Origin of the sequence: Spirosoma aerolatum, from assembly GCF_002056795.1 — a bacterium.
In the GTDB taxonomy this organism is placed as follows: Bacteria; Bacteroidota; Bacteroidia; order Cytophagales; family Spirosomataceae; genus Spirosoma; species Spirosoma aerolatum.
Genome location: NZ_CP020104.1, coordinates 7,396,375 through 7,454,045, shown reverse-complemented (window position 1 = coordinate 7,454,045; position 57,671 = coordinate 7,396,375). Strand labels below are relative to the sequence as shown.

Below are 57,671 nucleotides of genomic sequence, written 5' to 3'. Positions count from 1 at the left end.
GCTGGCCGTCCAGGTGAACTGTACAGGCTCCACAGAGTCCCATCCCGCAACCAAACTTGGTGCCTTTCAGGCCCACCACATCCCGAATGACCCACAGTAGCGGCATCGTCGGATCGGCTGTTACCGAATAGGCTTTGCCGTTAATCATTAGCGTGTAGGGTTTCATAATGTCAGGGTGTTAACGAATGGCTTAATTCATAGCGGCCCGGAAGGCCAGGGGTGTCTGCTGGGTTTTAGCCTTAAACAGCTTATGAAAGCCTTGCGGATTCTCGTAGCCAAGTCGAAAGGCAATTTCACCCACCGTCAGGGAGGTGGTCGCCAGTAGTTCTTTGCCCCGCTCAATAACATGATCGGTTAGGTGCTGCTGGGCACTCTGTCCCGTCAAAACTCGGAGCATGTCGCTTAGGTAAGCCGTCGACAGCTGCAGTTGGTCGGCTACCTGCTGCACCGTCGGAACGCCCAAGCGGGCGGCTTTATCAGTGGCAAAATAATCCTGAAGCCAGGCTTCCAATCGGGACAGTACGTCGTGATTGGCTTTTTTGCGGGTGAGAAACTGCCGATGATAAAACCGGTTACAGTAGTTGAGCAGCAGTTCCAGCTGGCTGATGAGAATATCCTGGCTGAAGTTATCAATGCCAGCCTGGTATTCGTAGCGTATGGTGCCCATGAGCGTTTCGATGAGCTGGATTTCCTGCTCGGAAGGATGCAGGGCTTCACTGAGCGCGTAGGAGAAAAAGCCGTATGCTTTCAACCGATTGAACAGCGGATAGGGATGGATGAAATCGGGATGAATCAGAAGACTCCATCCCCTGAGTTGCAGCTCATCCGTCAGTTCGGAGGTGATGACCTGCCGGGGACCGTGAAAGACCATTGCCCCTTCATCGAAGTCGTAATAAGTTTGCCCATATTTCATGGTACCTACATACCCTTTTTTCATGCTAATGGTGTAGAATCCGTAGGTTTTGGTCCGCAACCGGTCGTCCGAAAACTGGGTGACGTCCTGGTGATCAATCACACTGAAAAGGGGATGCCTGGGCTTGGGTAGTCCTAAGAGCTGGTGGTATTCCGCAATGGTCCGGATAGGGTAAGGCGATGACTCTTTCATAGAAAAGCAAACAAATTAATCCAGGGGCGTTCGGCTGATGGGTAACGATTAGTCGAGGTTGGTCGACATCGTTGTTTCCTTATAGGCCTCAAACTCCGCCAGATCCCTGTCCCGTTTTTCCATGATCATGCGGTAACTGTCCGGACCCAAAATCAGGTGGACAGGGGGCGTTTGGTAATCGGCAAGTCTCACGAGTTGGGCGACCAGCTTATCCGGATCGCCGGGCTGGGTACCCGCCCGTTTGCTCATCCCGTCCAGGGTTTTCTCACTGCCGTACTCGGCAATGGGCGTCTTGACGTAGGTTAAGGAGCCATCTTCCAGAAACTGAGTTCGAAACGAGCCGGGCAAGACCACAGTCGCGTAAACACCCAGCGGCTTTATTTCAGCGGCCAGCGATTCGGTTAGACCGACCATGGCAAATTTGGAAGCCGCATAACTACCTAGATTGGCCACGGCTACGTAGCCACCGGCCGAGGCAATGTTGATAATGTGCCCACTCCGTTGCTGACGTAAATAGGGCATGGCTGCCCGAATGACGTTAACGGTACCAAACAGGTTCACATCCAGGGCATAGCGAAACTCTTGATCGGTCATCTCTTCCAGACTACCCACGTAGGCAAAGCCCGCATTATTGACCACTACATCCAGTCGGCCAAATGTTTCCACAGTCTGCTGGATGGCGTTTTGGACGCTTTCCTCCGCTGTCAGATCCATCTCCAGAGGCAAAAAGGTCTCCGTATAACCATGAATCTGGCGACTCATGGCCTGCTTGTTTCGGGAGGTGGCAGCTACAGCGTGTCCCTTGGCCAGCAGTAATTTGACCAAGGCTAAACCCATCCCCTTCGACGCGCCAGTGATAAACCAGGTTTTTGTTTTTTTCTCGCTTTCCATCCTGTTGTTGGCTTATGTATGACAAAGGCAAAGATGGTAGGCGTTGATCGTAAAAAAGTATCCGAGTTCGGAGAAATCGTATCCGACTTGCTGATGGGGTTATGTGGTAGTGTATGAACTAGTTAGTAAAGGCAGCTCAGCCCAATAAATGGTTGCACCAACTCGTCAGGTCTGAGCCGTCATATAAAACGCCCCATTTAAGCAGTAGATTTATGAATGCTCCTTCGTCTCATTGGGGAGCGTGGCTGTTGCACAACTCTGCTTAGGAATATAAGTGGCCTTTTTTGTATCTTAAGGGATGCAAGGCCGAAAAGACTACGCCGAAAAGCGCATTACTTGTTTTCAGCTGTCCAGCCGCGTCCCTAAGCATAACTTCTATCGTCGGCTGAAGGAGACGCTTGATCTGACGTTCCTCTATGAACATACTAAAGAATGTTATGGCTCAACGAGCAATCCCTCGATTGACCCCGTGGTCTTTTTCAAATTCATGCTTATCGGTTGTCTGGAGAATATATCTTCCGACAGAAAGTTGGTCGAGCATTGCTCCATGCGCCTGGATATGCTGTATTTCCTGGGGTACAACCTTGATGAGCCATTACCTTGGCACTCCACGCTGAGCCGTACCCGCCAGCTTTACCCGGAAGCACTTTTTGAGTTACTATTTGACAAAGTATTCAGCCTGTGTGTGGCCAACAATATGACGGTCCGCCGCTGCGGTAGCTGGTCGGCGGGTTGCCATTGATTCTGCTCCGGTCAAAGCGAATGCGTTGATGGAAACGATGCTCGAAAAACAACCCAATTTACCTGGCCCCAAGCTGGTCCAATCGGTCGAGGATCAGAATGAGAAAGTGAGCCCGAAGCCCAGCAACCGTCAAACTGGGTCGGTTATTACCGCGGCCGAGCACCCGTTAAGAAGGCTGAAAAAGCATCAGCAAAACTTGAAGAATGCACCGACAACCCTAGGCGCTAGCAACGTAAAAGCCCAGTTGCTGAGCAACAAGACCCACTACAGCCCTACCGACCCTGATGCGCTCATCTCGATTAAGCCCACAACGGCGGCCCGGCGGTAAAGCCCGCAAACTCAACTACCCTTGTAGCCTGGCAGTGGATACCGCCGAAGGCGTTATTAGTCATGTGCAGGCCGATTTTGCCGATGGCCGGGACAGCCAATACCTGCCTGATATCACCCTCAAGCTTCAGCAGCGGTTGGCATCCAATGAACTACGTTTAGAAGAGATATTGGCTGATACAGCCGGGCGGCCGGTGCGGTTACTCAAACAGCAGCAACTACGCCTTGCTGGAAGGGTGGAACATTACGGACGGTCCGCCGGTGCGGCTGGATACCTGTCTTTGGCCACTACAAGCCACACATCGAAGGCTTTCCCTATGATTCGGAGGGGGATTACTTTACTTGTTCCGCTGGCAAGCGATTGCTTTTCAAGACCTTTGCCACCCATGCTGAAACTGGTTTGTTGAAAGTCTACCGGGCGGATTACCAGGACTGCAAACAATGTCCGCTTAAACCCACCTGTGTACCCAAAAGCCAATGCCGACAATTTATCCGGACGGCCTATGATCCGTTCTATCGTCGAGCCTTGGAGCGCCAGCAAGGTCGGCGGGGCAAGCGCATGAAAAAGCTTCGTCAACGGACGGTGGAGCCGGTCTTAGGTAGTCTGGTGGAGTACAATGGGTTATGCAAGATTAATGTGCGGGGTAAAGCTGGGGCTCACAAGGTGATGCTGATGGCGGCAATTGCCTTCAATTTGAAGAAGTACATGAAGTTCACCACCAAGTCCACTCTCAGCCAGGCCATAGCCCTAAGAGTGGAATGGTCATCGGCTTCTCAAGGCCTTTTTCTAGACTTGGCCACGCTTTTTCTCAACTGAGATGAGAAGACAATAGCAAGAAATCCCATTAGCTTATCAGGCAATGAAAAATCAACGTAGAAAACGGAGTTGTGCAACAGCCACGCCCGTTTTCCCGAGATAGAATACAACACTATTGGCTTACCCCTACTCAGGTCTACTCAGCCGTCTCAAAATGTCATCTCGAAAAACAACGTATCATTTTGATAGTTCAAATGAGTTTAGGCAACACTTGTAACTCAGAAATAGGGGCCAGTTCTTCCCATAAACAGGCTTTACCTAGGAGGACTTATCAGGCAATGCTGATTGAATATGGAGTTTGTCGGGGTTCCGCACATACAAAAGCCGGGTGATTTGAGTGGCATCCGAGGCAATGTAGGTCATCGAATCCAGTTCGCCCGTTTCCCTGTGAAAAATAAGGGAGGCAGGTTGCCCATTGACATAAGCAGGTCGGTGAATAAATTCATTGCCCTGATTCTCTGGTAACTGCATGACACCGAGCAAAAACCGTAACACCTTCTGAAGGCCAGACAGGGGCTTCAGGCCAGCGGCCCGTTTGCCTCCTCCATCACTGAATAAGTCAATGTCTGATCGAAGCAACTGATTGAGCGCATGGCGATCCTGCTGCTGTAAAGCGGTTAGGAACGCCTGCGTAAGGGCGCGCTGGGTTGCTGGTTCGACTGGCTGGGGTTTGACTCTGGTGAGTTTAGCTCGCGCCCGGTGGAGTAACTGACGGCAGTTGTCGGCTGATTGGCCGGTGAGTTCAGCGATATTGCGATAGTCTTCTGAAAAACTTTCCTTAAGAATAAATACGGCCCGTTCAACGGGGGTTAGCCGTTCCATCAGAAACAGCAGGCCGTATTCAATCGTTGGAGGCTGCTCCTCATCCAGGGTAATGTAAGGTTCAGGCAGCCAGGGACCCGTGTAGCTTTCCCGCTGTTTTTTCAGCTCCTGGAGCCGGTTGATGCTCTTATTGACCGTCATTCGGCCCAGGTAGGCCTTTGGGTCGTTGACCCTATCCACCGACAGCCATTTTTCGTAGACGTCCTGAACGATGTCTTCGGCTTCTTCGATCATACCCAGCATGTCATAGGCAATGCGAAACAGGTAGGGACGAAGTAGAAGCACTTGAGCACTAATCACCATAAGCAGTTAAAAGCTGGTCAATGTTCTTAACCTACATTTTGCTGGTTTACACCGTAGGAACTAAGTCGGTAACGGGTTGAGCTGCTTTTTTTGCGCTAGATCACAGATCATGTCGGAATGAATATTTAGGCCAATATTACCGATGTTATAATAAAATTCAGAGGCTACTATCCAGACAATCTCGCAGATTGCGCGCTCGTCATAGTGTTGGGCCAGTTTATGGAACAGCTCGGAATCCATCTGGCGGTCCCGGGTTAGCCGACTGACAAAATCAAGCAACACCTTTTCCTTTTCCGAAAAGAGTGGACTGTGCATGTAGTCTGATAAGGCATCGAACTTGGCCTGGTTCATGGAGGCCATAATGGTGTAAGCCCGGCCTATATCGATGCAGAACAGGCACACATTGAGTTGGGCTACCCGTTCCCGCACCAGCATAACCGTTTCGGCAGGTAATTGGAGCTTTTTATCAAGCTGAGCAATTTTACCTGAAAAGGAACCGAAAGCGATGGGCAAACGGACGGCCATTACTTTCAGGGGCGTAATGACTTTGCCGAACCGTTTCCGGGTAAAAAAGTAGAGCAACTTCCAAAGTAAGCTTTTGGGCTTTTCAATGGGGGGTAAAAACGGAGTATCCATTGGCGTTAGCGTTTTAAGCTAAGACCAGCTAAGGGTGGTTTTGTGACAATACGGCTTTATTTTTTATTATCGTCTTAGTTCTCGACAGGGTAAAACTATAGTTTCCTGGTACGCTTCTAGTCGCTACGTTCCTAATCGACTTAACTATACAATACGACAGAAGTGCCCTGGACTTTTGATATCTTGACACGATGATTAGCTAACTAGCGGCTACGGGCTCTGCTGAATTCCTTTTCTGCGGTATCGATATGAATACCTATTGGCTGCCAGTTTTTCGCGCCGGACTTTTTTAGAGACGAAGAAGTCGTAAATCGCGATTGACGCGCCCGTCGCCAGTCCGGCCATCCCGTAAATGGCCGGATTCAAAACTGAGCCTATTGTCGCCCCAGCGGTAATGGGTGCGGTCAATGCTGTAGTTACTACCGCTGGGGCTTAAAAATAGTCGTCAACGTACCCATCAAAATCTGAAATTTCGCTTCTTTCAGCTCTGGCACGTTTGATAACCGATTGCACCCCGTTTGTTTCTACATCTCATCGACACTCACCAGGTAATTACCCCACGACTGTTCACCCGCAGTATTTGTATTCCCCATCCAAAACCGCAGGTTGGAGGTTCGAAGCCTTCCCGGTGTGTCAGATTTGTAAAATGACAAGGGTAAAAATAGCCTACGTACCCAGTTAAGTCAGTTTTAGTGTGATCCCGTGGATTATTAACTGGCTGGGCGTGTAACAAGAATATAGTCCTGATAAAAAGATGTACCCGATTTGCCTTGTATCCGAATCCGGTTGCTACCTGCATTCAATGAAATACCCATAGTATACGTACGCTTTCCGCCATCAGTGCCCTCTAGCGGGAAGTCGATTGTAGTAGTCGAATTGACAATGACTGTAGCAGTACCCGGCGTCTGGGAATTGGTTTGGTAGCGGATGGCTAACGTGTAGTTGGAGGCTGTACTAGGAGCATCGGTTATGGCATAAAGCAGGTAATCGCTGCTGGACGTATAAGGGCCTTTTAGGGTATTGTCGCCCGATTGGCCGGTGTAAGTGCCTGTACCCGTTGCATCTTCGGCCTGTATCTTTTGAGAGAAAGCCGCACCAGGTCCTGTACCTGGTTTGACAAGCGGTGGGCGCGTACCCGCCGGTATTATTGCTCCATTATCTACTGTAAGGGTAAAACTTCCCGCACTTGCCGCTGCCTCAAACGCTGCCTGTCCCGCACTGGTAAGTGGGTAGACGTCGGTATCACGCGTCGTGGTTGCCTGGTAAATTTCCTGCCCATCGCTGGTGCGACGGATACGTACTAGTTGTGTGCCGATTGCCATACTAGTTCTGCTGATTTAGGTTCTGGTTATATTCATTGTTTATGGGGTACTATTCATGTGTTATAAATTTGGTGGGTCAAAAAAGGAATTGGACGGTGTTGAACAGGGCCAGCTTGCTTCCCTGTACGTTCACCTCGATCATGACATTGGGTACCGGATTGAGAACCAACGTCTCGTAACTGTTCTTGCCCCGACTCGGATCGAACACCCACACATCCACCGCATTCTCCTTGATACGGTACATCGCATCGGGGCGACCCCGACGGGCGTTAGGGGTGTTGACATAAGGCCCATCGAAGGCCGACGCATGTTCCAGAATGGTGGTGCCATCGGTTTTGGGCTCGACCCAGACCCCGGTATCCTTGAACTGATAGCGGCAGTACTGCCAGGGTGTGCCCTCGGTGCGGGCACATTGAGCGTAGTAGTAAGCGGCTTCGAAGCCCGCATCGTGCCATCGGCAGGGCTCGGTTGGGTAACCGGCCGAGGTAATGGGCGCTGGGGTGTTGGCTACTTTGGGTTGCCAGGTCCAGTTGCCGGGTCCTGCATTCGGATCGTTCGCTTTGACCTCATTGGGGTTTGTTCCATACTGGTCATACTGGCTTCTGACATCGAACACCATGTAGCCAATGGTGCGGCAGAAACCAATGCAGAAGATGTTGCCTACCTGCCAGTCGTAGTCTACCTGAGGATGTCGGTCGGTATTAATGGCACCCAGATTACCTACCTGCCGGATATAATGGTAGCCATTGTGTAAGGCTACATTATCTGAACCAAGCCCTTCTACCTTTCCCCAATCCAGGTAGATGAGCTTAGAAGGGGCAATGCCGGGCCGTGTCTCATCCATGCCTTTGGCCATCACCTCGGCGGCAAACGCCTTGTTGTAATACCGGCTGGCATAGTCAGGCGTGTCGGCATAGTGCTTGATGATAGCCCCTACGCCCTTGTCTTTCAGAATCGCAAAATAGTTGCAGGTTTGCCGGGCCCCATCCACCGACAGGATTTTACTTTTGAAGAGGGCATTATTGGGCATGGTATTCCCCCCCCCTGGTACCTGATAGTTCCAGGGATCGCCGTTGTAGTTGGCTGTGCCGCCATAGGTACCAAAGTCTCGGTAGGGAATGCCCAGCGAGTTGAGCGTAGGGTCGGCATATTTTCGTCGCCTGGCTTCGTACCAGGCTGAGTATTGGGGGGCCGTATCTGGCATACCATAAGCCCCTTCCTGAATCTCATTGGCTTCGAAGAGGGCGCATGGGATGGTATTGCTGGCACGGTTGATGTCGTCGGTGCTGAGGCTCTTGCCGGGGTAGGCCCCGGCTTCGGTACCGGTATAGGGCCCAGGGGCGCCCGGAACAGCCAGGTTAATGCTGTGCGTCCAATTCACTCGTTGACCATTGCTTAGAGAGCTATCCATTATGGCTAGTACTCCTCCCTTCCTGGCCGAGACAATGCTATCAGACGTAATATCTGTACGCTTTTGCACAATGGTAAATACCCGATTGTCGGGCAGAGTCATCGTAGGAGCTTCTTTCATACCCCGTGGTACCCAGATGTCAGTCGGAGCCAACCAGGGTGGACGTGTTACTTTATAGGGTAGCAGTGATGGGTCTGTGGGTAGAGGATCTGTGCCTAAAAAGATTTGGGTAAAGGCTTTGCGTATCCAGTTATAAGGGGCATTGGGTAAATTGGCTATCCCCATAATGATAGAGATACTATCGCCTGGCCGGAAATCGTATGTGGTTGGCAGGCTTGTAACGGCCGGCATCCCGCCTATATAGTAGAATGTATACTCACCACCGCCAAGATCGGGTTGCTTTGTATTTATAATACGGGCTTTGCCATTATTCCATTGAACAGCTGGTGTGAACAGATCAGGATTGGCGACAATCATCTGAACGTTTATAGTTGTACTAGGCGTAAAATCGGTGTTAGCGGCCGTAGTATAAGTATCGTAGGTAATTGTATCAGGTATAAAATCAGTGTTGGCGGCTGTTATATAGGTCTCGGCAAGCATAGCGAAGAGAGCTTATTAGTGTATTGTTTACTGTTTCATATATTTATAAACTAATAATCCCCTGGAAATAAAAAATGTAAAATATAGATTAATGTCTATTAAAAGGGATACTGAACTAGTATACAGCTAAAACCGGGCCAAAAACGTCAATATGTTTAATTTATTAAAGTATCTTATTTATTCGCTGTTAGTAACTTGGAATGGTTGAAATAATAAAATTGGCTTCTAATACTTACTAAATCGCTAGCAGGGGGTTGCTACATCGTTAATTTACGGAAATACAAATTCTGAATACAGGTTTGGCTAGATGTTTGCTTGTAAGTTCACTGATAGGGAATAGTTGACCTATTGAGTAGTTTTCATGCCCTATGTATACTAATAAACTGTTCCAGTATGCGTATAATTATACCGGCTTTTCTTCTCTTACTCTCAACGAAAACGTTAGTGGCGCAGAATAGCTATGTAGCTAATTCGGCCAACGCATCTTTACCTGGTTCCTACAATACCCTGGCTGGTCCTTCGGCGGGTAATGGCTCAATGCAGGGGAGCAACAACTCTTTTTTAGGATTTCAGGCAGGCCAAACGAATACACAAGGAAACGAAAATACGTTTATTGGTAGTGCGGCCGGTAAATTTAATACCCTCGGTGTTGATAACTCTTTTATCGGCAACCGGGCTGGTACATCGAATACGACGGGCAGCTATAACACCTTCTTCGGCTCTTTTTCCGGCCAGGCCCTGACCAGTGGCAATCGAAATACCTTTGTAGGTTATGAAGCGGGTTTCTCTACGCTTACCGCCAGTTTTAACGTGTTTGTCGGGAACGGCGCTGGTCGAACCAATACAATTGGTTTTAACAACGCATTTGTAGGCAACAATGCCGGCTATTCAAACGACAGTGGCTTCTCAAATACCTTTATGGGGGCTAATTCCGGGTATGCCAATACAAGTGGGTCCGGTAATTCGTATTTTGGGTATCAGGCTGGTAATAGCAATACGACTGGCTCTAACAATACATTTCTGGGAAGTTCGGCAGGGCAGGCTAACACAACAGGGGCTAATAATACCTTTTTGGGCGGAGGGGCTGGCAGCCTCAACACAACGGGTTATCAGAATGCCTTCGTTGGGTTTGGGGCCGGAAGCAATGTGACAACGGGCTATCAGAATTCATTTCTTGGCTACAATGCGGGGTTGAATACAACGACCGGTACCGGTAATACATTTATCGGTAACGCTGCGGGTCAGGCCAATACTACTGGTGGAGGAAGTACCTTTTTAGGCAGCAACGCAGGGTTATCCAATACGGTTGGGTTAAACAATACAATGATTGGTATTAACGCTGGCTATAGTACGGTTTCGGGTAACTTCAACGCCTTTATCGGTGCATATGCAGGTCTGAATAATACGACGGGTTCTCAAAACGTATTCATCGGTAATAATTCGGGCTATACAAACACAACCGGTTTTGGAAACCTGTTTATTGGTAATTCTGCTGGGTATAACAACACGACTGGTGACAGTAACGCTTTTATGGGTAGCAATACTGGCTCATTCAATACAACAGGAGTAGGCAATACGTTTTTAGGAATTGCCAATGGGCTGAGTAACACATCTGGCTCCAATAACGTGTCGGTTGGGCTGAGGGCTGCCAACAAAAACCAAATCGGCAACAAAAATGTAATGATCGGCGACAGCGCTGGTTTTAATAATACAGTAGACGGGAATGTCATGATGGGCTCTAAAGCCGGTTTCACGAATCAAACCGGAAAAAGAAGTACCTTTATTGGCTACCAGGCCGGCTATAATGCCGTAGCCGATTCAAACACCTTTGTGGGGTATCAGGCTGGTTTTCAGACTACATCAGGTAAAGGGAATACGTTTTTCGGCGTAAATGCGGGGCGTAGTATAACTACTGGATCAAATAATACCATTATTGGTAATAAAGCGGGACCAGCTTCGATCAATTCTGACGATAACGTTTACATCGGCTACAACACCGGGAAACATGACAAAGGCTCCCGAAATACGTTTTTAGGTTCTGAGGCTGGCGTCTTGGCCGATAATGGGGAGTCGCTGTTCAATGCTACTGCTATTGGAGCCGATGCCCTGGTGGCGGTAAGTAATGCCGTCGTTTTGGGAAATAAGGCCAATGTAGGTATTGGTACCTCGGCACCCACGGCCCGGCTTGAAGTAGTTAGTGAAACGCCTGATGCCAGTGGCCTTCGACTAACGAATCTGACAGACAAGAGCCCATCGGCTCGCACAGCGGATCAGTTTTTAACAGTTAACGAACAGGGCGACGTAGTGAAGGCGAACTACCTGTTGCGGGTTAATCGTCCCGACGACTGGGCCGATATTGTTTTTACCCATACCTACTCACTTCGTTCTTTGGCCTCAGTAGAGAAATTTATTCATCAAAATCACCATCTGCCCGAAATCCCTTCGGCTGAGCAAATGGCAGAACAGGGGATTGATCTGGCTAAAATGAATGCGCTGTTGCTCAAGAAAATAGAAGAGTTAACTTTATACAGTATCCAGCTGGAAAAGAACAACCGTCATCTGGAAGAAAGCGATAAAAAGCAACAAGTCGTCAATCAGCAACTTAAATCTGAAGTGAACGAGCTTCGGAAGCTGGTCATGAAGCAATTGGCTAAACGGAGATAACGGATTATATACCCCTGTAGTAAAAAATAAAAAGGCCCTGATTTTCAGGGCCTTTTTATTTTTGCTGGCTGTGATAAGACGCGTATGTTCAGAAGCTGATGGGCCTATGAACGCAGAGGGCTCTGGTCGTATCTAAAATTTATTCTTGGCTCAATTACTCATTAGCTTTTTTGGGCGAAGATCTGTGTAGGGTTTATAGGTAAGATTTTACCGGATAATAACTTTCGGCCTATGCTTTATCGCGTTTGCTTTTTTTGCCAGACACTCTATTGTCCGTTTTGTTTTGATTTGTATATTTGAAATCGTTGACAACTATGTAGCAAGCGCAAATCGTTCATACTGAATACTTTTTGATCTTTTTTGCTAGTTGGTTAACGATTGATCCACCCGAGTTTTCAATCAACGTGTTCACCTTTTGCTGTCATTCCGGCCGGTCCGAAAGGATTGGGTCAGAATGGTATAGTCTGCATGAAAGTTTCACCTTTACAACCGTTTCAAATCGTGTATTCATTACTGGATCACGAATTTTTAGGCTACCTGATTGAGGCCTTTGTGGTCCAGCGAAATAGCCGGGGTGAACTTACGCTTCAAAATCAAACCTTATCAACGCAAAACGTTAGTGAGTTTGCCAAAGGGTTGGACGAGCAGGATTTTGAGCTGGTCAAACTCATCGACAGTATTCAGCAGGATACCATCGTCAAAAAATTCAATACGCGAAAATTACCTGCCGTCGATTTCCTACTGAAAATATACGATCCACAGAAAGGGGATAAACTCCTTCAGGAAACAATAGGAAGCTATCTTGAAACGATAAAAGCGCAGATTATGGCGTTGATGCCGGGCAGGCCATTCTATATTATGGGTAACGACGGAAACCCAGCCTGGCAACCGATCATCTGGATGCCCGAACCTGCCCGTGTTCACTTTCATTTTGTTCGGAATGCCGATTCAACGCATTATTTTCCGATTATTCGCTACCCGCGTCAGAATACCGCCGGAGAGGTAGAAACGGAGCGTGTCGATTTCCAGTTTAAGGATGCACTCATGATCTGCGACGAGCCTGCCTATATGATGGTGGGTAATCGGCTCTATCACTTTAGCAAGAATGTGGATGGGAAAAAACTGCGGCCCTTTTTTACAAAAAATCACATTGTTATTCCCCGTAATATTGAGCAGCAGTATTACGAACGATTTGTAACGCAGCTAATTGCTTCGTACGACGTATATGCCAAAGGGTTCGAAATTCGGGCTGAAGTGTTGGAGCCAACTCCCGTATTGACAGTATCGGAAATGGTACAGTCGAGTCGTTCGGTTCCGGTATCGCTGTTTCAAAATGGAGGCAGTGATGTCGAAACGTTGGAACAGGACGAAGAAGCTGATCCGCGAATTGTCTTTGATCTGGCGTTTCAATACGGAAACTTCACGTTTCGGTTTGATAGCTTTGGGCCTTCCGCCAATGTTAGTTTAGAGAAAAAAGGCGACGACTATCTATTTCACAAGATTCGTCGGGATCAGCGGCTGGAAAAACAGAAGCTGGCGTTTCTACGCGATTCGGGGCTGGACTTGCGTCATGGTCGTGTAACGCTTCCTAAGTCTGACGCTTTTGCCTGGTTATCCACGAATAATGAGCAGCTTCAGGAAGCGGGCTTTCTGGTTCGGCAGGATGCTCAGAATACCAAGCGCTACTTTCTGGGTTATTCGAGTATTGATGTCTCGATTCAGGAAGGGCGTGACTGGTTCGATATTTATGCAAACGTTCGATTCGGGGAGTATGAAATTCCATTTCTGAAACTTCGGAAGCTGATTCTGGCTAAGAAGCGTGAATTTACCTTGCCTAACGGTGAGGTGGCTGTTATTCCGAGTGCCTGGTTTACCAAATATTCGGAATTGTTTGGCTTTATCGAACATTTGGATGGCATCGATTCGACCGATGGGCGATTAGTACTGCAAAAGCATCACCTGGCCCTGGTAGAAGAGCTGGATCGGGATAACCTCGCCACTACGGTGATTAGTCGTAAGCTGGAACGGTTACGGAATTTTGAAGAAATTGAACATTTCCCATTGCCGGTCCACTTCAATGGTAGGCTGCGGCCTTATCAGCAGGCGGGGTATGACTGGATGAACTTTTTGCGCCAATACCGATTTGGTGGGTGCCTGGCCGATGATATGGGTCTTGGCAAAACCGTGATGACGCTGGCTATGCTGCAAAATCAGAAAGAATCGGGCGCTACTGAGCCAAGCTTACTGGTTATGCCAACTTCACTACTCTATAACTGGGAGCTGGAAGCTCGGAAGTTTACGCCCGACCTGCGTATTATGGTATACACGGGTACATACCGGGATAAAAACACAGCCCAGTTTGATGGGTACGACCTCATTCTGACATCGTATGGAATTGTCCGAATCGATATTGATAGCCTAAGTGATTATCGGTTCAACTATGTGATTCTGGACGAATCGCAGGCGATCAAAAACCCATCGTCGCACATTACCAGAGCCGTCATGCAGCTCAACACCGCCAATCGGCTCATCCTGACCGGAACGCCACTTGAAAACAGTACCATGGATCTCTGGTCGCAGATGTCCTTCATTAATCCGGGGTTGTTGGGCAGCCAGTCGTTTTTCCGAAATGAATTTCAGATACCAATCGAAAAGCGGCACGACGAAGCCAAAACCAGCCGGCTGTATAGCCTGATTAAGCCGTTTATGCTTCGGCGCAACAAAGCCCAGGTGGCTACCGATCTGCCCGAAAAAGTAGAGAGCGTACTTTACTGCGAGATGACTCCCGATCAGGAAGCGCAATACGAAGAGGCCAAATCGTACTATCGGAATCTGATTCTGGAGCACATCGAGGAGGAGGGTATGGCCAAATCGCAGATGGTTGTGTTGCAGGGGCTGACCAAGCTCCGGCAGATTGCTAACCACCCGCGTATGGTTGATGCCCAGTACGAAGGGGATTCTGGAAAGCTGGATGATGTGATTATGCGGCTGGAAAGTGCGATGACGGAGAATCACAAAGTTTTGGTATTCAGCCAGTTTATTAAGCACCTGAATGTAGTACAAAACTACCTGAAGGAGAAACGAATCAAGTATGCCTACCTGGACGGGTCGACTACCGATCGGCAAAGTCAGGTTGAGTTGTTCCAGACCGACGATTCGGTTAAACTGTTCCTGATTTCGCTAAAAGCTGGTGGATTGGGGCATAACCTGACGGCGGCCGATTATGTATTTATTCTGGACCCCTGGTGGAACCCAGCTATTGAAGCCCAAGCCGTTGACCGGGCGCACCGGATTGGGCAGCAAAAGACGGTGTTTACCTACAAATTCATCGCTAAAAATACGGTCGAAGAGAAAATTCTTTCTTTACAACGCGCTAAGCAGCAATTGGCCGGCAGTCTGATTACGACAGAGGAAAACTTCGTAAAATCACTTACGAAAGAGGACATTATGGTGCTACTGGAGTAGGGACTTTAATAAAAGCTAGGCATTTGCGGGAAGATATTGGCTGGCGATAGTTATCCATCAGAAACACTATCGTTCACTGATAAATAACTCAACGTATGAATGTCAAAAGCGTATTCGGCATCATTCTGACCCTTATAGGATTGGTTGGTCTGATCTATGGAGGAATGGACTTTACGAAAGGTGGCGTGGCTCAGGCTTCGTTTGTATACCTGATTCTGGGTGGGGTTTTCTTCTTTGCGGGTATTAGCCTGATTCGCGGAACAAAAGCCTGAAAAAGCAATAAGGAAGGTCGGACAGAGAGAAGGCATTGATAATCCTTCTCTCTGTCCGACCTTCCTTATTGCTTTTCTTTACCGTAAGTACACGCCCATGCGATCTGTATCGCTCAATACCACATCTACATGTTCGGTTAAGGTCGTACTCAACTCGTAGCCTTTATAGTCGGCAGCAACTGGATAACGGGGATGATTTCGGTCAATCAGGACAGCTACCTGTAATTTCCGAATCGGAACGCTCAAAAAGGGTTGCAGACTAAAGGCTAACGTCCGGCCCGTGTATAATACATCATCAATGACAATAACTACTTTATCCGTAAAATCAGTGGCCGACCCCTCGTAATGGACTGTAGGCTGGGCGGTGGCTGATTTATCCAGATCAAGCCGAATCAGGTCAACGACAAGGGGAGTAATGGTTTGCAATTCGCGTGCCAATGCTTGAGCTAGTATGTACCCCTCACCCGCAATGCCGGCTAATAGCAATGCCGTTTCGTCAAAATTGGTTTCGTAGATCTGGAACGCTATCCGTCTGATTTTCTGATGGATCTGGGCAGAATTAAGGATAAGCGTAGGCTGAGCTGTGTTCATGCAGGAATTGACGATCGAAATTTGGATGTAAAGATGATAAAAAAGCGGTTAGGGAACGAAATAACCGCTCTGGTCGGTGAGTTGGCATAGTTTTCGCCATTAGTCCTGATAGATGCAAGCTGATTTAACCGACCATGCACACGATTGTCAGTCTTATAGTAAGCCTTTACCTCTGGGTACTGCCCGGACCTACCGTAACAGAAACCGATATAACACAAACCGTAGGCGTATCGTTACGAAGCGGAGATGCCAGTCGGTTGTCAGCCCGGTTTGCCAGAACCATTGAATTGGTCATTGATGCCGAAAACGTCGAATTTTCGGCCGTTCAGGCTACCCATGCCGAACTGATTTTACGTTCATTCTTTCGAAAATACCCGCCCCAGAGCTTTCAGTTTGTATACCGGGGGGCTTCAGACCATCTGCGCTACAGTACAGGTACGTACAAAACCGATGGCCAAACGTTCTCTGTGTATGTGCTCATGCGTCAGACCAGTAATCATACGTATGTGATTAACGCGCTTCATTTTCGAAAAGAATCATCGGTTGTTAGTCGGTAAGTAGCCGGACATACATCAATTCATCTGTTCCTGAACGCGATTAACAAACGACAGACGATTTTTACCTGTATCTTTGCACTTTCATGTAGAGGTACTATGATTGTTAAGACCAAAAAATACGCGCTAGACCAAAAAACGTACGTAAATATTGCCCTGCGTCAGTGGGTGAAAGAGAATTGGAAATGGGCGTTTGTTCCCCTTGCACTCATTCTGCTGAATGTGGTTCTGAACCTGACGAATGTGTATCCAAATTACTGGATTTACATTGTTATTGTCCTGCTGACCATTTTGTATGTACTGTTCTGGGCCGTTCAGATTACGGGTATTTCGCAGATGGAGCAAAGCAAAGCCTTGTTCGACAAGTACGTCTACGAAATCGATAGTCGCCAGATTCTGATGCGAATCAACGCCAAAGAGGGAGGGATTCTGAAATGGAGCCAGATCGACAGCGTTATCAAAGACAAAGAGGCCTACATCTTGTTTCTGAACAATGCCGACGCTATGGCAAATGTAAAAGCCAGTTGGTTTGCCAAAACCGTAACCAAGGGTCTCTCTAAAGCACAATTTATCTATTTGCCATTCACGATTTTCACAAGTGATAATGACCTGCGATTTACCGAAGCGCTGCTGAAGCGTAAAGGGTTATTGCCAGGCGGGAATGTTCCGGCCGAAACCGTTAAGTAGCCACGTTATAGCTGTATTGCCAGCACAGAGCCGCAAAGAACACAAAACCTACTACGGAGGTGCATTGTGTTCTCTGTGGCTCTGTGTTTATTTGCTTAGACAAACCTAAACTAATGAGAAATCTGCTGGTTCCAGCCTATCTTTTTATTCTATCCATAACAGCTTACGGCCAGACAAAAAAGCCGGTGACGCTCGATGACATCTGGGGCCGCAATGCCGGTGTGTTCAACCAGCGAACCGTCGATGCTGTAAACTGGATGAAAGCCGGGGGCTTTTATACGACTCTGGATGGTAATAAGGTGGTCAAATTTGCCATTACGACAGGGCTACCCATCGAGACATTGCTGGATGGACGGCAAGCGACGGTGGCCGGTAAGCCGATCACTATGAGTGATTACCAGTTGTCGGCTGACGAACGAAAACTGCTTCTGACTACCAACGAAGAACCGATATACCGTCGGTCCAGTAAGGCCACATTTTATGTCTACGAACTCGCCACCAAGTCCTTGAAACCACTTAGCAAGGGTGGGAAACAGCAATATGCTACTTTTTCACCCGATGGAAAACGGGTGGCGTTTGTGCGGGACAACAACCTGTTTGCGGTTGAACTGGCGACAGGTAAGGAAACCCGACTGACAACCGATGGGAAGCGAAACGCTATTATTAATGGGGGAGCGGATTGGGTTTATGAAGAGGAATTCAGCATGGCACGTGCGTTCGAATGGTCGCCCGATAGCCGACGACTGGCCTGGATCCGGTTCGATGAAAGCCGCGTTCCCGAATATGATATGCAGCTTTGGGGAGGCTTATATCCAGTCGAATATCGTTTCAAATACCCAAAAGCAGGAGAAGCTAATTCAAAGGTATCGGTCTGGATAGCTGATGTGGTGTCAGGCAAAAAGGTGATGGCGCAAACAGAAGCGGGCCTGGCCGATAAGGATATATACCTGCCGCGTATTCAATGGACAAAGCAGGCTAACCTGCTCTCGATCCGGCGGATGAATCGATTGCAGAATCGACTCGATCTACTGCATGTAAACGCTACAACGGGCCAATCGACAGTGGTGTTGACCGAAACAAGCCCAACCTATGTTGATCTGGAGTTTACCGACGATCTGACTTACCTGAGTGATGGTAAGTCGTTCCTATGGACCAGCGAACGCAGCGGCTATAAACATCTGTATCTGTATGACCTTAGCGGGAAGCTCATTCGTCCGATCACCAGCGGCAACTTTGAAATCATTACGGTGGCAGGGATCGATGAAAAGATGGGGACGATTTATTATGTAAGCACCGAGCAATCGCCACTCGAACGGCATGTATATAAAATCGGGATTGATGGGCAGCGCAAGCAGCAGCTAACTACGCTGGCGGGTACGTATAAGGCTACGTTCAGCCCTGACTTTTCCTATTATCTGTTATATCATACAGCAGCCGATTCGCCGGTGCGGGTCAGTCTTCGCGATACGAAATCGACCAATGACCTTCGCGTAGTGGAAGCCAATGAGGGCTTGAAAAGTCGGCTGGCGACCTATGCTATCGCTCCTAAACAGTTTTTTCAAAGCAAAGCAGCCGATGGTACCGCACTCAATGGCTGGATGATTCGTCCCGCAACGTTCGACAGTACGGGTTCTAAAAAATATCCGGTCTTGATGTTTGTGTATGGAGGGCCAGGTTCGCAGACGGTAAAGAACGATTGGGAAAGCCGCGATTTCTTCTGGTATCAAACCCTGGCTCAGAAAGGCTACATCGTTGTATCGGTCGATGGGCGGGGAACAGGTGCACGCGGAACGGCATTTCGCACCGTCACGTACGCACAGTTGGGCAAGCTCGAAACCGAAGACCAGATCGCCGTAGCCCGTCAGTTGAAAACCCTGCCTTATGTTGATCAGAGCCGCGTTGGCATTTGGGGGTGGAGCTATGGGGGGTACATGACGGCTCTCTGTATGACGTTAGGTGCCGATGTGTTCAAAGCCGGAATCTCCGTCGCTCCCGTTACCAACTGGCGATTCTACGACACAATTTATACCGAACGTTATCTGAAACGGCCACAGGAGAATGCAGCAGGTTATGACGACAATTCGCCGGTAACACACGCCAGTAAGCTCCGTGGCCCTTATTTGCTGGTACATGGAACAGGCGACGATAATGTTCATTTTCAGAATTCGGTGGCTTTCGAAAATGCCCTGATTGCAGCCGGAAAGTAATTCCAGTCGTTTTACTATCCGAACCGGAACCACGGCATTTATGGAGGTAACACCCGCTTGCACCTCTACCAGATGATGACGGATTTTGTCGAGAAGAATTTATAGCTCGAAAGAAACGATAGCTGATTCATAAAAAGCTTTTTCCTTCCTGATTATGACCTTCAAAAATATACGTGTCGGTGTGGTGCAGGCGACCCCTGCGTTGTTCGATCTGGAAAGAAGTGTTGATCTGGTAATCGCCTGGATTGGTAAAGCAGCAGAAGCAGGTTGTCAGTTCATCTTATTTCCAGAATCGTTCATTCCCTGCTACCCCCGTGGCCTGACGTTTGACGCCATCGTTGGTCGCCGGACTGACAAAGGCCGTGCTGTATGGCTGGATTACTGGGTCAATAGTCTGGAGGTCGCGTCGGCTCATACGCAACGAATCAGCGAAGCCATCAAAAAAGCCAATGTGACAGTTGCCCTGGGCGTGACGGAAAAAGAGCCAGTAGGAGGCACCCTGTATTGCACGTTGCTTTATTTTGGGAATGATGGGCGTTTGTTGGGGAAACACCGTAAACTGAAACCCACTGGCCTCGAACGATACATCTGGGGCGAAAGCGATGGCAGCACATTGGTTAGTTTTGATAGCGAGATCGGTAAGTTTGGTGGGTTAATCTGTTGGGAAAACTACATGCCCCTGGCCCGAACGGCTCTTTATCAGCAGGGCGTCGAGTTATACCTGGCGCCAACGGCCGATGCCCGTGATTCGTGGCAGACAACTATGCAGCACATTGCGCTAGAAGGCCGTTGCTTTGTACTGGCCAGCAATCAGTTCGTGCAAAAAACCGACTATCCCGAACGCTACCAGGCCGATCTGGCTGACGAACCCGCTATTATGTGTAGTGGGGGAAGCGTGATTCTTTCGCCAATGGGTGAAGTACTTGCCGGGCCCCTCTGGAATCAGGAGGGGCTACTGACGGCCGATCTGGACTTTTCGATACTAGCCAAAAGCAAGTTAGATTTTGACTGTGTTGGACACTATTCCCGAAGCGATGTCTTTACACTAACGGTTGCAAATCAGCCTCCTATTCAGAAAGTTTGAAGCCGACTTATTGGCCAGTCGAGTTCTCCTGAGGTTTCAACTCCTCGGCAAGCATAAGCCGGGTTTGAGGCAGACTTTGTGGATACTCGTCGCGGATAAACGCCACTAGTTTTTCCCGCATATGGCAGCGCAGGTCAAAAGCTGAAGGGGCATCCTGGGCCGATACCAGTACACGTACCTGAATGCAGGTAGGAGTTGTATCAGTAACTTGTACGGCAAAGCTGTCGCCGGTCCAGAGTGGGTCATTTTCGGCCAGTTCGCGGGCTTTTTTCCGGACAGCTTCAACAGGAACCGTATAATCCAGATAGAGAAAAATGGCACCAATGATGGACGCATCCGAGCGGGTCCAGTTCTCGAAGGGTGTTTCGACAAAATAGGTAATAGGCAAAATTAACCGTCGACGGTCCCAAAGCCGAACAATCACACTGGTCAGATTTATCTCTTCAATACGACCCCACTCTTTTTCAACCACAACCGCATCGTCCAGACGAATCTGCTGATTGAGCGCTATCTGTATACCTGCCAGCAAGTTGGCTAAGGTCTTTTGGGCAGCAAACCCAAGTACGACCGATACGACCCCTGCTGATGTCAGAACACTAAGGCCTACTTTTCGGCTCCCCTGAAAGGTAATGAGTAAAAGCGAAGCCCCAAGTATAATGACCAGAATAACAATAAGTCGACGGAAAAAACGTACCTGCGTAACAAATTTCCGATGGGCCAGATTGGTATCGTTTGTCGTATCGTATTCATAAATCAGGCGCTTTTCGCCAACCTTTAGAAGCTGGACGATAAACCAGGTCGTCGTAATCAGGAAAAGGATTTCAGCGGTTTTGTCGGCTACAGGATGCCGACGTAAAAAGCGCTCCGACTGCAAGTTTGTAGCCAGCAGAAAAAACAGCGAGGGCACAAATAACCAGAACGCCCAGCGGGCGTATACTTTTAAAAGGGATAGTGTTCGGAACGACCGTCGGCGCACTACAAACCGGATGGTCTGTGTAATGACAACATCGACGATCAGCCCTAGTACAACGGCGATGATGAGCAATATCCAGCCCGACAAATCCCGATTGGGTACATAGCCAAACCAACGGACAATCGCCCGTATCCATAGGTCAAGTTGCTGTTGCATGCGGTAGTTAAAGTGCCTGTCTTATTAACCGGATTACAGGCAACTCGTGTTTCGGTTAATGCCAGGTCCAGATTGGTTGAAAATCCAGATCTGGCAAATCGCCAATCAGGACAGTTCCGTTTTTCTCGACCCAGGCATGGGCTTCAAATGTATGGCTTTTGCGGACGCCAACGACCAGATCAATGTGTTTATCTTTTCGAAGGAAGTAGGTTAATGCCAATGCCTGCGGCAGGCAAAAAGCGGAAAGCGGACCACTTACTTTCTGAATAGCCTGAATCTCCCGGTCAATCAACTGGCGGGGAGTCTCAGCAGATTTGTTAGCCCTGATAAGGTTGCTATAAAGTTGCCTGAACGTTTGAAACGATAACAGTTTGAGTCCAAGCTGGATGGTAGAAACAACAAAAAATGCCTGGATCAGAAGGAGTTGATCCGAAGAGGACAACTGTGTGAACTTCTTAAATCGTTTCCACCAGTTTTTCATGGGCCAGGTCGTTCAGCAGTTGCTGCAAATCGTTGATACAGGTTTGTTCATCGACCTCAAAGTTTGCCATGACCTGTTCTTTAAGATCGTCAAAAGCCATGGGCTTCTGTTTAAGCAGTTCCCACACAAACGTACCCACTTCATTCAAGCCATAATACATCCCGGCTGCATGATTGAGGATAACCGTTTCGCCAGCCAGTTCAGACGAGATCTGATTTTGAGTTAATCGATACATACACGATACTGATAAGTGATCAAAGATAAAGGAATTTATCGGCAACGACGACTCTCTCATCAGATCATGCGTATCCTAGGGCAAGAGTTAATGTTGGTTAATCTTTTGATTGTCAAGATTCTAGCTTACTTATGGGGCGCTTTTAGCCATGCCTGATTTAGCTTATTAGCTGAAGTGTACAATGGGATTACCTCGTGCGCAATAAGGCTTCAGATCGCTTATTAAGTTACTTCAGAGTTAGAATTGCTATATCCTTCGGGCCTGTTTTATGAATTTGAGTAGTTTAAATTATATTAATTAAGGAACATAAATAAATAATATTAACCGGGATGTCATTCTGCAAAATGTAGATTTATTTTAGACGGTTAAACTGTTTTCAAACCAAGTAAAAATTTAATCAATCAACATTTTAAGGCCTCATTTCATCATGCAAAGATTTGTACTCTTCGTTGTAACTTTTCTGGTGGTAACTTATGCATCAAGGGCTCAGGTGAGCCTGACGGGGACAACCTCGTATACGCAGAATTTTAATACGTTAGCTAGTTCTGGCTCGGGGACATGGTCTGATAACAGCACAATTCAAGGCTGGTATGCCGCTATTACGAATGGGTCAAATGTAACGAATGCAGCAACTGCATATACGGTCGATCCAGGTAGTAGTAATGCTGGTGGGCTACATAGTTATGGAGCAGCCTCCGCAACTGACCGCGCTTTAGGGTCTGTGGGTTCCGGTTCTGCGAAAGCTATCTATTATGGAGTTTTATTAGTCAACAATACGGGGAGTCCAATTACGGCTCTGTCGGTTAGCTACAAAGGGGAGCAATGGCGTAGCAGTACATCTGTTCAGAATGTGCTTTCGTTCGCCTATAAAGTTGGGGCAAACTCGGTTAGTGAGTCTGACTATACCAGCAATTCTTTACTTGATTTTGTAGGTCAATCGCCTGTTTCCACAAACGGTGCTCTGGATGGCAATACCAATGCAAAGACGATCAGTAGTACGTTCAATGTGAACATCCCGGTTGGCGAGAAAATTATGCTTCGTTGGATGGACGTTGACGATGCCGGAAGCGATGCTGGTCTTAGCGTTGACGATCTAACCGTTAGTGTTGTCACAACACCTTTTCTTGTTGTAAATCCCACAGCCGTAAATAATTTGGTCAATACTGCCAATAACAGTAGTCCTTCTGCGCCATCTACATTTACGGTTATTGGCGGGTTACTCAACCCTTCTACGCCCGTTTCGGTTAGCCCTCCGGCTAATTTCGAAATTTCGACGGACAATTCGAGCTATTCAACAAGTGCTGTCACCATTTCGCCTGCGGGTAATGGTACACTTAGTCAAACCATTTACACGCGACTAGTGGGTAGCCTTTCTGCTGGCCCATATTCAGGGCTCGCCACAGTGAGCAGTACTGAAGTGCTTACATCTCAAACTGTCTCGCTTAGTGGAACGGTTTATACGGCTGGTGCCAGCGGTGTGTGTGGTACTTCTTACAATATAAGTGATGTACGCAATGCCGCCGATGGCATAACCTTTACGGTAACTGGACGTGTCACATCAACTATTGGTACGAACATTTACATCCAGGACGCTACCGGCGGTATTCTGTTGTACACAGGTACGGGTACTTCGATTGAAGTGCCTGAGGTAAGCATTGGCGACGAAGTGCAGGTGACGGGCGTACTGACAACCTACAACGGGGATCGGGAGTTGAAAAATTTCACTAGCTGTTTTGCGAAAACCACATCCCCCAATTCGATTCCTACACCCGTTACGGTTTCAGCCGCTACCCTTTGTGATCACAAAGGCGAACTGGTGACGCTTACGGGAGTGAACACTATTACACCATCGGGTGGGACCTTTACAGGCAGCACAAACTATACGTTGACAACAGGTAGCGGTACAGTAATAATGCGGATTCAGCTCGGGACCGATCTGGTAGCAGCAACCAAGCCTACAGGTCCTCTTGATATTACGGGCATCGTGAGCGTATTCAATGGTACTTGCCAATTCTTGCCCCGCTCAACAGCTGATGTTCCCGGAGCAACGCCGAATACCGTTTCCTGCCCTGGCGTTGGTACTGGCGGTGCCGGAATTTCGACGGATAATACGCTAGACATTACATGGTGGAATGTGGAGTGGCTGGGTAATACAGGCTTTGGCCCTACAAATGAGGCCCAACAGCAGGATAATGTGCGGCAGCAACTGCAAAATATGAATCAGGACATTTACTGCCTGGAAGAAGTAACGGACCTGACAAAGTTGGATGGTATTGTAGCCACTCTGAATGCCAATACAGGCAAGTCTTATACATACACCTGTGGTGCTGATCCAACCCGTACGCCACCTATTTATTACTCACACTGGTTTGATATTCCTGAAGTGTCAGGTGATGCCAACACCTATGCCCAAAAGGTTTGTTTTGTATACAACACGGCCATTGTCAAGAACGTAACGGCCAGCCAGATTGTAGCTGATGCTACGCAGCTCAATTCAAGCTCCTGGGCATCAAATCGGTTCCCATTATTAATGAGTTGTGATGTTACGATCAATGGAGTGACAAAGAACTTTAAACTGGTTGGCGTGCATGCCAAATCGGGCTCTGATGCATCGTCGTATGGCCGCCGGATAACCGACTTTGGGTCTTTAAAAGAGTATCTTGACGCGAACTACCCAACTAGTAATGTCATGATTATGGGCGATTTTAATGACGATGCCGACCAGTCAATTTATATTGATGGGACAACGAGCACAACAAATGTGTCGTCATTCAACAATTTCATCACTTCGAGCGATTACACGGCCATTACGAAACAGCTTAGCACTTGTAACATTTCGAGTACGGCATCATACCCAGATATTATCGACCACCTGATTATCTCGAACGAAATCGGTACAAACGGATCATTCCCCACGAGTGGTATTGCCTACATTCCGAACTCGGTTACAGCAATACGGCCGATTGTTGGTGGAACAACAACGTCCGACCACTTTCCCGTTTCGGCTCGTTTCCAGTTTGCTCCTCCACTTTCGGCTACGTTGGTAACCAGTACGTCGGCAGTCTGTTCGGGCCAACCTGTTAATCTGGCTATTTCAGTGAGCGGTTTGGGTGGCAGCGATACCTATAGTTACACAGTGACCAATGGCACCAACAGCACGACTACAACGGGCGTATCTACGTCAACGGCACAGGTTAGCCTTACTCCAACCGTAGCTGGTTCATTTACGCTGACGGTATCGACTTCAGCAAGCGCCACTGCTACGGCTGTTAGCGGAAACGTAGCTATTGATGGGCCTATTTCGGTTTTGGCTGGGGCCTCGTCGGCTACCACCACGATTGGTGGAACAGTAAGCCTGACAGCAAGCGGGGCTACTACCTATCAGTGGAGTGCGCCAGCTCAGGCTATTATCAGCCCCTCTACGGGCTCACCCGTTTCGGCTACCTTAACCGCTGCTGGCGTGCAAACCTTTACTTTGCTGGCTGGTCAGGGAAGCTGTACACAAACCACATTCGTGAGTGTGACGGCCACGAATGGCCCCGATATTTCGCCAACGATTACGCTCATTCAGTCGCAATTTGCGGCTTCAGCTCCTAATAACGCCAGAAATTTTGTGGTGAATTTGTATGAGGTGGGTTATCATTCTACAGCATCCGGGCAGTTAACCATTACGCTTAGCGTACCTACCGGTTATACACTGACCTTCGATGGAACGCTGACCAGCACTAGTGTACTCGATGCATCGAATGTTAGCAATGATGTAGCCGTTGATAATACTAACTGGGATGTGATTAGTAGTGTAGATGGCCAGCAAATTACTCTGAAGATGAAAGCGGGCCAGTTCTTAGATGCTAATACGCAGCGTAATGTCGGCTTCAGCCTGACCCGCACAACGGCTAACTCAGGCAGTGTTTCCAATATTACTGTTAATGTAGCGAATGATAGCGGATCTGTTTATGACGTCAATGCGACAAACAACATTTATGCTCGTATTATTTCAGGGCTATAACCAACCGTAGTTGATCGGAGATAGTTGTTCCGATAAACGAAACATTCCATTCCTGTTTAGAGGCTTGCTTAACCAGCGAGCCTCTTTTTATTATCCCCTTCAATCAGTCAAAACGGTAAGTGGTGACTCATAGCTAGCTCATGAACCTGAAAAAATCTTTCGGATTTATGAGCTAGCTATGAGTTTTTTAAATTAAAATGCTAATATTACTTTTTTAAAATATTAGTATATTAATTTTTACATTAAAATAGAATTATAGTTTATGAAAATACCTTTACTGCTACTACTATGTTGGCTTCCGTTAGTGATTTTTGCACAAGTAGCAACGTATAACTTTAGTGGAGCTACAGGAAGCCAGACGTCTCAACCGGTGACTTCGAAAGACCCTAACATTGCGGCTTCTGATATAACGCGGGGCTCTGGCATTATGGCAACGTCAGGATCAGGAAGCATAAATGCTACAGGGTGGACTGGTTCCGCTCAGGATGCCAATGATTATTATGAATTTACCTTAACGCCGAATAGTGGATATCAGTTAGACATAACGGGAATTACTCTTTCGGCCCGTCGCTCTGCGGCCGGACCTGCAAATTATCTTCTGTCTTATTCAATAGCAGGTAGTGAAACAACAATTACAACTGGCACTCTATCAGTAACCACTTCAACATCGATAAGCCCCACTTTTTCATTAAAAACTCCCCAAGCTGTTCGCTTCAGAATTTACGCGTGGGGAGCAAGTATTCCGGCTGGGACTTTCCGATTGGACAATACGCTTACCGTAAACGCATCGGCTCCTCTCCCTGTAGAACTCGTTTCGTTTTCTGGCCAGCCGACAGATAAGGCAATAGAATTAAAGTGGGCGACATCGTGGGAAGATAGAAACGAAGGCTTCGATATTCTAAGAGGAGTAATGCCAGATGGGCTTGAGAAAATTGGTTTTGTCGAAGGCCATACTACGTCGCAGGCAGTATCGGCCTATTCATATATTGATCGTGACGTGAAAGCAGGACTAGTATATTATTACCGGCTTCGCCAGCGTGATATAGGTGGAGGCTCGGAATTATCAAAAATAATTGCCATACGGGCAGACTTCGAAGGAGAAGCGCTCGGCGCATCTGTCTACCCGAACCCAAATCATGGAAGCTTTACGGTAACTACTAGTAGCTTGGAAACGTCAACTATTAGTCTGCATGACGCCTTGGGAACCGTAATCCCGGTCACAATTCGCAAAAATGGACAGCCTACTTCTGCATCTGTAAACGCTGTAGGTTATGTTACGCCTGGAGTCTATTTTTTACGGTTTCAGATGAGTGAAGGAACTACTCGGCAGATCATAAAAGTGATTATTGAGTAATTAAATCTATCATATCAAAATCCCCCGTTTACTTCTATGAAACGTACTTATTCAGTCAAGCCATCTAAATTAGTAAAGAGGGCATATACTAAGCCGAAGCTCTTGACCCATGGAAACGTATCGAAGCTTACCCTGAAAGGAGGTAGTATGGCAGATGCGCTAACTAATTACCAGCCATAATAAGTTACAGCTTGAATGGATAAAGAGGAGTTTATGCATCATGCCGGTGTAAACTCCTCTTCTGGTTAATCGGCTGATTCTCTTTAGGCTTATCTGATAATATGGGTGGAATGCTTAAAAGCGCTACCGGTCTAGGGGTACTATTGAAGTTGATGCTAGCTTGCCAGCCAGCAGATAATATTCCGAAAGATGATAGCCAGTACGTGCCAATCGAGGTGGGTCGTTACTGGGTGTATGAAGTGCGGCAGGAAACCTACTCTTTGAGCGCAGCTCCCGTTTTAAGGACCTATTTTCTGAAAGAAACGATTGGTGAACGGTTATCATCGCAGTCGGACAAAACCTATAAACTGGTCCGATACAAGCGCAACAGACCCACAGATGCCTGGAAACCTGATTCAATCTGGACGGTACAGCAGTGGCCAAATCGCCTGATTCGTACCGAAAATTCGATTGCCTTTATCAAACTTTTCTTTCCGATTGCCACCAGCACAACCTGGAATCCGAACGAGTATAATTCCCGGTCTGCCAGTATCTTTCTATATGAACAAGTGGGTAAAGCTTACGTTGCTGGTGCAAAAAGCTACCTGAACACGATTCAGGTTGCCAGCCGGCAAAACGATTCGACGGCCATTTCATTAAATCGCTATATTGACGTATATGCCTATCAAATAGGTCTAATATTTAACGAAAGCACGGTACTTGCCTACTGTCAAAGCAGTCCTGACTGCATCGGGAAAGGCCAAATCGCTTATGGTTACCGTCGAAAGCAAACGTTGATCGAGACAGGTGTTGAGTAAATAGGATGCTTCATTTTACTGTTTGACGAACTTCTCCTGTAAGATTTCTTCCCGGCCATCGCCCCAGTTAATTCGTAGTATTGCCTGATAAAGACCAGCCAGGAGTAGCCGAAAATTTTCCAGATAGATCGTGTTTTCACCTACGAACGGTGTTGTCACATAGTTATCTACAGGTATGCCAAGACTGTTGATAACAGTAAATTGACTTGACTTCGGCGCCGATTTGCTGACTATGGTAAAGCTAACCTGGATGATGTCGCTACCGGGATTTGGGTAAATTTTCCAGATGGTTGGTACGGGCATATCAGCTACGTTAAACGTAATGCCATAGGCGTTGCCTGCTGAGTTATCGGCTGCATCGCGGCCTGTTACCAACAACTCATAGGCACCAGGAGCCAGATTTGTCAATTGATACGTTGCCAGCAAGGATACGGGCGATACTGCTGAGCCTGACTGCTGAGTCAACAGAACAAATGGGCAGCTCGGACAGGATTTCAAGTAGGTCTGGATATTCCTTAGTTTATCCAGAGGTAACTGATTTTCGTCGGTCAGAATGACCTGAATAATCGGGTTAGCCGAAACATAATCCCCATTTTTGAGTACTCGATCATCAACTGTCACCGATATAATCGGATTTAACTGATCGGGAAGAGCACTAGTGGGAAAAACGCTGGTTTGCTGAATAGTTGGCCAATTCGTTAGGTCCAGGCTCTGTTCATTATTCGTTTCTACCAGTTCGTCAATTTGGTGGTCGCTATCCACCATAATGGCGAGTTGGCTGAGAGAAAGCTCCTTTTTAATAGGAATGATGATCGTATCCAGAACCGATGTAACATCGACCAGAAGCCGCTGGCTGTTAACGTTGCCGTTCGTGTAAGTTTTGGTCAATTGGAGCGGCACGGTTTGCCGGGCGTAAAATTTACCGGTGTTGGAAAGAATCAGCTTGATCGTTATAGAGTCATTATTGGCGATGAGGGTTCCCGGTTTTCGGGCCTGAATAAACAGGCTACGAGCCGCATAGTCGGGTTTGGCTAGCGGAAAAATATGCAACGCGGGGTCGCCCTGTAAGATAATCTGTTGTAAATCCGTGCGAAGCGTCAGGTCACCACTGTATGAGTTGAGCGTCAGATTAACCTGCTGTTGTAGTTGGCCCAGTGTGTGAGTCAAGGTAGTGGTATCCGTAAAAAGTTTTCGATAAAGGGTTATGGCATAGGTTTGGGTGCTAGTTGGGTAGCTCCAGAACGAACCCGCCAGTACAGCTATGGCCCCTTTGTCGGGTGTAATAAGCCAGTCGGTACTGAGTGGATTGTATTTATAAAAAAGATTATTGATGCTACAGCCGTTGAAAAACAAAATTGGGTACTTGCCTTTGTTATTGATATGGTTACCGGGGGCCGAACAGTAACCAATGTTAAAATCGAGTGTGCTGGAAGAGCCATGCCCCGTATAAGCTACCATCCCCACACCCTCATTGATCGGTTGTGAAATATCGACGGCTTCAACTTCTTCAAACGTTTTTTTCGAGAGCGAAGTCACCTGCGCACCCATATAAGGGCTTTCGGCTATCGGGCGAAGCTGTTCCATCAGGCTTTTGAGGTATAGAATTTCGCCCTGGTCGTGTCCGCCATTTAAGTGAAGCATCCGTTTTTGCCAATCGGTAGGTGGAGCTTGTTCAAATTCTTTGACTTTTGCCAAATAATTCAGGACTTGCTGGTTGGTGGTTACGTTGATGCGACCGGTTGGTATTGCCTGAACAAACTCTGGGAAACCCGCGAGCCCCATCGTAAGCAGAGCATCGGAGCCCGGATAGCCGAATGTTGGAACCAGATCGTCGGTTTCAGAGGATTTCAATACATCAGGAAAACTAATGCCCCGACCCAGCAGAAACAAGTGCTTATTGGTACCGCCCGACAGCATGAAATCGGCAAACCGACGAATCGCCATTGGGCTACGCTCGCCATAGTTGAATTGTTCGTAGATCGACCTCGTTTCAATAATCAATGGTGTATACCCTCCACCCGCGTCTGAAGCCCGATAAGCGGCATACTCGGTAGCCGATTCGAGCAGAGAGCGGTGCGTAATAAGCAGATAATTACTTGCTTTTGGGGCCAGTATTGGGAAGTTAACAACTGTAATAGACGACGATTTTTTGATTTCATTGCTGATAAATACCGTTTGCCCGGTCAGGGTGTTCGGAACGATAAACAGCCCCGCCTGATGCATGATTTTGGCGGTTGCGTACCGGCCTGTAAGTGCATACACCATAGCGTTGGTATTCAGATCAGGTATCTCTATAACCGATTGATTGGCAGGGTTAGGTCGCAAATGGAAATATTTATCTGGCTGACTATTCATCAGAAAGTGTTGTGGGTATACGACATTCAGGTAGGTCATCGAATACCAGTCATTGGCACTTACGTTCAGGGATTTGGTTTTTAAAAGGATCGATTCGTTTTTAATTGCATTTTCGGTCAAGGTAAGCAGCACGCTTTTGGGGCTGAACGGGCCGATTGAAAGTGTGTCAATGGGCATCCCATCGTTCAGGGCATACCACAACTGGTGGTTGTTGGGCGAACGACCGTTAAGTTGAAACGTAAACGTAGGAAGCTGGTTACTGTCAACGACTCGATTCTGAAACTGTATTGTGAATCGGGCTACCGAGTCCGGGCCTATATAATTTCCTGTCCAGCCTTCGCCTTCTTCAAAATAGCTTTGTTGAACAGGAGGCACCAAACCAATGGAATTGTTGAACGAGTATTGACTGGTGAAGGCCAAAACCTGTTGTTCAAGATGATACGGTTCGGGCGCCTGACTGGTAGGTTTGCCAATAAAAGTAGGAAGCCGAAGCCCCGGTTTTGATCCTATTGTCAGAAAATAGAATGTTTCATCCGAAAATAAGCTTTGGTAGGGGTTGGCGCGGCTGGTGTGGTAGTAAACTAAGCTATCGAGTTCACCTTTATTTTTCTCGGCGTAAAACTGAATAAAATCGGTCTGGTCGAATCGTCCGTCCTCATCGCCAATGACTTCGATAGCCAGTTCACGGCCTCGGTGAAATAGCTGTAAATTTTTGGGATTAATTGTATCTGGAGTAAAACCGGCACGAACTAATTCAGCGTAAGTGATCCGGTAAATGCCATCCTCCAGAATGCTGATCTTGGCATAGGATTGCGTCGGAACAATCCATTCATTTCCATACCGAAACTGTGCCTGCCCAGCATAGGCGACTAAAAACAGAATAGCAAAAATTAGTTTCAAACGTACAAGTGTCTTAGCGGGTTTACTAAGATACTTGTAAGGTTTGATTATGCCAACAATGGTTTAATAATATTGCCATGAACATCGGTTAACCGATACCGGCGGCCCTGGCTTTTAAAGGTTAGTTTTTCATGATCGATACCCAGCAAGTGCAATACCGTGGCCTGAAAATCGTGAACGTGAACGGGTTCATTGATAACGTTATAGCCAAAGTCATCGGTTTCGCCGTAAACGAGTCCTTTTTTTACACCTGCTCCGGCCATCCAGATGGTAAACGCTCTGGGGTGATGGTCGCGCCCGTAATTGTCGCGGGTGAGTTTGCCCTGTGAGTAGGCACCTCGCCCAAACTCTCCACCCCAGATTACCAGCGTATCGTCCAAAAGACCCCGTTGTTTTAAATCCATAACCAGTGCGGCCGACGGCTGATCGACGCTTTTGGTCTGAATCTTAATATCGTTGGGCAGGTTGCCGTGCTGATCCCAGCCCTGGTGGTATAACTGGACAAACTTCACATCTTTTTCGATGAGCTTGCGGGCCAGCAAACAGTTGGCCGCAAAGGTACCCGGCTTACGGCTCTCAGGACCGTACATATCGAAAATGTAATCGGGTTCTTTCGAAATATCGAGTGTTTCGGGTACTGACGTCTGCATCCGATAGGCCATTTCGTACTGAGCCATGCGGTTGTTGATTTCCGGGTCCAGCACATGCTTGAACTGCTCCTGATGCAACTTGCCCAGGTAATCGAGCATGCGCCGACGGCTCGTCTTGTCAATGCCGGGAGGGTTGTTCAGGTAATATACTGGATCGGGGCCCGATCGGAATACAACGCCCTGATGCACCGAGGGAAGAAATCCATTACTCCACAATTTGGCGTAAAGTGGCTGGTCGCCATCGCGGCCTTTCGACAAAAGCACCACAAAAGCGGGTAAGTTCTGGTTATCGGAACCTAACCCATAGCTCACCCACGACCCAAAACTGGGTCGACCGGCTTGCTGGCTACCCGTTTGAAAAAAGGTGATGGCCGGATCGTGGTTGATGGCTTCGGTATGAAGCGAACGAACGAAGGTCAGGTCGCCAGCTAAACGGGAAATGTTAGGCAGTAATTCACTAATCCACATTCGGCTGGGGCCGTACTGAGCAAATTTATATTTGGAAGCGGCCAATGGGAAACGGCTTTGCCCGGCTGTCATACCCGTTAGGCGCTGGCCTTTTCGAACGGATTCGGGCAGATCCTGGCCCCACATGGCTTCTAATTTGGGCTTATAATCATATAATTCCAGTTGCGAGGGTGCTCCACTTTGGAACAGATAGATCACTCGTTTGACTTTGGGCGGGAAATGGGGTTTCCCAACGATTGGGTTATCACCAGGAGAATTCAAGCCGGAGGATCCGCCAAACAAATTGGTCGGATTGAGTAGCGATGCCAGCGCAATGGTGCCTAAGCCAGCGCTTGTTTGCCCCAAAAATGTCCGGCGGCTCAGTTGGTCATGAAGTTGATCCTGAATGTCCATCGTTACAGGTTGTTTGTTTGCGTTATTGACCTTGCTGTTTTTATCGTCATTACTAGGCGCTATCGGGAATGATGGTGTTGTAAACGACTACACATGACAGCGAAGCGAATGACCTATCGTTTAATGATTGCTTCGTCGAAATTCATCAGCGTACTACTCACCACAGTCCAGGCGGCTAGTTCAGCCGGATTCTGGTGTGTGTCGACTGGATATTCGCCTACGGATAATAACTCTACTGCTCGTTTGGGGTTCTTTTTAAAATCAGCCAGTTCTTCAGCGTAGAGTTGTTGCATCAGCGTTACTTCCTCTGCACGGGCTGGGCGGCTGATCACGGATTTGAACAGCTCATTGATTACTTTTCTTTCATCTTTATTGCTTGCGTCCTGTTGCCCTGCTCGCTGGGCTAATACCCGTGCGGCTTCAACGAACTGCGGATCATTGAGGGTGACCAGTGCCTGCAGCGGGGTATTGGTTTTCTGGCGTTTGACGATACAGGTATGCCGTTCGGCCGCATCGAAGTTCAACATCATAGGCGGGGGCGACGAACGCTTCCAGATTGTGTACATCGACCGACGATAGAGGCTATCCTTGTGATTCTGAACGTATTTGACCGCATTTCGTGTAGCCAGAGCTTCCCAGATCCCCGCTGGCTGATAGGGATGAACACTAGGGCCGCCAATCCGCTGCGTGAGAAGTCCACTGACAGCCAGTGCATTATCCCGTACCTGCTCCGCCGACATCCGATAACTAGCTCCCCGCGTCAGATATACGTCGTCAGGGTCAGCTTCACGGGCTTTTTCTGATACGGTCGATGACTGACGATAGGTGGCCGACATCACAATTTCTTTGTGTAGCGCTTTTAAGTTCCAGCCGGATTCTCTAAACTGTACAGCCAGGTAGTCCAGTAGTTCGGGATGGCTTGGCAAGGCGCCCTGATTGCCAAAATCGTCACTGTTTTTGGCCAATCCCTGTCCGAAATACTGTTGCCATACCCGATTCACGATTACCCGGCTAAACAAGGGGTTTTTGTCTGATAGCAGCCATTGAGCCAAACCTAATCGGTTTTTGGGAAGATCGTCGTCGAGTGGATTCAGGCTGTGTAAAACGGCTGGGGTGACAACCTCGCCTGGTGCGTCATAGGCCCCACGCTTCAGCAGATGGGTCTCGCGGGGTGTCTTTCGCTCTTCCATCACCATTACCTGGTCGGAGTTGGTGTAGAGCATGATCTGTTCCCCGCGTAGTTTCATAGCTTGGGCAAAGGTATTCCGATATATAGGATCCTGGGTAGCCACATAGTAGTTATACAAACCTGACCGCTGTTCGGGTGTTCGGTTGGCGGTACGCAACGCATTCGCCAGCGCATCGGCCTGACCAGCCAGCCGGGGTATTTCCAGCGGTGTCAGACACCGATTGTAAATGCGGAGTTCATCAACGGCAAAATCTTTGTAGAAGTTATCATGCATCCGGCCTACATAAAACGAATGTTGGGCCCAGTGGGTGCGGTCTTTACCCCATACCATACTGTGAATCAGATGGTCGGCGACGATTTTCGTATGCATCGGCTTCCCATTCAGATACAGATGCACGCCCTGAGCCTGCCCCATGCCATCGTAGGTAAAAGCCACTTGAAACCACTGATGAACGGGTACTTTCTCAATCGTTTCAACATCAATAGCGTTGGACGGCCAAACGTGGCTGAGCGTCAGCTTCAGGCGGCCGTCAGCCAGCAGGTCGAGCTGGTAACCCCGTTGTCCATCCATCGGCCCGGTAGTCCGTCCCAGGAAGGTTAGTGCCATATTCGGCTTCGCCAGGTTGAACCAGCTACTGATCGAGAAGGGTTCGTTTTGTTCGAAGACTCCAAATTTTGACGGTAATTCAATATAGCTGTCGCCAGGTAGGAAACGGGCTTTGCCAAACCGTCCCGGAACAGCGTAAGGAACCTTATCGGGGTCACCACTTAAGCGAGCAGGAATGGTATCGTTGACCGAGTTTTCGAAGGCATTTCTCGGATCTTTCCAGAGTTCTTCCTTCGTTTTGCGCTTAGGAGGCTCTTTCTTTTCGGGCTGCTTTTCGACCGATTTTTTGGATTTGGCTCGCGTTTCCTCTTCCTTTTTACGCTTTTCGTCTTCTAGCTTTCGTTTTTCCCGATCCGCTTTTACGAAGGCGCTAATGTCGGTTCGGTCAGCTTCGTCAAAGGTATAGTGGGCAATCAGGCCCGAGTCGATGGTTGAAAGCGGTCGTTTGACGGCTTGGCCCAGCCATTGACCGAACCGCTTCTGATAAGCAGGCCGATTGGGGTTAAGCTGCTGTTCAAGTGGCGTAAGACGCTCGCGTATGAACTTAAGTTTGGCGTCCGTTTCGGGCTTGGTCAGCGTAATGGTTGGTGCGGCTTCACCATTGTACGGTATTTGTCCCCGGTCATTATTGCTGTTAAAAAAAGCGAACAGCGAGTAATAATCTTTCTGGCTGATTGGATCGTACTTGTGATCGTGGCAGCGGGCGCATTCGACCGTTAGGCCGAGCATGGCCTTCCCGAACGTATTGGTGCGATCGGCTACGTATTCAACCCGGTACTCTTCATCGACAATACCGCCTTCCTGACTCTGCTGGTGATTGCGGTTGAAGGCTGTTGCAATAAGCTGATCACGGTTCGGATTGGGTAACAGGTCGCCCGCCAGCTGCCAGGTAATAAATCGGTCGAACGAGAGGTTACGGTTGTAGGCCCGAATGACCCAATCCCGATAGGGCCACATCGTCCGAAGGCCATCGTCCTGATAGCCATGCGTATCGGCATAGTGAGCTACGTCGAGCCATTCGACAGCCTGTCGTTCGCCATAATGCGGATTGTTGAGCAGCCGATTAACGACTTTCTCATACGCATTGGGGGATTTATCAGCTATGAACGCGTCAATTTCGGCAGGGGTAGGTGGCAGGCCAATCAGATCCAGGCTTACCCGTCGAAGCAGGGTTGTCTTGTCAGCTTCGGGTGCGTGCTCCAGCTTTTTGGCTTCCTGCTTGGCCAGGATGAATCGGTCGATGTCGTTTTTGACCCATTGCTGGTTTTTCACCTTTGGAATTTCCGGCATCGTTGGCGCAATCAGCGACCAGTGCTCTTTGTACTCGGCGCCCTGTTCGATCCAACGCAGCAAAAGGGCTTTTTCTTCAGTTGTCAGGCTCAGATTCGACTTGGGTGTTGGCATCATTTCCTCCGGGTCGGTGCTGAGGATACGATGGGCCAGCTCGCTTTTGGCCAGATTGCCGGGGACGATGGCGGTATGTCCCGTTTTTTCTAAAGCTTCGTAAGCACCTTCGGGCGTGTCCAGTCGCAGACCTGCCTGTTGTTTGGCTTTATCGGGACCATGACACGCAAAACACCGATCCGAGAGGATGGGCTTAACGTGCAGGTTGTAATCGACTTTTACAGGTAGGTTAGCTTCAACGGCAACAAGTTCAGCCGGTTTTTCGATGGATGTTCGGCAAGACGTCAACCAGATGGAAGCCCCAAAGAGGCCAATTGTTGCGCTAAGCACAACGTATCGGAAGCGTATGTCAGACCAAATGAGCATACAAACAGGACAAAGCGTTGGGATACTGTTACAAAAATAACAAAGAAAAATACAAAAACGTGCCGATTAGTTAGTAGGTATGTTGTTCAAGCTTTTTCATGTACAGAAAAAGTTCGGCCATTTTTTATTATTTCGAGGCAGGAGAAATCTTAAACTTGCCTGTTGAGTAAGCTTGAGATTGCTTCTGTCTCGAAATAATAAATACGTATTGAGCCCTAATTAATTGGACTATTTGGCTGGTTCCGCCGTTTTAGCCAGTTCGGCTATCGCCTGTTCGCTGAGTCCACCGATTACATCCAGTTTAGGCATTGCCTTTTTTAAGTTCGCTACACCCTGATCTGTTACTTTGGTTTGCCAGAGATAAACCGTTTTAAGGTTTTTCAGACTTGTTAATTCCGTCAGACCAGCATCCGTAACACCCGTACCATATAAGTTCAGGTATTCGAGGTTGGGTAGATTCTTAAGCTGTTTTAGCCCTGCATCGGTAATTTTGGTCTGTTCCAGATGTAATTTTTGTAGGTTTTCAAGCTTGGCTACCTGGGCCAGAGCACCATCTGAGATTTGTGTATCGCCCAGTTTTAGCCAGACCAACTGCTTGCTGACTTTAGGCAGTAAAGCCGCCTGGGCGTCGTTGAAACTGCGGGCGTTTACGGCGCTGACTTCGAGCTGATTTTGTTCTTTCGAGAGAGGTAATACCAACAGGCCCGCTTTCTTTAACTCATCAACCGCTTTGGGGTCGGCGGCTTCCATCTTCATGGTTAACACGGGTGATTCGGGTGCGGGAGCAGACGCTACTGTTGAACCTCCTGCTTCGATAGGCCCACCTCCATTTAGCGAAGCCAGGACTGGACGAATGGCATCGTTGACGGTCAAATCCGACACTTTTTTGTCGAACGGAGCTCCCTGCTCAATCCACCAGGTTAACAGCGAGATTTGACCTTCGCTCAACTGGTTTTTGCCCTTGGGGGGCATGTGATGATCGTCTTCTACCGGGAGCAGGCAGACCTTTATTAATTCGCTGTTGGCGCTTTTCCCTGCTACAAGGACGGGCCCATCTTCATAGCCCTTCTTTATCATCTCCGGACTGTCGAGCCGGAGGTTAGCTTTCGATTTATCGGCATTATGGCATTGTACACAGCGGGTTTGCAGAATCGGATTTACGATCTGCTGATAGACCATGGCCTGATTGACATCCTTGATGGGTTCAGCCTTAAAGGCTGGTTGTTTGGGAGGTAGCCCGGCTAAAGAGCGGATTGGGCCGGGCGCGTACTGGGTAAGGTAATCGGAGCCGTGGGTCAAATTCCCCCCATTATGCCCCGCAGCCAATAGGAGCAAAAGTGCAACACCAAGAGCGGGTAAGTAAGCTAATTGCGCTATGGGGATGATACGGCCCAGGTTTTCGGATTTTACGGCCCAGGCCAGCCACGCAAAAACGGCTACCCCAATACCTTCCCATTTGTGGGAATCCAGGGTTTCGGCTTCGTAGCCGCCACCCAGCGAAAGCATGTACCCAAACAAGCAGGCCAGCGTCGCGCTTACGGCCGACCAGAACAAAATAAGCGTTATCGTGTGCTGGCTGACCGTATTACGGCGGGTTAGTCGATCCAGTTCGAGCAGACCTGCAATCAGCAGAAAGCCGATGGGCAGATGGACAATAAGTGGGTGAAAGTGCCCCCAGAACAGTACCCAGTCGGCGGGTGGCGAAACTGTGGCTTGCGCCAGAATAAATTGATTCATACAGGAATTAAGGTCAGGCAACCCGCTCCAATTTGATTGGATATGTTTTTTTAGAAGCCCACTGAGCTACATAAACATTTTCGTCTTCATCGACTAGCACATCATGTGGATGCAGGAAAGGAGAATTGGTTCGGTCTTTTCGCTGCTCACCTAATTTCCCATCTTGATAAACTGGCTCTGTTCCGCCCGGTGTAGATACAACTCGGTCATTTTTGTCTAAGATAGTAATATAACCTGAATCTGGATACGCATCGGATGTACTACGGAATACCGCACCATATAGGCTATTGCCATGAATGACCGGACGACAAATGTATGAACCGGGTAAAGCAATGGTCGAGAGGTATTTCCCGTCCAGCGAAAAGCGCTTCAGTGCATTGTGCCGTCGGTCTGTGATTAAAAGGATTGGATTGGCGGCATTACGTCGGTCCACAACAATACCATGACAACAGTCGAAGGTATCGTTGGTTTCGCCTTTACCACCCCAAAAACGGATGAGTTTACCGTTTTTGTCGTATTGCATAACGTAATTAAGGCCGTATCCATCGACAACATAAATATCGCCGTTGGCCGGGTTGACGGTGGTTTCGGTGGGTTTGAACAGAGTCGGGTAATCATACTTGCCCGTTTCTCTGGGATAGTCGATTTTCAGTAGCTCCCTTCCAGTCAAATCCGTTTTGATAACCTGATGACGTTCGGGATCGGCAATGAGCAGGTATTGGTCAGCGCCTTCGCCGGCAATCGTCAGGCCATGACCGCCGGGGTAATCGTGCCCCCAGGTATCAAGGAGTTTGCCGGATTTATCGTAGATGAGTATGTTATTTTTGGTCTCGTTGGTCAGAAGGATTATTCGGCCTTTTGCATCCTGCACCATCTCATGGCAATCGTTGACAGGATTTTTGGCGGCATCTAAAACGCCCCATCCCGGTACTACCCGATATTTAAACCCATTATGACCTAATACCACGGTATCTGCTTTATGTTGGTAGGGATTAGCAGAAAGAATCGTTGGCGTTGCCAGGGTGCTTGCGGTTGCCAGGGCTGCCTGTTTGGCAAAGGATCGACGCGAAAGGAAAGAGGCCATAAGCGTACTCTATTGTTTTCCTGAAAAAGTAACGAAGGGCTAAACTTTACTGCTACTGTACACAATAGAATAGCAGCCCATTGGGGATCGATCCCTAATAGGCTGCTATTCTACAAAAAGACGCAAAAACTAGTTGTTGTCCTGTTCGTTGTTGGCATCGCCCGGTCCACGATGCTCCTTGCGCATTTGGCTTCGCATGGATTCAAGTTTTGCAAACTGATCGGGTGTCAGGATTGCCTTCAGCTTCGCTTTGTAGTCGTCGGCATTGGCTTTCAGGGACTGTGCTTTTGCCTTATTATCATCTGAACCTTTCTGGATTGCATCGACCTTTTGAGCACGCGCTAACGTGGCATCATATACCTTTTTGGTCGTAGCATCGTCAAGTCCGAGCTGTTGTTTCATCCGATCGGTCATTCGTTGAGCGCGTGTAGCAGGGTCAGCCGCCTGATATGACTGCATAGTGCGACCACGGCCCATCCGTGGGCTAGTTTGTGCTGGCGCTTCCGAAGTGGCCGTTTGAGCAAGTAACGGGAGAGATAAGAGCGAAAGCATCAGCCCGCTCAGCATAAGTTTCTTAATCATGGTTTTTGTCGTTAATCCGATTATGAGACGGGTATCGTGCGGTTCGGTTTAACGAACGCCATGATTTTAATTACATCTTAACCGATATAAGTGTATTTAACACACAGCTACAAAGGGCAGAATAATCTTAATTTTCGCTATTGAGCCTATTGCGTTTGTCGGGTTTAAGTCGTTTGCAATGAGGTGATTAAGCGAACGATTTTTTCTAACCCATCGGCATCGGTTGGGCTAAAATCATTTAACCGGTCACTATCTACATCCAGCACCATGGTTACGTTTCCGGCATTGTCGAATACAGGGACGACAATTTCGGATTTGGAAGCCGAGCTACAGGCAATGTGCCCCGGAAACTGCTCAACATCGGGTACCAGAATCGTCTCTTTGCGGGTATAGGCAGCCCCACAGACGCCCTTGTTGAAAGGGATGCGCGTACAGGCAATGGGTCCCTGAAAAGGCCCTAATACCAACTGATCATTCTTTTTAAGATAAAACCCTACCCAGAAAAAGCCGAATGCTTCTTTCAGGGCAGCGGCAATATTTGCCAGATTGGCAACCAAATCAGGCTCTCCTTCGACCAGGGCGGTTAGTTGTGGGATCAGACTTTCGTAGATGGCCTTCCGGTCAGTCGTTTGCGGGATGATGAGTGTTTCTGCCATAAGAACGATAAATGATAAATGGGGATAAAATGTATGATGTAGTTGCCTGACTTTACCCTACATCATATATCCTACATCCTTTAGTTTCTTGTGAAGAACTGGATAAGCACGATGCTCAATGTGGTGAACAAGGTGCTGGCAATAACCCGAATAAGTGTCGGGATAATCAACGACAGGCTACTGGCTTCAATAAAGAACAAGGCTGTGTGATGAATAAGTGCCAGAATGGCTACATACCGAAAGAAAGCGCCCGTGCCTAGTTGTTTCAGCGAAAATTCGATACGTGATTCGAGGCCTGGCACGTCTATTTGTGCCCGAACAATAAACGGTCGGCAATAGGCCATCAGCACCGTAGCAGCCGCGTGCATACCCAGCGTATTATAAAACATATCGACGATGATGCCTGTCACGAAAGCAATGAGCAACAGCCAGGTCAGGCTTGTTTCATTGGGCAGGAGCAGGATACAGGCGATATAAACAAAGCAAAATGCATAATCGAAGAGCACCAGATTCCGTACGAGCACAATCTGCAATACGAGGTAGAGCAAAAACAGCGATACGGTCGATACGATTTCGCGTAAAGTCATTGGGTATAAGTTGTCAGTCAAAGGTCGTTAGCCAATAGCCATTTGAATAAGCTACCAACTAACGACCTCTGCTTTTATTTTTCAGTTTCAACTTGTTTTTCTAACTGGTCCTGCTGGGCTTGTAGCCGATTTTCGACTACATAGACAAACGACAGGTTGCTAAAATTGGTGGCCAGATAGAGGGTAATATCGTGAAAGGTTTGGTTGGGTTGAACGCCAACTTTCAGCACTCGACCAACCAGTATTCCTGGAGGAAATGTTGAATTAAATTCAGACGTAACAACTGAGTCGCCTTTGGCAACAGGCTTATACCGTGCAATAGCATCTAATTTCATCAGATGTGGGTCAACACCATCCCAAGTAGCGGTTCCAATTTCATTCGCTTTTACCAGTTTTGAGGACACTTGATATTCTGAGTGCAGAATAGAGGTAATTACTGAAAAATGTGGATTACAGACTTTGACTTTTCCTACTACACCCGTTGGGGAAATAACTCCCATACCCGGACGAATGCCATCGTCGGTCCCTTTATCAATGGTGATGTAGTTGTTGGCAAACTGCGTCGTGTTATTGACCACCTTGGCTACCGTAAATTTAAATCGGTCGGCAAAAGCCGAGTCGGCCTGGTATTCGACGGGGGCCGCCGGTTTACTTTGGAGTAATTTGGTTAGTCGAGCGTGTAATTGTTGGTTTTCGAGGGCCAGGTCAGCATTGACTTGCCGGAGGCTGGCGTATTGATTGGCTGCGTTCGACCAGGCCAGTATCTGAGCCGCATACCGATTCGAGGTATTGAAGTACGTAACGCCCCAATAGTTGCTGGTGTTGATGATGAAGTAAAAGCAAAGTACTTCCAGCAACACAAACAGGATGAAGTTTCGGCTTCGTAAGAAAAAATCAACTAACTCTCCCATATATCCAAGTAACGCGGGTAGAAACCCGCGCTCTGTAGATGATCATTAAATCGCTATAGAGCGTGGGTTTCCACCGCAACGGCGGACCGTCCGCGTTACTTTAACTAATCAGAACAGATTTGTACAAATCCAGGTTCTTAATTACTTCGCCTGTTCCCTTCACAACGGCTTTGAGCGGGTCGTCGGCCACGTGAATCGGTAGTTTGGTTTTGGCACCCAGCCGCTTGTCGAGACCGTGCAGCAATGCTCCTCCGCCGGTCAGGTGAATGCCGTTGGTGTAAATATCGGCCGACAGCTCCGGTGGCGAAATTTCAAGGGCTTTCATGGTAGCCTCTTCAATTTTTGAGATCGACTTATCGAGCGAGTAGGCGATTTCGCTGTAGGTAACCTTGATTTCTTTTGGGATACCCGTCATCAGGTCGCGTCCCCGGATTTCGTAATCGGCTGGAGGATTGTCGAGTTCGGGCAGGGCTGAACCAACTTCCATTTTGATTTGCTCAGCCGACCGCTCACCGATGAGCAGGTTGTGCTCCCGACGCATGTAATCGACAATGTCCCGCGTAAAGACGTCGCCCGCAATCCGAATCGACTGTTCGCAGACAATACCTGAAAGGGCGATTACCGCAATTTCAGTAGTACCACCGCCAATATCAACAATCATCGTACCGTTAGGCTGGGTAATGTCGATACCGATACCGATGGCTGCGGCAATCGGCTCGTGTACCATATACACTTCCTTAGCCCCGGCATGTTCGGCGGAGTCTTTAACAGCTCGTTTTTCCACCTCGGTAATTCCGGACGGAATACAGATGACCATTCGGTGCGAAGGCGAAAACAGCTTGCTACCCGTATCGATCATCTTAATCATGCCCCGAATCATGAGTTCGGCTGCCGTAAAATCGGCAATAACACCATCTTTCAGGGGGCGAATGGTTTTGATATTTTCGTTCGTTTTTTCATGCATCTGCATGGCCTTATGGCCAATCGCCAGCACTTTTCCGCTGACTTTGTCCATTGCAATGATCGAAGGCTCATCCACCACAATCCTGTCCTTGTGAATAATCAAGGTATTCGCTGTGCCCAGGTCAATCGCAATGTCGCTGGTTAGAAAATTAAAAAGTCCCATTATAGGTTGACGCAGAACGCCTTATTACGAGTACTGATTTTTTGAAAAGTGTGCAAAAATATAGATAATTCAAGAGAAAGTCATTCAATACATAATGAATAATGGATAATGTAAAATGAATAATTGTCAGGACGCGCTCATTAGTCATTTTACATTATCCATTATTCATTATCCATTACTTTTGCATTATTATGGGTATTCGTTCGGTTGTGAGTAAGCCGTTGGCTAAGTGGGTGGTAGAACGTCAGCAAGACTGGATGTATCGACCGGCTCAGGCTCAGCAAAACTGGTTTCAGAAATTAGTTGAAGGTGGAAAAGATACGGTGTTTGGACGCGACCACCGGCTGAAAGACGTGCAAACGGTTGAGGAGTTTCGGCAGGCGGTTCCCGTCCGCGATTACGAAGACCTGAAACCGTACATCGAACAGATTTTGCATGGCGATTCCGATGTTCTGTGGAAAGGCAAACCGTTGTACTTCGCCAAAACGTCGGGTACCACTTCGGGTACCAAATACATCCCGATCACAAGCGATTCGATTCCGAATCATATTAATTCAGCCCGTGATGCCCTGCTGAATTACGTCAACGAAACGGGCAATAGCGCCTTTCTGGATAAAAAACTCATTTTTTTATCGGGCAGTCCCGAACTGACGCAGAAAGCAGGTATCAATATTGGTCGATTGTCGGGCATTGTCAATCACCATGTTCCTGCCTATCTGCGTACCAACCAGATGCCCAGCTACGAAACCAATACCATCGAAGATTGGGAAACGAAGCTGGAGAAAATCATCGACGAGACCTTACCCGAACCGATGTCGCTGATTTCCGGTATTCCGCCCTGGGTACAGATGTACTTCGACCGGATTCAGGAGCGGACGGGCAAGCTGATCAAAGACGTTTTTCCTGACTTTTCGCTCTTTGTATACGGAGGGGTAAATTTTGAGCCTTACCGCGCCAAGCTGTTTGAGAGTATTGGCAAGCGAATCGATTCCATCGAGACCTACCCCGCTTCAGAAGGATTCATTGCGTTTCAGGATTCGCAGACCGAAGAAGGTCTGTTAATGCTCCTGAACAGCGGTATCTTTTTCGAATTTATTGCCGCTAACGAATTCTATTCGGAAAACCCACGTCGACTGACTATTGACGAGGTTGAGTTGGGTAAAAACTATGCAGTAATCATCAACAATAACGCGGGCCTTTGGGGATATTCCATCGGCGATACGGTTAAGTTCGTGTCGCGTGATCCTTATCGCTTATTGGTAACAGGTCGGATTAAGCATTTTATTTCGGCTTTTGGTGAGCACGTTATTGGCGAAGAAGTAGAAAAAGCTTTACAGTTTGCCATGCAAAAGCATCCCGAAACCGAAGTCGTCGAATTTACGGTTGCCCCGATGGTTAGTCCGAAAGAAGGGCTACCTTACCACGAATGGTTTATTGAATTTGCTATCCCTCCACATGACCCGGTTTCGTTCGCCAAAGACATAGACAATCGACTGATTGAGCTGAACGTTTATTACGACGACCTGATTACGGGTTCTATCTTGCAACCTTTAAAACTAACGAGTTTGTCACGAGGTGCCTTTCAGCGTTACATGAAGTCACAAGGAAAGCTGGGCGGCCAAAACAAAGTGCCCCGTTTAAGTAACGACCGCAAAATCGCCGAGGGTTTGTTGCAGGTAATGCAAAATGTATAATAGTTAATGAACAATGAAAATAACAGGCATCGACATTGGCGAATACCACCAGTTTAAAAATATAAAATTTGATTTTACCTATCCGGCTGATCATCCAAAAGCAGGACAGCCGTTAGAAAAGGTATGTTTTATCGGGCAGAGTGGAACAGGTAAGACGACGTTATTTAAAAACGGCAGAGTCTAGCTAAATAGCAGAATCAGCCTATCTTGGGGGATGAGCCGACCAAAGCTATACCTTCTGACCTGACTGATTCCGCCTGGAAATTTAAATCTTGGCCGACAAGCGAAAACGCAAATATTCCCTACGGGCGATTTTTAATGCGCTGCTGTACATCACCAAAACCGGAAACCAAGGGTGGCAGATGCCTAACGATTTACCGCCTTGGCCCTTGTTTTATTATTACTTCTGAAAATGGCGCAATGATGGAACATGGGAGAGGCTTAATAAAGCCTTGGTCGAACGGCGACGCAAGAAAGCCAATCGAGAACCATCGCCCAGCGTTGGTGTAATTGATTCGCAAAGCCGGTCCGCCGGTGCGGTTAAATGTAGCGAGTGGGGTGTAGTGCCTAAAGGCTTTGATGGCAATAAGAAAGAGAATGGCCATAAACACCATATTGTGGTCGATACGCTGGGGCTGGTTTTAGTGGTCGTGGTTCACGCAGCCAACCAGCACGATAGCTTGGCGGCTCGTGCCGTGCTGACGTCGTTAGCGCGGCAAGGCTATGAACGAATGAGTAAAATATTGGCCGATAGCGCGTATGGTAAAAAAATTAGCGCGTTGGCTCAGGAAGTTCTACGGACTGATTCTGGAGGTGGTCAAAATGAGCGAGTTAGGCGGTTTTTAGGTCGTGCCCATGCGCTGGAAGGTGGAACGAACTTTTACCTAGATGAATTGGTCCCGTCGAATCAGCAAAGACTACGAAAGCGGTGTCGATTCGCATGAATCATTTGTCTACTTATCCAACATTAACCGAATGCTCAAGCATTTTTAAACAGGTTCTTAGACAATGCCAAACTAGCGGATCAACGTAAACGCTATATTAAATCGAAAAAGCAACAAATTGATAACTTAAATCAACCAGCACAACAATATATTGATGAACTGATGATTGATTACCCAGAGGGAGTTTATTTCATCAGGGCCATCGAAGAAGAATTGAATGTCAAAGTAAATTTTGACTTGATAAAAACTAAATGACTGAAATTAAAAAACGACATATTGCCATTCTGGGCTCGACTGGTTCGATCGGTACGCAGGCTGTAGAGGTAATAAAGGCACATCCTGACCAGTTTCAGGTGGAAGTGCTAACCACCAATAACAATGCCCATCTGCTGATTGAACAGGCCATTGAACTACAACCGAACGTCGTCGTTATTTGCAACGAAGATCGTTACGATCAAGTGTTTTCGGCACTCGATCCGCTGGGCATCAAGGTATATGCGGGGGCTAAAGCCATTGCTTCGGTAGTTGAGATGGATGCCATCGACATGGTGTTGACGGCTATGGTTGGCTATGCGGGTCTGTTGCCAACGATCAAAGCCATTGAAGCCGGAAAGTCGATCGCTCTGGCCAATAAAGAGACGCTCGTGGTAGCGGGTGAACTCATTACGCGGCTGGCAGCTCAGAAAGGTGTCAATATATACCCCGTCGATTCGGAGCATTCGGCCATATTTCAATGTCTGGTGGGTGAGTTTCACAACCCCATCGAGAAAATTATCCTGACAGCCTCGGGAGGTCCGTTTCGGGGAAAAACGCGGGAGTTTTTATCGACGGTAACGAAGGCGCAGGCCCTTAAACACCCAAACTGGGCAATGGGAGCCAAGATAACCATCGATTCGGCCACGTTAATGAACAAAGGGCTGGAGGTGATCGAGGCCAAGTGGCTGTTTGGCCTCCGATCCGATCAGATTGAGGTGGTCGTGCATCCGCAGAGTATTATTCACTCGTTGGTTCAGTTCGAAGACGGGAGTCTGAAGGCGCAGATGGGATTGCCCGATATGCGTTTGCCGATTCAGTTTGCGCTGGGTTATCCGAACCGGATCAAGTCCGATTTTCCGCGTTTCAATTTTATGGATTACCCTTCCTTAACATTCGAGCAGCCCGACCGTACGACCTTCCGAAACCTGCAACTAGCTTTCGACGCGCTCGATAAAGGGGGCAATGCACCCTGCATTATCAATGCGGCCAATGAGATAGCGGTTGACGCATTTTTAAATGATCAAATTGGCTTCCTGGAGATTTCGGAAATTATTGAAAATTGCCTGATCAAATCTTCATTTGTGCAAAGCCCAACCTACGATGACTACGTCCGGACGGATGATGAGACGCGCCGGTTGGCTACCGAACGAATTAAAAGTTTGGTTTAGCTGTTTGTATTATATGACCTAAACATAACGTTTTAACCGTCATAACCCACTACATTTAGGTTGCCTAAATGGTTTGCCGGGCAAGCTACCCTAAGCTAAGTCGTTAAATAATCTTAAAAAGAAACCTCTCATAAAGGCCCGCCAAAGCGGTTTTTGAATACATGGAAATTTTAGTGATGGCCGGACAGCTCATTCTGGGCCTGTCCATCTTAGTTGGATTACACGAATTAGGACACTTGCTGGCTGCCAAAGCATTTGGTATGCGAGTTGAACAATATTTTATCGGATTTCCCCCGAAAGTATGGAGCATAAAGCGGGGCGAAACCGAATATGGGTTAGGCGCAATTCCACTGGGTGGTTTCGTGAAGATTTCAGGGATGATCGACGAGTCGCTGGATACGGCCCATACCAATGCCGAACCACAACCTTATGAATTTCGCTCGAAACCAGCCTGGCAGCGATTGATCGTTATGCTCGGCGGTATCATTGTGAATGTGATTGTAGGCATTTTGATTTTCGTGATCCTGGCCTACAAAAATGGGAACACCTATCTGGCAACGAAAGATGCTAAATACGGGATTGTTGCCTACGATCTGGCTAAAAGCATTGGCTTGCAGACGGGCGACAAAATTGTGAAGGTTAATGGAAAGTATATTGTTGACTTCAACGAAATCCGCAGTTCGGATGTGTTGTTAGGTAATAATAGCTATTACACCGTGGAGCGGGGTGGTAAGCAACTTGATATTTATATCCCCAATAATTTTGCCGACAAGCTTATCGGCAAAAAGGGAGATACAGAGCCATTTATTGCGCCTATAGAACCGTTTAAAGTGGGAGAATTGGCACCGGGCCAACCGGCGCAGAAAGCTGGCCTTAAAACGGGCGATATCATAACAAGTCTTAACGATAAACCTATTCAGTTTTACCATGAGTTTGTGGAAGCGATCAAGCCATTGAAGAATAAGCCAATTACCCTGGGTATTAACCGCAATGGAACCCCGCTTACACTACAAATGACGACGACCCCCGACGGTACAATTGGTTTTTACCGTGAATCGCTTCTGAAACTGACCACTGAAGATTACACATTTGGGCAGGCGCTGGTAGTGGGTACCAATAAGGCTTTTCAGGTGGTTTTCGACAACATCAAAGGATTTGGGAAAATCTTCCGGGGGGATGTATCTGCTTCTAAAGCGCTAAGCGGTCCGATTGGAATTGCCCAAAATCTGTTTGGTGGAATCTGGGACTGGAATCGGTTCTGGGCCGTTACCGGGCTTTTGTCGATGGCGCTTGCTTTTATGAATGCGCTGCCAATTCCGGCCCTCGATGGTGGTCACGCTACGATTTTAGGCTATGAGATTATTTCGGGCCGTAAACCATCCGACAAGTTCTTAGAGGGAGCTCAACGGGTAGGTATGGTTATTTTGCTCTGCTTGATGGCTTTTGCTATTTTCAACGATGTATTTAAAGCCGTTTTTTAAGAAGTTTAAACGCAAAGAAGCAACGAATGTCGGGCGATTTAGGTCGTTCGTTGCGTATTCTCTGCCTCTTTGCGTTTCACTTATACTGCTTACTGCTAGCCGGCCCACCCATGATTTTCATGCCAGTGTAACGCAGATGCAGTATAACCCTAAAGAGCGATCGTTCGAAATTAGTATCCGCATATTTACGGACGACTTCGAAAAGGCGCTCTCTGAAGCGTCGCATAGCCGAGTTAATCTGGAAACGAACCCAAAAGCCGACGAGCTAATTGAAAAATACATCCTGTCACACATTAGCTACGTAAATCCCCAAAAGCAGACCAGGCCCTTAAAATATGTAGGGCATGAAGTAGAAGCAGATGCGAACTGGATTTATCTGGAAATGCCGTATGCCGAACCGTTTCGGGGTGGATTGCTGAAACAAAATGTACTGATGGAGCTCTTTGATGATCAGGTCAATATGGTCAACATCCAGTACCAGGGCCAGAAAAAAACGTTCGTTTTTCGTAAAAATCAGCCTGTTCAGGACGTATCGTTCGGTTAATAAATTTCTGGGGTACTAAGGTTTTTAATCTGTTAATATTGTAGTAACAACGCTTTCCTAGTCAATTCGTCATGAGAATACAATTGGCATACGGATTGTATCAGGTTGATACGTACCTTGCCGTACTAACCCATTAGTGAAGCTGCCACACTGGCAGTGTACATATGATATTTAATAAAGAATTAACAACCCGTTTATTGATGACCGATTTTGATTCGGATAATTTAGAGATTGTTCCGCTCGGATCACCGGAGGGGTTAGATGAAGACTATGAGTTACCGGCCAATCTTCCTATTTTGCCGGTTCGGAATACGGTATTGTTTCCGGGTATGGTTATACCCGTTACGGTCGGGCGTGCCAAGTCGATCAGGCTGGTGAAGCGTGCCTATAAAGGCAATCGGATTATTGGCGTAGTGGCTCAACTCAATCAGCAGAAAGACGAGCCAACGGTCGATGATTTGTATCGGTTTGGAACGGTAGCCTATATCATCAAGATGATTACGCTGCCCGATGGAAATATTACGATTATTATTCAGGGTAAAAAACGGTTCGAGATTCAGCAGATTACGCAGGAAGAGCCGTTCATGACGGCTCAGGTTCGTCAGATTGATGATTCATTCCCGAACGTAAACAAGAAGGAAGGGAAAGCGCTGTTACAGTCGCTGAAAGACGCGGCTTATAAAATTCTGCGGCTTAATCCCGAAATTCCTCAGGAAGCCCGTATTGCGTTGGACAACATTGAAAGCTCAACGTTCCTGCTTCACTTCCTGTCGTCGAATCTGAATGCCGATGTGTCTGATAAGCAGCGTCTTCTTGAACTTATCGATGGCAGCCAGCAGGCAAGTTTACTGCTCGAATTCATGCTTCGTGAGGTGCAGTTGCTTGAACTGAAACGAGAAATCCAGTCTAAAGCTTCTTCGGACCTCGATCAGCAGCAACGCGACTATTATCTGCGTCAGCAGATGAAAGTTTTGCAGGACGAGCTGGGTATGGATAGCCCCGACCGCGATATTGATGAGTTGCGCATGAAAGCCGACCGCAAAAAATGGTCGACCGAAGTGCGTGGCCATTTCGATAAAGAGCTGAATAAATTACAGCGCATTAACCCAATGGCTCCCGAATATCCGGTGACCATGAACTACGTAGAGTTGATGGTCGACCTGCCCTGGAACGAATATACCAAGGACAATTTCGATCTGAAACGGGCACAGAAAATTCTGGATACCGACCATTTTGGGCTTGAGAAAGTAAAGGAGCGGATTATCGAATACCTCGCCGTTCTGAAGCTGAAAAACGATATGAAAGCGCCGATTTTGTGCCTGTATGGCCCTCCGGGCGTGGGTAAAACCTCACTGGGTAAATCGGTAGCCAAGGCCCTCGGGCGTAAATACAGCCGGATGGCACTCGGTGGTGTGCATGATGAAGCCGAAATTCGTGGCCACCGGAAAACGTACATTGGTGCCATGCCGGGTAAAATCATTCAGAACATTCGGAAGTGCGGTACGGCGAATCCGGTATTTATTCTGGACGAAATCGACAAAGTAAGCTCCGACTTTCGGGGCGATCCATCATCGGCGCTGCTCGAAGTACTTGATCCTGAGCAGAACTCAACGTTTATGGACAATTACCTCGAAACAGAGTTCGATCTGTCGCGGGTATTGTTCATTGCCACCGCCAATTCGCTCGATACCATTCATCCGGCCCTGCGCGACCGTATGGAAATCATTGATATTGCCGGGTATACCGTTGAGGAAAAAGTACAGATTGCGAAGAAGTACCTGATTCCAAAACAGCGTAAAGATCACGGGCTAAAACCCAAAGATCTGGTGATTGACGATAAAGCCATCCTACGCATCATCGAAGGCTACACGCGTGAGTCGGGGGTTCGAAACCTGGAACAGAAAATCGGCGCTTTGGTGCGGAAGGTTGCCAAATCCATTGCAATGGAAGAAGAATACACCCACAACATTAAAGCGAGTGATATTCCAAAATTGCTGGGTGCGGAAATATTTGATAAAGAGCTCTATGCCGACGACGATATTGCGGGTGTTGTCACGGGGCTTGCCTGGACACAGGTTGGTGGTGAAATTCTGCTGATCGAATCCAGCTTAAGCCGGGGCAAAGGCGTACTGACCTTATCAGGACAGTTGGGTGAGGTGATGAAAGAATCGGCCATTACAGCACTTTCGTACCTAAAAGCACATGCCGACGATCTGGAAATCGATTACCGGATTTTCAACCATTACGATCTGCATATTCATATTCCGGCTGGAGCCGTTCCGAAAGATGGCCCATCGGCAGGTATTACGATGCTAACTTCGATGGCTTCTATTTATACCCAACGCAAGGTGAAACCCTATATCGCAATGACGGGCGAGGTTACCCTTCGTGGAAAAGTATTGCCGGTAGGTGGTATCAAAGAGAAAATTCTGGCGGCTAACCGGGCAGGCGTTAAAGAAATTATTCTCTGCTCCAAGAACCGGAAGGACATCGAAGAAGTCAACCAGACCTACATCAAAGACCTGAAATTCCACTACGTTGATACAGTGGATCAGGTACTAAGTATTGCCTTGCTTCCCGGCAAAGTTGGCAAACCCATGAAGTTTATCCTTCCCGAAGAAAAAGAACAACGGGAAATTGAGAAGGTATACTAAACGGATGTATGGTGTGTGATATATGAAATAGCGACTGGTTTCTGATTAGACCACCTTGACGTCCTATATCATACACCATACATTCTGTATCATACATCCATCCTGTGCTTGACTTTCAGAAACTTTCTGCTCAGTATCAGCAGGCACTATTGCGTCAGGTGGTGCCGTTTTGGCTTAAACATAGCCAGGATGCGCAGTGTGGAGGGTATTTCGATGCATTGACGGCAACGGGCGGAGTCATTGAAGGTGATAAATCCGTTGCTGCACAGGCGCAGCAAACATTGGCATTTTCCTGGCTCTACACTACGTTTGACGGACAAACGGCCTGGCTCGACCACGCCCGGAATGGGGCCATGTTTTTAAGCCAGTTTGCCCATGATGACCAGATCCATTGCTATGGGCAACTTGATCGTCGTGGCCGTCCGGTTGCTCCTGCCGCCGATTTTACGCCCGATGCCTATGTCGTGATGGCTTATGTACAACTGTTCCGAGCTACGGGTGAAGATGACTGGGCGATGCTGGCCAAACAAACATTTTCATCGATCCATCAGCGTCGGGGAATTAACCTGCAAACACACGCAATAAGTCCTGAAAAATACCGTCAGAGCCGCCATCTAGCCGAAGCGTTGACCATATTGAAAGCTACAGTAGCTATGCAACCGCTTCTGGAGGAAGAATCCTGGAAGCAATCGCTTGATGCCATACTTCAGGAAATTATGCACGAGTTTGTGGATCGACGAACAGATACCCTCCGCGAATACATCCTGACCGACGGTGGCTTTCTGAATACCCCCGAAGGCCGTCGGCTAAACGTTGGTCTGACGTTTCAGGCGGCTAACTATTTGCTTGATGTGTATACGGAAAGCATTCGGTCAAAAAACGCAGTAACGGGCTTGATTACTCGTAAAGTAATTTCACAGGTTGTCGCCTGGTGCCAACAGATGTGTGAACAGGCATGGGACGAAACCACGGCTGGTCTGAATCAATACATCGACTTTAAAGGACAACCAATTGTTTTTCCAGAATCGCAGCAAAAGTGGGCCTGGGTACATGCAGAAGCTCTTTCGGCACTGCTGAAATGCTATCATCATACGCACAATGCCGATTGTTTGACGTGGTTTCAGCGTATTCACGACTATACGTTCCAGTATTTTCCTGACCCCAAAACGACAGGCTGGCATTTGGTGATTGATACTCAGGGGCAACCTTCGATACCAGTTAAGGCTATTCCGACCGTTGGTTGTTATTCACTCATCCGGTGCCTGACCGAAACGGCCAAACTTCTGCCTACCTGCGAGCCGCTTAAAGCCACTGCCCAGCCCGGACGTTCACGTATCTCGGTTAATTCATAAGTGTACGAACTGATTCATACTGATTTGGGCGATATTCACTACTTTTGCGCCCAAGTTTTTGTATCGTTTTCAATCGTTTATAGAACCAAGTCCAATGGAGAAAATTAAGGTAGCGAATCCGGTTGTCGAACTGGATGGCGACGAAATGACCCGTATCATCTGGAAATTCATTAAAGATAAGCTGATTCTGCCCTACGTTGACGTTGATATTAAATATTACGACCTCGGCATCGAATACCGCGACGAAACCAACGACCAGGTGACGATTGATGCGGCCAATGCCATTAAAGAATACGGTGTCGGTATCAAATGCGCTACGATTACACCCGACGAAGACCGTGTGAAAGAATTTAATCTGAAGCAGATGTGGAAGTCGCCGAACGGTACGATCCGGAATATTCTGGATGGTACGGTATTCCGCGAGCCGATTGTGATGAGCAACGTTCCTCGTCTGGTCGTTAACTGGAAAGCGCCAATCATTGTAGGTCGTCACGCGTTTGGCGATCAGTATCGGGCTACGGATTTTGTAGTTCCTGGTAAAGGTAAACTGACCATGAAATTTGAAGGTGAAGACGGTACCGTTCAGGAGTACGAAGTATTCAACTTCAAAGGCCCAGGTGTTGCAATGGGTATGTACAACGTTGATGAGTCGATCAAGGGGTTTGCCCGTTCGTGCTTCAACGTAGCCGTGCAAAAAGGCTGGCCGTTGTACCTCTCGACCAAAAACACGATCCTGAAAAAATACGACGGTCGTTTCAAAGATATCTTCCAGGAAATCTACGAAACCGAGTTCAAAAGCACAGGTGTTCATTACGAACACCGCCTGATTGACGACATGGTGGCTTCGGCGCTGAAATGGGAAGGTAACTTCGTATGGGCTTGTAAGAACTATGATGGTGACGTTCAGTCGGATACGGTTGCTCAGGGCTTTGGTTCGCTGGGTCTGATGACGTCCGTTCTGCTGACCCCCGATGGTAACACGATGGAAGCAGAAGCGGCTCATGGTACCGTAACCCGTCACTACCGCGAATACCAGAAGGGCAATAAGACGTCGACCAACCCGATCGCGTCGATCTATGCCTGGACGCGTGGTTTGGCCTTCCGTGGCAAGCTGGATGGTAATCAGGCACTGATCGATTTTGCTAACGCCCTCGAAGCTGTTTGCGTCGAAACGGTTGAAAGCGGCAAAATGACCAAAGATCTGGCTCTGTCGGCTTTCCCCGATGTGAAGAATCTGATAGCCGGTGAGCACTATCTATATACGGAAGACTTCCTCGAAGCGCTGGACACCAACCTGAAAGCGAAACTAAGCTAGGATTAAACTGATTTATGGATTTTCAGGATTTTGCCAAAGCGCTTCAAAGAAGTGAAAACAAAATCAGCTAAATCCTAAAATCAGCTAAATCCTGGTTCAGATGGTGCCGCTCTCAAGTAGGGCGGCACTTTTCTTTTCTTTGATAGTCTAAACTCGTTATCTCATGAAACAACTTCTTATACTTGCGGCTTTCGCGCTCTGTTCGGTTACCGTAAACGCACACACGTTGAACGGCGATCCGCCCGTAAAAACTATGAAAAGTAATTCTGTTCAGCATATCGTCCTCTTCAAATTCAAGCCTGAGACGACACAAGAAAAAGTAAAGGAAATCGTAGCCGCTTTTGAAGCGCTCCCCTCAAAAATTAAAGAAATCAAAGGGTTTCAATGGGGAACCAATAACAGCCCTGAAAATCATGCCCATGGCTTAACTCACGCGTTTATTCTGACGTTTGATTCGGAGAAAGATCGGGATGCTTATCTGCCTCACCCAGCCCATAAAGAGTTTGGCAAAGTAGTCGGCCCCTGGATTGGTGACCTGACCGTCGTTGACTTTACGAATCAGGCGAAATAAAGGATTTAGTGGTTAACCGCTTTTGTCATCCCGGCGAAGGACCGAGCCGCCGGGATGACAAAAGTTTACTCTTCCCAGCCAAACGAGCGTTCGATAGCTTTTTGCCAGCCGCGCATGAGTTTCGCCCGTTGGGCTTCTTCCATAGCGGGTTCATAGGTTTTAGCAATGCCCCAGTTCTGCCGTAAATCGTCGAGGTTTTGCCAGTAGCCGACAGCCAGGCCCGCAGCATAAGCGGCTCCCAAAGCCGTAGTTTCGGTCATACGGGGGCAAATAACGGGTCGGTCGAGTACATCGGCCTGAAATTGCATCAGCAGCGAATTGACAACCATTCCTCCATCGACCCGTAGTGAACTGAGCGATACGCCTGCGTCCTGTTCCATCGCCCGAACTACATCCACGGTCTGATAAGCAGTTGCTTCCAGAACGGCTCTCGCCAAATGCCCCTTGTTGACAAAGCGCGTCAACCCTGCAATAACCCCCCGCGCATCGGCTTTCCAGTGGGGCGCATACAGGCCCGAAAAAGCCGGAACGAAGTAAGCTCCTCCGTTATCGTCAACGGATCGGGCGAGGGTTTCGATGTCGGTACTTTTCTTGACAATCCCTAAGTTGTCGCGTAACCATTGCACAAGCGCACCCGTAATCGCTACGCTGCCTTCAAGCGCGTAATGAACCGGCTCGTTCTGGAATTGGTAGGCCACCGTAGTCAGTAGTCCGCAGGTCGATGTGCGTAGCTCCGTACCTGTGTTCATGAGTAGGAAACAGCCTGTTCCGTAGGTATTTTTTGCCTGACCCGGTTCGTAACAGGTTTGACCGACCAGCGCGGCCTGCTGATCCCCCAAAATACCCGCCACCGGAACACCCGGCAGCACTTCTGAGGCCACCTTGCCGTAAACCTCACTACTTGGGCGAATTTGAGGGAGCATTATGCGGGGAATTGTAAAGTCACTCAGTAAATCGTCGTCCCAGTTAAGGGTATGGAGGTTCATAAGCTGGGTTCGGCTGGCATTGGTCACGTCGGTTAGGTGTAGACCACCTTGTGGACCGCCCGTCAGGTTCCAGACGACGAACGTATCCATATTTCCAAACAACGCATCGCCCCGGTCGGCATCTTCCCGCAAGCCCGGTACGTTGTCCAGTAGCCATTTAAGTTTCAGTCCGCTGAAGTAGGTAGCTAAGGGCAAACCCGTCTGGGTACGAAACCGATCCTGCCCACCATCGGCGGAAAATTGGTTAACCAGATCAGCCGTTCGCATATCCTGCCAAACAATGGCATTGTAATATGGCTTTCCCGTCCGGCGGTTCCAGACGACCGTCGTTTCGCGTTGGTTTGTAATCCCAACGGCAGCAATATCCTGTACCGATAGCTTGGCTTTTATGCGGGCTAAGGCAATGACTTCGAGGGTATTTTTCCAGATTTCTTCAGGATCATGTTCGACCCAGCCGGGTTGTGGATAAATCTGTTTGTGTTCTTTCTGGGCCAGCGAAACTATCTGACCTTGCCGGTCGAAGACGATGCAACGGGTACTGGTGGTTCCCTGGTCGATGGCGGCTACATAAGAAGGCATAAAGAGTATAGGGATATTCGTTTGGGCTTGTAATATTGTTAAAATATCCAATTAGTTTAGCGAAAAACCCTATAACCATGCAAAAAAGAACGTTTATCAAGCTATCGTCTACACTAATGGCCGCTCCGTTATTGTCGCCACTGGTTAGCTGGGTAGCTGATGAAAAAATCAGAAACTGGGCTGGTAATTACGAATACAGTACCACTAAACTCACCAAAGCGAAGTCGATAAAGGAAGTCCAGGACTTTATTAAAAAGCAGGATAAACTGAAAGTGCTGGGTACGCGCCACTGCTTCAATGGGATAGCTGATAGCACGCATCAGTTCATTTCATTGACGGAGATGGATGATGTGATTTCGCTGGATATAAAGGCCAAAACAGTGACTGTGGATGCCAGCATGAAGTATGGTCAACTGGCTCCGTATCT

General features: G+C 47.9%; 46 protein-coding genes and 1 pseudogene (2 of these 47 only partly in view). 25 read left to right on the top strand and 22 right to left on the bottom strand.

The annotated features are described in order from the left end of the window. The 3 genes in view from B5M13_RS31080 to B5M13_RS31070 are tightly spaced (at most 48 nt apart) and all read right to left on the bottom strand, a layout consistent with a single transcriptional unit that may run on beyond the window. Positions 1 to 166 carry the beginning of a (2Fe-2S)-binding protein gene (locus B5M13_RS31080; protein ID WP_080059355.1) on the bottom strand. Its footprint begins 353 nt before the window's first position, so the window shows 166 of its 519 coding nt (coding positions 1-166); the start codon lies at positions 164 to 166; its stop codon lies beyond the left edge, outside the window. 24 nt (positions 167 to 190) lie between these two features. Beyond that, a complete protein-coding gene (locus tag B5M13_RS31075; RefSeq protein ID WP_080059353.1) occupies positions 191 to 1,105 on the bottom strand; it encodes a helix-turn-helix domain-containing protein in 915 nt (304 codons plus the stop codon). Positions 1,106 to 1,153: 48 nt separating this feature from the next. After that, positions 1,154 to 1,996: an SDR family NAD(P)-dependent oxidoreductase gene (locus B5M13_RS31070; protein WP_080059352.1), complete on the bottom strand. Its 843-nt coding sequence runs from the start codon at positions 1,994 to 1,996 to the stop codon at positions 1,154 to 1,156. A 298-nt stretch (positions 1,997 to 2,294) separates the two neighbouring features. Here B5M13_RS31070 and B5M13_RS34350 point away from each other — a divergent pair, with 298 nt between their 5' ends. The 4 genes from B5M13_RS34350 to B5M13_RS34335 are packed head-to-tail and all read left to right on the top strand — an operon-like array spanning position 2,295 to position 3,882. Next, the gene (locus B5M13_RS34350) at positions 2,295 to 2,738 is read left to right on the top strand and encodes a transposase (protein WP_245859592.1); all 444 of its coding nucleotides are present in this window, start codon (positions 2,295 to 2,297) and stop codon (positions 2,736 to 2,738) included. A 28-nt stretch (positions 2,739 to 2,766) separates the two neighbouring features. Next, positions 2,767 to 3,066: a hypothetical protein gene (locus B5M13_RS34345; RefSeq protein ID WP_245859590.1), complete on the top strand. Its 300-nt coding sequence runs from the start codon at positions 2,767 to 2,769 to the stop codon at positions 3,064 to 3,066. Next, entirely contained in the window at positions 3,023 to 3,472 is a 450-nt protein-coding gene (locus B5M13_RS34340) for a hypothetical protein (protein ID WP_245859589.1), read from the top strand. The genes B5M13_RS34345 and B5M13_RS34340 overlap by 44 nt, the downstream gene beginning before the upstream one ends. Further along, on the top strand, positions 3,427 to 3,882 hold the full coding sequence (locus B5M13_RS34335) for a transposase (protein WP_245859588.1): 456 nt from the start codon (positions 3,427 to 3,429) through the stop codon (positions 3,880 to 3,882). Before B5M13_RS34340 ends, B5M13_RS34335 begins: the two co-directional genes overlap by 46 nt. 258 nt (positions 3,883 to 4,140) lie before the next feature. Here the strand turns inward: B5M13_RS34335 and B5M13_RS31060 are convergent, their stop codons facing one another. From B5M13_RS31060 to B5M13_RS31045, 4 genes are all read right to left on the bottom strand, one after another. Beyond that, positions 4,141 to 5,007: a sigma factor-like helix-turn-helix DNA-binding protein gene (locus tag B5M13_RS31060; protein WP_080059351.1), complete on the bottom strand. Its 867-nt coding sequence runs from the start codon at positions 5,005 to 5,007 to the stop codon at positions 4,141 to 4,143. A gap of 60 nt (positions 5,008 to 5,067) precedes the next feature. Further along, complete coding sequence (locus B5M13_RS31055; protein ID WP_080059349.1) at positions 5,068 to 5,643, bottom strand: carboxymuconolactone decarboxylase family protein; 576 nt, start codon at positions 5,641 to 5,643, stop codon at positions 5,068 to 5,070. 710 nt (positions 5,644 to 6,353) lie between these two features. Next, positions 6,354 to 6,965: a carbohydrate-binding protein gene (locus tag B5M13_RS31050; RefSeq protein ID WP_080059347.1), complete on the bottom strand. Its 612-nt coding sequence runs from the start codon at positions 6,963 to 6,965 to the stop codon at positions 6,354 to 6,356. A 76-nt stretch (positions 6,966 to 7,041) separates the two neighbouring features. Next, entirely contained in the window at positions 7,042 to 8,976 is a 1,935-nt protein-coding gene (locus B5M13_RS31045; protein WP_080059346.1) for a hypothetical protein, read from the bottom strand. A gap of 393 nt (positions 8,977 to 9,369) precedes the next feature. Between B5M13_RS31045 and B5M13_RS31040 the strand changes: the two genes are divergently transcribed. From B5M13_RS31040 to B5M13_RS33770, 3 genes are all read left to right on the top strand, one after another. After that, entirely contained in the window at positions 9,370 to 11,640 is a 2,271-nt protein-coding gene (locus tag B5M13_RS31040; RefSeq protein WP_245859586.1) for a hypothetical protein, read from the top strand. A 468-nt stretch (positions 11,641 to 12,108) separates the two neighbouring features. Beyond that, positions 12,109 to 15,105 (top strand): DEAD/DEAH box helicase, encoded by a 2,997-nt coding sequence (locus tag B5M13_RS31035; RefSeq protein WP_080059344.1) that lies wholly within the window; start codon positions 12,109 to 12,111, stop codon positions 15,103 to 15,105. A 95-nt stretch (positions 15,106 to 15,200) separates the two neighbouring features. Further along, positions 15,201 to 15,377 (top strand): hypothetical protein, encoded by a 177-nt coding sequence (locus B5M13_RS33770; protein ID WP_170061219.1) that lies wholly within the window; start codon positions 15,201 to 15,203, stop codon positions 15,375 to 15,377. Positions 15,378 to 15,455: 78 nt separating this feature from the next. On the opposite strand, the gene B5M13_RS31030 is transcribed toward B5M13_RS33770, so the two are convergent. Further along, the gene (locus B5M13_RS31030) at positions 15,456 to 15,968 is read right to left on the bottom strand and encodes a phosphoribosyltransferase family protein (protein WP_080059342.1); all 513 of its coding nucleotides are present in this window, start codon (positions 15,966 to 15,968) and stop codon (positions 15,456 to 15,458) included. 134 nt (positions 15,969 to 16,102) lie between these two features. Here B5M13_RS31030 and B5M13_RS31025 point away from each other — a divergent pair, with 134 nt between their 5' ends. The 4 genes and pseudogenes from B5M13_RS31025 to B5M13_RS31010 all read left to right on the top strand — a co-directional run bounded on the left by B5M13_RS31025 (position 16,103) and on the right by B5M13_RS31010 (position 20,500). Beyond that, the gene (locus B5M13_RS31025) at positions 16,103 to 16,525 is read left to right on the top strand and encodes a DUF4783 domain-containing protein (protein WP_080059340.1); all 423 of its coding nucleotides are present in this window, start codon (positions 16,103 to 16,105) and stop codon (positions 16,523 to 16,525) included. A 96-nt stretch (positions 16,526 to 16,621) separates the two neighbouring features. Then, positions 16,622 to 17,209: a YcxB family protein gene (locus B5M13_RS31020; protein WP_080059338.1), complete on the top strand. Its 588-nt coding sequence runs from the start codon at positions 16,622 to 16,624 to the stop codon at positions 17,207 to 17,209. 113 nt (positions 17,210 to 17,322) lie between these two features. Beyond that, positions 17,323 to 19,521: pseudogene (locus B5M13_RS31015) on the top strand (S9 family peptidase). A gap of 49 nt (positions 19,522 to 19,570) precedes the next feature. Next, a complete protein-coding gene (locus B5M13_RS31010; protein ID WP_080059336.1) occupies positions 19,571 to 20,500 on the top strand; it encodes a carbon-nitrogen hydrolase family protein in 930 nt (309 codons plus the stop codon). A gap of 7 nt (positions 20,501 to 20,507) precedes the next feature. Here the strand turns inward: B5M13_RS31010 and B5M13_RS31005 are convergent, their stop codons facing one another. Genes B5M13_RS31005 through B5M13_RS30995 form a run of 3 tightly spaced genes read right to left on the bottom strand, consistent with a single transcriptional unit; the run spans position 20,508 to position 22,345 of the window. Beyond that, positions 20,508 to 21,629, bottom strand: a complete 1,122-nt coding sequence (locus tag B5M13_RS31005) for a mechanosensitive ion channel family protein (RefSeq protein WP_080059334.1) — start codon at positions 21,627 to 21,629, stop codon at positions 20,508 to 20,510. 55 nt (positions 21,630 to 21,684) lie between these two features. Continuing rightward, positions 21,685 to 22,110: a lasso peptide biosynthesis B2 protein gene (locus B5M13_RS31000; protein WP_080059333.1), complete on the bottom strand. Its 426-nt coding sequence runs from the start codon at positions 22,108 to 22,110 to the stop codon at positions 21,685 to 21,687. Next, positions 22,085 to 22,345: a PqqD family protein gene (locus B5M13_RS30995; protein WP_080059332.1), complete on the bottom strand. Its 261-nt coding sequence runs from the start codon at positions 22,343 to 22,345 to the stop codon at positions 22,085 to 22,087. Before B5M13_RS30995 ends, B5M13_RS31000 begins: the two co-directional genes overlap by 26 nt. Before the next feature lie 427 nt (positions 22,346 to 22,772). Here B5M13_RS30995 and B5M13_RS30990 point away from each other — a divergent pair, with 427 nt between their 5' ends. The 3 genes from B5M13_RS30990 (at position 22,773) to B5M13_RS30980 (ending at position 28,685) form a co-directional block, all read left to right on the top strand. Further along, complete coding sequence (locus tag B5M13_RS30990; RefSeq protein WP_080059331.1) at positions 22,773 to 26,354, top strand: DUF5689 domain-containing protein; 3,582 nt, start codon at positions 22,773 to 22,775, stop codon at positions 26,352 to 26,354. Between the two features lie 427 nt (positions 26,355 to 26,781). Continuing rightward, positions 26,782 to 27,708 (top strand): T9SS type A sorting domain-containing protein, encoded by a 927-nt coding sequence (locus B5M13_RS30985; protein WP_170061218.1) that lies wholly within the window; start codon positions 26,782 to 26,784, stop codon positions 27,706 to 27,708. Between the two features lie 332 nt (positions 27,709 to 28,040). Continuing rightward, entirely contained in the window at positions 28,041 to 28,685 is a 645-nt protein-coding gene (locus B5M13_RS30980) for a hypothetical protein (protein ID WP_155297361.1), read from the top strand. 15 nt (positions 28,686 to 28,700) lie between these two features. On the opposite strand, the gene porU2 is transcribed toward B5M13_RS30980, so the two are convergent. The 10 genes from porU2 to B5M13_RS30930 form a co-directional block, all read right to left on the bottom strand. After that, entirely contained in the window at positions 28,701 to 31,940 is a 3,240-nt protein-coding gene (porU2, locus tag B5M13_RS30975) for a putative type IX secretion system sortase PorU2 (protein ID WP_080059328.1), read from the bottom strand. Positions 31,941 to 31,987: 47 nt separating this feature from the next. Continuing rightward, the gene (locus B5M13_RS30970; RefSeq protein WP_080059327.1) at positions 31,988 to 33,451 is read right to left on the bottom strand and encodes a DUF1501 domain-containing protein; all 1,464 of its coding nucleotides are present in this window, start codon (positions 33,449 to 33,451) and stop codon (positions 31,988 to 31,990) included. Positions 33,452 to 33,564: 113 nt separating this feature from the next. Next, complete coding sequence (locus B5M13_RS30965; RefSeq protein ID WP_080059326.1) at positions 33,565 to 37,017, bottom strand: DUF1553 domain-containing protein; 3,453 nt, start codon at positions 37,015 to 37,017, stop codon at positions 33,565 to 33,567. 228 nt (positions 37,018 to 37,245) lie between these two features. Beyond that, positions 37,246 to 38,754 carry a leucine-rich repeat domain-containing protein gene (locus tag B5M13_RS30960; protein ID WP_080059325.1) on the bottom strand — a complete coding sequence of 503 codons (1,509 nt, stop codon included), beginning with the start codon at positions 38,752 to 38,754 and terminating at the stop codon, positions 37,246 to 37,248. Positions 38,755 to 38,767: 13 nt separating this feature from the next. Beyond that, complete coding sequence (locus B5M13_RS30955) at positions 38,768 to 39,838, bottom strand: NHL repeat-containing protein (RefSeq protein ID WP_080059324.1); 1,071 nt, start codon at positions 39,836 to 39,838, stop codon at positions 38,768 to 38,770. A gap of 129 nt (positions 39,839 to 39,967) precedes the next feature. Then, positions 39,968 to 40,420: a DUF4890 domain-containing protein gene (locus B5M13_RS30950; RefSeq protein WP_245859584.1), complete on the bottom strand. Its 453-nt coding sequence runs from the start codon at positions 40,418 to 40,420 to the stop codon at positions 39,968 to 39,970. Between the two features lie 164 nt (positions 40,421 to 40,584). Continuing rightward, complete coding sequence (locus B5M13_RS30945; protein WP_080059323.1) at positions 40,585 to 41,076, bottom strand: GAF domain-containing protein; 492 nt, start codon at positions 41,074 to 41,076, stop codon at positions 40,585 to 40,587. An 80-nt stretch (positions 41,077 to 41,156) separates the two neighbouring features. After that, positions 41,157 to 41,663 carry a hypothetical protein gene (locus tag B5M13_RS30940; RefSeq protein ID WP_080059322.1) on the bottom strand — a complete coding sequence of 169 codons (507 nt, stop codon included), beginning with the start codon at positions 41,661 to 41,663 and terminating at the stop codon, positions 41,157 to 41,159. A gap of 74 nt (positions 41,664 to 41,737) precedes the next feature. After that, a complete protein-coding gene (gene mreC, locus B5M13_RS30935) occupies positions 41,738 to 42,574 on the bottom strand; it encodes a rod shape-determining protein MreC (protein WP_080059321.1) in 837 nt (278 codons plus the stop codon). Positions 42,575 to 42,674: 100 nt separating this feature from the next. After that, positions 42,675 to 43,700: a rod shape-determining protein gene (locus B5M13_RS30930; RefSeq protein ID WP_020597389.1), complete on the bottom strand. Its 1,026-nt coding sequence runs from the start codon at positions 43,698 to 43,700 to the stop codon at positions 42,675 to 42,677. 191 nt (positions 43,701 to 43,891) lie between these two features. On the opposite strand from B5M13_RS30930, the gene B5M13_RS30925 reads away from it, so the two are divergent. From B5M13_RS30925 to B5M13_RS30875, 10 genes are all read left to right on the top strand, one after another. Continuing rightward, a complete protein-coding gene (locus B5M13_RS30925) occupies positions 43,892 to 45,394 on the top strand; it encodes a GH3 auxin-responsive promoter family protein (RefSeq protein ID WP_080059320.1) in 1,503 nt (500 codons plus the stop codon). Between the two features lie 13 nt (positions 45,395 to 45,407). After that, positions 45,408 to 45,578 (top strand): hypothetical protein, encoded by a 171-nt coding sequence (locus B5M13_RS33655; protein WP_155297360.1) that lies wholly within the window; start codon positions 45,408 to 45,410, stop codon positions 45,576 to 45,578. A 268-nt stretch (positions 45,579 to 45,846) separates the two neighbouring features. Further along, on the top strand, positions 45,847 to 46,338 hold the full coding sequence (locus B5M13_RS30915) for a transposase (protein ID WP_080059318.1): 492 nt from the start codon (positions 45,847 to 45,849) through the stop codon (positions 46,336 to 46,338). Between the two features lie 251 nt (positions 46,339 to 46,589). Continuing rightward, on the top strand, positions 46,590 to 47,762 hold the full coding sequence (locus tag B5M13_RS30905) for a 1-deoxy-D-xylulose-5-phosphate reductoisomerase (RefSeq protein ID WP_080059317.1): 1,173 nt from the start codon (positions 46,590 to 46,592) through the stop codon (positions 47,760 to 47,762). 161 nt (positions 47,763 to 47,923) lie between these two features. Next, a complete protein-coding gene (gene rseP, locus B5M13_RS30900) occupies positions 47,924 to 49,243 on the top strand; it encodes an RIP metalloprotease RseP (protein ID WP_080059316.1) in 1,320 nt (439 codons plus the stop codon). A gap of 136 nt (positions 49,244 to 49,379) precedes the next feature. Then, positions 49,380 to 49,787 carry a DUF6702 family protein gene (locus B5M13_RS30895; protein ID WP_080059315.1) on the top strand — a complete coding sequence of 136 codons (408 nt, stop codon included), beginning with the start codon at positions 49,380 to 49,382 and terminating at the stop codon, positions 49,785 to 49,787. 164 nt (positions 49,788 to 49,951) lie between these two features. Beyond that, positions 49,952 to 52,441 carry an endopeptidase La gene (gene lon, locus B5M13_RS30890; protein ID WP_080059314.1) on the top strand — a complete coding sequence of 830 codons (2,490 nt, stop codon included), beginning with the start codon at positions 49,952 to 49,954 and terminating at the stop codon, positions 52,439 to 52,441. Between the two features lie 104 nt (positions 52,442 to 52,545). After that, on the top strand, positions 52,546 to 53,793 hold the full coding sequence (locus B5M13_RS30885) for an AGE family epimerase/isomerase (RefSeq protein ID WP_080059313.1): 1,248 nt from the start codon (positions 52,546 to 52,548) through the stop codon (positions 53,791 to 53,793). Positions 53,794 to 53,887: 94 nt separating this feature from the next. Further along, on the top strand, positions 53,888 to 55,108 hold the full coding sequence (locus tag B5M13_RS30880) for an NADP-dependent isocitrate dehydrogenase (protein ID WP_080059312.1): 1,221 nt from the start codon (positions 53,888 to 53,890) through the stop codon (positions 55,106 to 55,108). 163 nt (positions 55,109 to 55,271) lie between these two features. Beyond that, positions 55,272 to 55,679: a Dabb family protein gene (locus B5M13_RS30875; RefSeq protein WP_080059311.1), complete on the top strand. Its 408-nt coding sequence runs from the start codon at positions 55,272 to 55,274 to the stop codon at positions 55,677 to 55,679. A gap of 65 nt (positions 55,680 to 55,744) precedes the next feature. Here the strand turns inward: B5M13_RS30875 and glpK are convergent, their stop codons facing one another. Next, positions 55,745 to 57,244: a glycerol kinase GlpK gene (glpK, locus tag B5M13_RS30870; protein WP_080059310.1), complete on the bottom strand. Its 1,500-nt coding sequence runs from the start codon at positions 57,242 to 57,244 to the stop codon at positions 55,745 to 55,747. Positions 57,245 to 57,321: 77 nt separating this feature from the next. Here glpK and B5M13_RS30865 point away from each other — a divergent pair, with 77 nt between their 5' ends. Beyond that, positions 57,322 to 57,671, top strand: the beginning of a protein-coding gene (locus B5M13_RS30865) for a D-arabinono-1,4-lactone oxidase (protein ID WP_170061217.1). The gene runs 994 nt beyond the window's last position; the window shows 350 of its 1,344 coding nt (coding positions 1-350); it begins with the start codon at positions 57,322 to 57,324; its stop codon lies beyond the right edge, outside the window.

Bases quoted from the DNA above. Each gene is read 5' to 3' on its own strand.
- B5M13_RS31075 (WP_080059353.1), bottom strand. From the start codon at position 1,105: ATGAAAGAGTCATCGCCTTACCCTATCCGGACCATTGCGGAATACCAC.
- B5M13_RS31070 (WP_080059352.1), bottom strand. From the start codon at position 1,996: ATGGAAAGCGAGAAAAAAACAAAAACCTGGTTTATCACTGGCGCGTCG.
- B5M13_RS34350 (WP_245859592.1), top strand. From the start codon at position 2,295: ATGCAAGGCCGAAAAGACTACGCCGAAAAGCGCATTACTTGTTTTCAG.
- B5M13_RS34345 (WP_245859590.1), top strand. From the start codon at position 2,767: ATGGAAACGATGCTCGAAAAACAACCCAATTTACCTGGCCCCAAGCTG.
- B5M13_RS34340 (WP_245859589.1), top strand. From the start codon at position 3,023: ATGCGCTCATCTCGATTAAGCCCACAACGGCGGCCCGGCGGTAAAGCC.
- B5M13_RS31060 (WP_080059351.1), bottom strand. From the start codon at position 5,007: ATGGTGATTAGTGCTCAAGTGCTTCTACTTCGTCCCTACCTGTTTCGC.
- B5M13_RS31055 (WP_080059349.1), bottom strand. From the start codon at position 5,643: ATGGATACTCCGTTTTTACCCCCCATTGAAAAGCCCAAAAGCTTACTT.
- B5M13_RS31050 (WP_080059347.1), bottom strand. From the start codon at position 6,965: ATGGCAATCGGCACACAACTAGTACGTATCCGTCGCACCAGCGATGGG.
- B5M13_RS31045 (WP_080059346.1), bottom strand. From the start codon at position 8,976: ATGCTTGCCGAGACCTATATAACAGCCGCCAACACTGATTTTATACCT.
- B5M13_RS31040 (WP_245859586.1), top strand. From the start codon at position 9,370: ATGCGTATAATTATACCGGCTTTTCTTCTCTTACTCTCAACGAAAACG.
- B5M13_RS31035 (WP_080059344.1), top strand. From the start codon at position 12,109: ATGAAAGTTTCACCTTTACAACCGTTTCAAATCGTGTATTCATTACTG.
- B5M13_RS33770 (WP_170061219.1), top strand. From the start codon at position 15,201: ATGAATGTCAAAAGCGTATTCGGCATCATTCTGACCCTTATAGGATTG.
- B5M13_RS31030 (WP_080059342.1), bottom strand. From the start codon at position 15,968: ATGAACACAGCTCAGCCTACGCTTATCCTTAATTCTGCCCAGATCCAT.
- B5M13_RS31025 (WP_080059340.1), top strand. From the start codon at position 16,103: ATGCACACGATTGTCAGTCTTATAGTAAGCCTTTACCTCTGGGTACTG.
- B5M13_RS31020 (WP_080059338.1), top strand. From the start codon at position 16,622: ATGATTGTTAAGACCAAAAAATACGCGCTAGACCAAAAAACGTACGTA.
- B5M13_RS31010 (WP_080059336.1), top strand. From the start codon at position 19,571: ATGACCTTCAAAAATATACGTGTCGGTGTGGTGCAGGCGACCCCTGCG.
- B5M13_RS31005 (WP_080059334.1), bottom strand. From the start codon at position 21,629: ATGCAACAGCAACTTGACCTATGGATACGGGCGATTGTCCGTTGGTTT.
- B5M13_RS31000 (WP_080059333.1), bottom strand. From the start codon at position 22,110: ATGAAAAACTGGTGGAAACGATTTAAGAAGTTCACACAGTTGTCCTCT.
- B5M13_RS30995 (WP_080059332.1), bottom strand. From the start codon at position 22,345: ATGTATCGATTAACTCAAAATCAGATCTCGTCTGAACTGGCTGGCGAA.
- B5M13_RS30990 (WP_080059331.1), top strand. From the start codon at position 22,773: ATGCAAAGATTTGTACTCTTCGTTGTAACTTTTCTGGTGGTAACTTAT.
- B5M13_RS30985 (WP_170061218.1), top strand. From the start codon at position 26,782: ATGGCAACGTCAGGATCAGGAAGCATAAATGCTACAGGGTGGACTGGT.
- B5M13_RS30980 (WP_155297361.1), top strand. From the start codon at position 28,041: ATGCTAGCTTGCCAGCCAGCAGATAATATTCCGAAAGATGATAGCCAG.
- B5M13_RS30970 (WP_080059327.1), bottom strand. From the start codon at position 33,451: ATGGACATTCAGGATCAACTTCATGACCAACTGAGCCGCCGGACATTT.
- B5M13_RS30965 (WP_080059326.1), bottom strand. From the start codon at position 37,017: ATGCTCATTTGGTCTGACATACGCTTCCGATACGTTGTGCTTAGCGCA.
- B5M13_RS30960 (WP_080059325.1), bottom strand. From the start codon at position 38,754: ATGAATCAATTTATTCTGGCGCAAGCCACAGTTTCGCCACCCGCCGAC.
- B5M13_RS30955 (WP_080059324.1), bottom strand. From the start codon at position 39,838: ATGGCCTCTTTCCTTTCGCGTCGATCCTTTGCCAAACAGGCAGCCCTG.
- B5M13_RS30950 (WP_245859584.1), bottom strand. From the start codon at position 40,420: ATGATTAAGAAACTTATGCTGAGCGGGCTGATGCTTTCGCTCTTATCT.
- B5M13_RS30945 (WP_080059323.1), bottom strand. From the start codon at position 41,076: ATGGCAGAAACACTCATCATCCCGCAAACGACTGACCGGAAGGCCATC.
- B5M13_RS30940 (WP_080059322.1), bottom strand. From the start codon at position 41,663: ATGACTTTACGCGAAATCGTATCGACCGTATCGCTGTTTTTGCTCTAC.
- mreC (WP_080059321.1), bottom strand. From the start codon at position 42,574: ATGGGAGAGTTAGTTGATTTTTTCTTACGAAGCCGAAACTTCATCCTG.
- B5M13_RS30930 (WP_020597389.1), bottom strand. From the start codon at position 43,700: ATGGGACTTTTTAATTTTCTAACCAGCGACATTGCGATTGACCTGGGC.
- B5M13_RS30925 (WP_080059320.1), top strand. From the start codon at position 43,892: ATGGGTATTCGTTCGGTTGTGAGTAAGCCGTTGGCTAAGTGGGTGGTA.
- B5M13_RS33655 (WP_155297360.1), top strand. From the start codon at position 45,408: ATGAAAATAACAGGCATCGACATTGGCGAATACCACCAGTTTAAAAAT.
- B5M13_RS30905 (WP_080059317.1), top strand. From the start codon at position 46,590: ATGACTGAAATTAAAAAACGACATATTGCCATTCTGGGCTCGACTGGT.
- rseP (WP_080059316.1), top strand. From the start codon at position 47,924: ATGGAAATTTTAGTGATGGCCGGACAGCTCATTCTGGGCCTGTCCATC.
- B5M13_RS30895 (WP_080059315.1), top strand. From the start codon at position 49,380: ATGCAGTATAACCCTAAAGAGCGATCGTTCGAAATTAGTATCCGCATA.
- lon (WP_080059314.1), top strand. From the start codon at position 49,952: ATGATATTTAATAAAGAATTAACAACCCGTTTATTGATGACCGATTTT.
- B5M13_RS30880 (WP_080059312.1), top strand. From the start codon at position 53,888: ATGGAGAAAATTAAGGTAGCGAATCCGGTTGTCGAACTGGATGGCGAC.
- B5M13_RS30875 (WP_080059311.1), top strand. From the start codon at position 55,272: ATGAAACAACTTCTTATACTTGCGGCTTTCGCGCTCTGTTCGGTTACC.
- glpK (WP_080059310.1), bottom strand. From the start codon at position 57,244: ATGCCTTCTTATGTAGCCGCCATCGACCAGGGAACCACCAGTACCCGT.